This is a genomic window from Paraglaciecola sp. 2405UD69-4 (genome assembly GCF_047525415.1).
Lineage (GTDB): Bacteria > Pseudomonadota > Gammaproteobacteria > Enterobacterales > Alteromonadaceae > Paraglaciecola.
Map to the genome: position 1 here is coordinate 115,343 of NZ_JBLIXM010000006.1, position 40,895 is coordinate 156,237.

40 protein-coding genes and 1 tRNA gene (1 of these 41 cut by a window edge) are annotated in these 40,895 nt (G+C 39.9%); 28 read left to right on the forward strand and 13 right to left on the reverse strand.

Translation table 11 applies throughout. The features are described from left to right. Window positions 1-309, forward strand: partial view of a hypothetical protein gene (locus tag ACMUMK_RS16980; protein ID WP_414702343.1) — the 3' portion only. Its footprint begins 111 nt before the window's first position; only the last 309 of its 420 coding nucleotides appear in the window; its start codon lies off the left edge, out of view; the stop codon is at window positions 307-309. A 230-nt stretch (window positions 310-539) separates the two neighbouring features. Here ACMUMK_RS16980 and ACMUMK_RS16985 read toward each other — a convergent pair whose 3' ends face one another. Further along, complete coding sequence (locus tag ACMUMK_RS16985; RefSeq protein WP_414702344.1) at window positions 540-3,563, reverse strand: FAD-binding and (Fe-S)-binding domain-containing protein; 3,024 nt, start codon at window positions 3,561-3,563, stop codon at window positions 540-542. A gap of 247 nt (window positions 3,564-3,810) precedes the next feature. On the opposite strand from ACMUMK_RS16985, the gene ACMUMK_RS16990 reads away from it, so the two are divergent. Beyond that, window positions 3,811-4,032 (forward strand): tellurium resistance protein TerC, encoded by a 222-nt coding sequence (locus ACMUMK_RS16990; protein WP_414702345.1) that lies wholly within the window; start codon window positions 3,811-3,813, stop codon window positions 4,030-4,032. Between the two features lie 99 nt (window positions 4,033-4,131). On the opposite strand, the gene ppsA is transcribed toward ACMUMK_RS16990, so the two are convergent. Further along, window positions 4,132-6,504: a phosphoenolpyruvate synthase gene (ppsA, locus tag ACMUMK_RS16995; RefSeq protein ID WP_414702346.1), complete on the reverse strand. Its 2,373-nt coding sequence runs from the start codon at window positions 6,502-6,504 to the stop codon at window positions 4,132-4,134. 208 nt (window positions 6,505-6,712) lie between these two features. Here ppsA and ACMUMK_RS17000 point away from each other — a divergent pair, with 208 nt between their 5' ends. The 10 genes from ACMUMK_RS17000 to ACMUMK_RS17045 all read left to right on the forward strand — a co-directional run bounded on the left by ACMUMK_RS17000 (window position 6,713) and on the right by ACMUMK_RS17045 (window position 14,509). After that, the gene (locus tag ACMUMK_RS17000) at window positions 6,713-7,525 is read left to right on the forward strand and encodes a pyruvate, water dikinase regulatory protein (protein ID WP_414702347.1); all 813 of its coding nucleotides are present in this window, start codon (window positions 6,713-6,715) and stop codon (window positions 7,523-7,525) included. Window positions 7,526-7,708: 183 nt separating this feature from the next. Next, window positions 7,709-8,338, forward strand: a complete 630-nt coding sequence (locus ACMUMK_RS17005; RefSeq protein WP_414702348.1) for a sigma-70 family RNA polymerase sigma factor — start codon at window positions 7,709-7,711, stop codon at window positions 8,336-8,338. Then, the gene (locus ACMUMK_RS17010; RefSeq protein WP_414702349.1) at window positions 8,331-8,975 is read left to right on the forward strand and encodes a ChrR family anti-sigma-E factor; all 645 of its coding nucleotides are present in this window, start codon (window positions 8,331-8,333) and stop codon (window positions 8,973-8,975) included. Before ACMUMK_RS17005 ends, ACMUMK_RS17010 begins: the two co-directional genes overlap by 8 nt. Window positions 8,976-9,097: 122 nt before the next feature. Continuing rightward, window positions 9,098-9,526, forward strand: coding sequence for a nuclear transport factor 2 family protein (locus tag ACMUMK_RS17015; protein ID WP_414702350.1), 429 nt, complete (start codon window positions 9,098-9,100; stop codon window positions 9,524-9,526). Continuing rightward, window positions 9,523-10,248 carry an SDR family NAD(P)-dependent oxidoreductase gene (locus ACMUMK_RS17020; RefSeq protein ID WP_414702351.1) on the forward strand — a complete coding sequence of 242 codons (726 nt, stop codon included), beginning with the start codon at window positions 9,523-9,525 and terminating at the stop codon, window positions 10,246-10,248. The genes ACMUMK_RS17015 and ACMUMK_RS17020 overlap by 4 nt, the downstream gene beginning before the upstream one ends. Further along, window positions 10,245-11,498 (forward strand): NAD(P)/FAD-dependent oxidoreductase, encoded by a 1,254-nt coding sequence (locus ACMUMK_RS17025; RefSeq protein ID WP_414702352.1) that lies wholly within the window; start codon window positions 10,245-10,247, stop codon window positions 11,496-11,498. Before ACMUMK_RS17020 ends, ACMUMK_RS17025 begins: the two co-directional genes overlap by 4 nt. Next, window positions 11,495-12,220 carry a DUF1365 domain-containing protein gene (locus ACMUMK_RS17030; RefSeq protein WP_414702353.1) on the forward strand — a complete coding sequence of 242 codons (726 nt, stop codon included), beginning with the start codon at window positions 11,495-11,497 and terminating at the stop codon, window positions 12,218-12,220. The genes ACMUMK_RS17025 and ACMUMK_RS17030 overlap by 4 nt, the downstream gene beginning before the upstream one ends. A gap of 9 nt (window positions 12,221-12,229) precedes the next feature. Further along, a complete protein-coding gene (locus tag ACMUMK_RS17035; RefSeq protein WP_414702354.1) occupies window positions 12,230-13,492 on the forward strand; it encodes a class I SAM-dependent methyltransferase in 1,263 nt (420 codons plus the stop codon). Beyond that, the gene (locus tag ACMUMK_RS17040; protein ID WP_414702355.1) at window positions 13,470-13,991 is read left to right on the forward strand and encodes a DUF2878 domain-containing protein; all 522 of its coding nucleotides are present in this window, start codon (window positions 13,470-13,472) and stop codon (window positions 13,989-13,991) included. Before ACMUMK_RS17035 ends, ACMUMK_RS17040 begins: the two co-directional genes overlap by 23 nt. Continuing rightward, window positions 13,988-14,509 carry a DUF3833 domain-containing protein gene (locus ACMUMK_RS17045; protein ID WP_414702356.1) on the forward strand — a complete coding sequence of 174 codons (522 nt, stop codon included), beginning with the start codon at window positions 13,988-13,990 and terminating at the stop codon, window positions 14,507-14,509. Before ACMUMK_RS17040 ends, ACMUMK_RS17045 begins: the two co-directional genes overlap by 4 nt. 68 nt (window positions 14,510-14,577) lie before the next feature. On the opposite strand, the gene ACMUMK_RS17050 is transcribed toward ACMUMK_RS17045, so the two are convergent. Together ACMUMK_RS17050 and ACMUMK_RS17055 are read right to left on the reverse strand one after the other, a co-directional pair. After that, complete coding sequence (locus ACMUMK_RS17050) at window positions 14,578-14,928, reverse strand: RnfH family protein (protein ID WP_414702357.1); 351 nt, start codon at window positions 14,926-14,928, stop codon at window positions 14,578-14,580. After that, window positions 14,921-15,352, reverse strand: coding sequence for a type II toxin-antitoxin system RatA family toxin (locus ACMUMK_RS17055; RefSeq protein WP_414702358.1), 432 nt, complete (start codon window positions 15,350-15,352; stop codon window positions 14,921-14,923). Before ACMUMK_RS17055 ends, ACMUMK_RS17050 begins: the two co-directional genes overlap by 8 nt. A gap of 399 nt (window positions 15,353-15,751) precedes the next feature. Here ACMUMK_RS17055 and smpB point away from each other — a divergent pair, with 399 nt between their 5' ends. Then, on the forward strand, window positions 15,752-16,228 hold the full coding sequence (gene smpB, locus ACMUMK_RS17060) for an SsrA-binding protein SmpB (protein WP_414702359.1): 477 nt from the start codon (window positions 15,752-15,754) through the stop codon (window positions 16,226-16,228). Between the two features lie 235 nt (window positions 16,229-16,463). Here smpB and ACMUMK_RS17065 read toward each other — a convergent pair. The 6 genes from ACMUMK_RS17065 to ftsH form a co-directional block, all read right to left on the reverse strand. Further along, window positions 16,464-16,548, reverse strand: a tRNA-Leu gene (locus ACMUMK_RS17065). Window positions 16,549-16,562: 14 nt separating this feature from the next. Next, complete coding sequence (secG, locus tag ACMUMK_RS17070; protein ID WP_414702360.1) at window positions 16,563-16,961, reverse strand: preprotein translocase subunit SecG; 399 nt, start codon at window positions 16,959-16,961, stop codon at window positions 16,563-16,565. 9 nt (window positions 16,962-16,970) lie between these two features. Further along, entirely contained in the window at window positions 16,971-17,717 is a 747-nt protein-coding gene (gene tpiA, locus ACMUMK_RS17075; protein ID WP_414702361.1) for a triose-phosphate isomerase, read from the reverse strand. 99 nt (window positions 17,718-17,816) lie between these two features. Further along, a complete protein-coding gene (gene glmM / locus ACMUMK_RS17080) occupies window positions 17,817-19,157 on the reverse strand; it encodes a phosphoglucosamine mutase (protein WP_414702362.1) in 1,341 nt (446 codons plus the stop codon). Between the two features lies 1 nt (window position 19,158). Further along, complete coding sequence (gene folP / locus ACMUMK_RS17085; protein ID WP_414702363.1) at window positions 19,159-19,989, reverse strand: dihydropteroate synthase; 831 nt, start codon at window positions 19,987-19,989, stop codon at window positions 19,159-19,161. An 89-nt stretch (window positions 19,990-20,078) separates the two neighbouring features. Next, window positions 20,079-22,022: an ATP-dependent zinc metalloprotease FtsH gene (gene ftsH, locus ACMUMK_RS17090; RefSeq protein WP_414702364.1), complete on the reverse strand. Its 1,944-nt coding sequence runs from the start codon at window positions 22,020-22,022 to the stop codon at window positions 20,079-20,081. Window positions 22,023-22,515: 493 nt separating this feature from the next. On the opposite strand from ftsH, the gene yhbY reads away from it, so the two are divergent. Beyond that, on the forward strand, window positions 22,516-22,812 hold the full coding sequence (gene yhbY / locus ACMUMK_RS17095; RefSeq protein ID WP_414702365.1) for a ribosome assembly RNA-binding protein YhbY: 297 nt from the start codon (window positions 22,516-22,518) through the stop codon (window positions 22,810-22,812). Window positions 22,813-23,009: 197 nt separating this feature from the next. Here yhbY and ACMUMK_RS17100 read toward each other — a convergent pair whose 3' ends face one another. Together ACMUMK_RS17100 and ACMUMK_RS17105 are read right to left on the reverse strand one after the other, a co-directional pair. Then, entirely contained in the window at window positions 23,010-23,501 is a 492-nt protein-coding gene (locus ACMUMK_RS17100) for an FKBP-type peptidyl-prolyl cis-trans isomerase (RefSeq protein ID WP_414702366.1), read from the reverse strand. A 90-nt stretch (window positions 23,502-23,591) separates the two neighbouring features. After that, window positions 23,592-25,979, reverse strand: a complete 2,388-nt coding sequence (locus ACMUMK_RS17105) for a Lon protease family protein (RefSeq protein ID WP_414702367.1) — start codon at window positions 25,977-25,979, stop codon at window positions 23,592-23,594. A 379-nt stretch (window positions 25,980-26,358) separates the two neighbouring features. Here ACMUMK_RS17105 and leuS point away from each other — a divergent pair, with 379 nt between their 5' ends. The 14 genes from leuS to lipA all read left to right on the forward strand — a co-directional run bounded on the left by leuS (window position 26,359) and on the right by lipA (window position 40,240). Beyond that, window positions 26,359-28,950 carry a leucine--tRNA ligase gene (leuS, locus tag ACMUMK_RS17110; protein WP_414702384.1) on the forward strand — a complete coding sequence of 864 codons (2,592 nt, stop codon included), beginning with the start codon at window positions 26,359-26,361 and terminating at the stop codon, window positions 28,948-28,950. 5 nt (window positions 28,951-28,955) lie between these two features. After that, window positions 28,956-29,498 carry an LPS assembly lipoprotein LptE gene (lptE, locus tag ACMUMK_RS17115; protein ID WP_414702368.1) on the forward strand — a complete coding sequence of 181 codons (543 nt, stop codon included), beginning with the start codon at window positions 28,956-28,958 and terminating at the stop codon, window positions 29,496-29,498. Continuing rightward, complete coding sequence (gene holA / locus ACMUMK_RS17120; RefSeq protein WP_414702369.1) at window positions 29,498-30,532, forward strand: DNA polymerase III subunit delta; 1,035 nt, start codon at window positions 29,498-29,500, stop codon at window positions 30,530-30,532. Before lptE ends, holA begins: the two co-directional genes overlap by 1 nt. Before the next feature lie 3 nt (window positions 30,533-30,535). Beyond that, the gene (gene nadD, locus ACMUMK_RS17125) at window positions 30,536-31,231 is read left to right on the forward strand and encodes a nicotinate-nucleotide adenylyltransferase (RefSeq protein ID WP_414702370.1); all 696 of its coding nucleotides are present in this window, start codon (window positions 30,536-30,538) and stop codon (window positions 31,229-31,231) included. A 49-nt stretch (window positions 31,232-31,280) separates the two neighbouring features. Next, window positions 31,281-31,598: a ribosome silencing factor gene (gene rsfS / locus ACMUMK_RS17130; protein WP_414702371.1), complete on the forward strand. Its 318-nt coding sequence runs from the start codon at window positions 31,281-31,283 to the stop codon at window positions 31,596-31,598. Between the two features lie 18 nt (window positions 31,599-31,616). Beyond that, window positions 31,617-32,087: a 23S rRNA (pseudouridine(1915)-N(3))-methyltransferase RlmH gene (gene rlmH, locus ACMUMK_RS17135; protein ID WP_414702372.1), complete on the forward strand. Its 471-nt coding sequence runs from the start codon at window positions 31,617-31,619 to the stop codon at window positions 32,085-32,087. A 2-nt stretch (window positions 32,088-32,089) separates the two neighbouring features. Then, window positions 32,090-34,015, forward strand: coding sequence for a penicillin-binding protein 2 (gene mrdA / locus ACMUMK_RS17140; RefSeq protein ID WP_414702373.1), 1,926 nt, complete (start codon window positions 32,090-32,092; stop codon window positions 34,013-34,015). Window positions 34,016-34,019: 4 nt separating this feature from the next. Then, window positions 34,020-35,138, forward strand: coding sequence for a rod shape-determining protein RodA (rodA, locus tag ACMUMK_RS17145; RefSeq protein ID WP_414702374.1), 1,119 nt, complete (start codon window positions 34,020-34,022; stop codon window positions 35,136-35,138). 68 nt (window positions 35,139-35,206) lie between these two features. Next, complete coding sequence (gene mltB, locus ACMUMK_RS17150) at window positions 35,207-36,181, forward strand: lytic murein transglycosylase B (protein ID WP_414702375.1); 975 nt, start codon at window positions 35,207-35,209, stop codon at window positions 36,179-36,181. A 31-nt stretch (window positions 36,182-36,212) separates the two neighbouring features. Next, window positions 36,213-37,028 carry a septal ring lytic transglycosylase RlpA family protein gene (locus tag ACMUMK_RS17155; protein WP_414702376.1) on the forward strand — a complete coding sequence of 272 codons (816 nt, stop codon included), beginning with the start codon at window positions 36,213-36,215 and terminating at the stop codon, window positions 37,026-37,028. A 141-nt stretch (window positions 37,029-37,169) separates the two neighbouring features. Beyond that, the gene (locus tag ACMUMK_RS17160; protein WP_414702377.1) at window positions 37,170-38,339 is read left to right on the forward strand and encodes a serine hydrolase; all 1,170 of its coding nucleotides are present in this window, start codon (window positions 37,170-37,172) and stop codon (window positions 38,337-38,339) included. Then, entirely contained in the window at window positions 38,339-38,602 is a 264-nt protein-coding gene (gene ybeD / locus ACMUMK_RS17165; RefSeq protein WP_414702378.1) for a DUF493 family protein YbeD, read from the forward strand. Before ACMUMK_RS17160 ends, ybeD begins: the two co-directional genes overlap by 1 nt. Before the next feature lie 17 nt (window positions 38,603-38,619). Next, window positions 38,620-39,285, forward strand: a complete 666-nt coding sequence (gene lipB / locus ACMUMK_RS17170; RefSeq protein ID WP_414702379.1) for a lipoyl(octanoyl) transferase LipB — start codon at window positions 38,620-38,622, stop codon at window positions 39,283-39,285. Then, the gene (lipA, locus tag ACMUMK_RS17175) at window positions 39,278-40,240 is read left to right on the forward strand and encodes a lipoyl synthase (protein ID WP_414702385.1); all 963 of its coding nucleotides are present in this window, start codon (window positions 39,278-39,280) and stop codon (window positions 40,238-40,240) included. The genes lipB and lipA overlap by 8 nt, the downstream gene beginning before the upstream one ends. A 94-nt stretch (window positions 40,241-40,334) precedes the next feature. Here lipA and ACMUMK_RS17180 read toward each other — a convergent pair whose 3' ends face one another. Beyond that, complete coding sequence (locus ACMUMK_RS17180; RefSeq protein ID WP_414702380.1) at window positions 40,335-40,730, reverse strand: ACT domain-containing protein; 396 nt, start codon at window positions 40,728-40,730, stop codon at window positions 40,335-40,337. Window positions 40,731-40,895 lie beyond the last annotated feature (165 nt).

Below are 40,895 nucleotides of genomic sequence, written 5' to 3' on the forward strand. Positions count from 1 at the left end.
TCTGGAAAGGAATACGAAGTCTTTTTCAATAATGAATTCGGTCCTTCATCAATCAGATTACTGGATGAGTCCGATCTTTCTGAAAACTGGGTTAGTTTTAATCTCAGAAGTGGGTGGCTATATAGAGTTGCTTCTGGTGGGTGGTTCGATCAAGAAGCAGAGAGAGATGGCTTTCTCATGAAACACTCTGGGAATCTAGTTAAGGAATATTTAATAGTTGGTTTAGATGCATGTGTTTCTGTAATAACAAAAGAAAACGTAATAGTGCTAAGTAAAGAGGGAGGACAATCTCTTGAGATCCGCACTTAACAAGCCAATTATTCCGACCTCAACTCGCTGCGCTCGTTTCGTCGGCATATTGGGGCGTTGAGGCTGTAGAAAAAGGCCAGAGATAGAAAATGGCAACGCGCTAGGTCAAATATTGACGATGTTTAATGGTTAAACCTATACAGATTTAACGTCGCAACGCTTTTTTCTAGTCCAATTAGGCTGATTATTTTGAAGAATGGCAGCTATTACACTGCCCTCTTCTATTAAGGCTATAGGTTTTTCTCTAAAATTTGCAGTGGATGTTTAGGTTTGAACGCTTCAAACCTTGCCACTTGGCTGCGGCAGGAATAGCCGGTAGCGAGCACTTGTTCGGGTTTGAATTTGGCGACTGCTTGTTGCCAGCTTAAATTGTAAATACCGGTAGATTCTTCAAAATGGCTTGATTCATGGCCAAAGGTACCTGCCATACCGCAACAACCCACAGACACTAAAGACAGCTCTAATCCAGTTTGCTTGAATATTTGCTGCCATTGTTTTTCGCTAGCAGGTAGTGCTGTTTTTTCGCTGCAATGACCAAACAAGCCGTATGCAGCTTGGCTTGGAGTTTTCAACTCAGGTAACTTTATCTGAGTTAACCATTCATGTACCAATTGCACCTTAAAATCACCGCGGGCATCACCTAGTACTTTTTGATATTCATCCCGATAACAAAGCACCATTGAAGGGTCGACTCCTACAAGTGGCACTTCTAGTTCAGCTAATTGGTTCAAGAAGTCTGCGGCTGTTTTAGCCGTGCTAGCAAATTCTTTTAAAAACCCCTTCACATGTTGAGGTTTACCGTTTGGCATGAATGGCAATAAGATAGGTTGATACCCTAACTTACTAATCAAGTTTACAAGAGACTCGACTACATCAGCATCATAAAAAGTAGTGAATGGGTCCTGCACAATACACACTTTTTTAGACAATGTTTCTTTGTCCAATTTCTGTAGTTGACCTAAATCGAAGTGAGTACTTTGTGGCTGATTAAGCTTGAGCCTTTTTTCTAGAGTGGGCTTTGACAACAAAGGCGTGTTCACATAGCCAATGGTTTTTCTAATACTCGTATTCACCCAATCTTGGGATAAAAAGAAGTTAACAAAACCTGGAGCTTGGGCCATAAGGGGGGCCATTTTCTCAATATTCCCCACTAAAATATCTTTGGCTGGTCGCATATATCTTTGGTAATACATACTTAAAAATCGCGATCTAAACCCGGGTACATCCACACTCACTGGGCATTGGCTTGAACATGCTTTACAGGCTAAACAGCCTTCCATTACTTCTAGAACTTCATGTGAAAAGTCATTATCTGGCTTTTTATCAGTGGAGTTTCTGAATCGCTCAAACCAAGTGGGTGGATCCTCATTGTGCTCTAACTCATTTACATCAATGTTGTTTTTAGATAATAAACGTAACCATTCGCGCACCATACCTGCCCTACCCTTAGGGCTATGGCGTCTGTCACCGGTGATTTTAAACGAGGGGCACATGGGCGAAGTGGTATCGTAATTAAAACATAAGCCGTTACCGTTACAGCTCATAGCGGGTTCGAACGACGTTCTAACTGCGATAGGTATTTGCCTGTCAAACTCCCCTCGTTTAAGGCCAGACACTTTAACTAAGCTCTCATTTGATTCTAAGGGCGTACAGATTTTACCTGGGTTCATTTTGTTTAATGGGTCAAACACTGTTTTGATTTTACGCAATTCGGTATACAGCTCTTCACCAAAAAATGTTGGCGCATATTCACTGCGATAACCTTTACCATGCTCTCCCCACATCAAGCCACCATATTTTGCCACCAGCGCCACCACTTGGTCAGAAATATCTGGCACCATAGCTTCTTGTTCTGGGTCACACATATCTAATGCAGGGCGAACATGTAACACCCCAGCATCCACATGGCCAAACATGCCATACTTTAAGTTATGACTATCGAGTAATGCTCTAAACTCCATAATAAAATCAGCGAGGTTTTCTGGTGGTACGGCGGTATCTTCTACAAACGCTAGAGGCTTTTTAGTGCCTTTTACTTTACCCAACAATCCAACCGACTTCTTACGCATGGCGTATATTTTTGATATGTCAGCTTTATCGTAGGTAATTTGGTAACCAATTACCCCAAGATTTTTAGCGCTATCAAGACTTTCGCTGAGACTGGCAATCTTTTGTTCAATATCCGCTTGATCGTTACTGTTGTACTCAACCATATTAAGGCCAAGTACTTCTTTGCCTTCCACATCTGTTATTAAGTCCGCAACCGAGTGCCATATGATATCTTGCTTGGCAAGGTTTAAGACATTGCTGTCAACGGTTTCTACCGAAGTAGCGTTTGCGGCTACCATGCTTGGCGCATGCCTTAGCGCTGACTCAAAAGAATCATACTTAACATTCACTAAAGCTTTAAATGTTGCAATAGGCGTAATATTTACTTTTGCTTCAGACACAAATACCAAAGAGCCCTCTGAGCCTGTAATAACTCGGCTAATATCTAGGGTACTTAAATCATTTCCTAGGGTATTTTCTAAATCATACCCTGTTAAAAATCGATTCAGACGGGGGAATTTTTCGAGTATTTGCTCTCGTTTTCCTAAGCAGGTATCGAGCAATTGCTTAGTAACACGCCCTAAAGGGGAGTCTTGTTCACTCTGTAGTTTGGCAGCTTCCACTGTAATAGGTGCGGTATTTAACACAGTACCGTCAGCCAAAACAGACGTTAACTCTAAAACATGATCACTGGTTTTACCGTATACTAGCGAGCCTTGCCCCGAAGCATCAGTATTTATCATACCGCCTACAGTTGCTCGGTTACTGGTAGATAAGTCCGGTGCAAAAAAGAATCCAAAAGGTCGTAATGCATCATTCAGCTGGTCTTTAACCACACCAGATTGAACTCTTGCCCAGCCTTCCTTTGCATTAACTTCAAGTACGTTATTCATATAACGAGACATATCAACAATGATACCTGAGGTTAGCGACTGGCCATTGGTGCCTGTACCGCCCCCTCTTGCTGAAAAACGAACATTAGCAAACTCACTAGCGACTTTACCCATAACTGACAAGTCATCTGTAGACTTTGGCAACACCACAGCCTGTGGAAGCTGCTGATAAATAGAGTTATCAGTAGCCACAGCTAAACGGCTGGCATAGCTAAATTCAATATCACCAGTAAAGGCTGACTTTTTCAATAAGGTCAAAAATTCTTGATAATCGCTCTCAATTATTGAGCTAGGATCTAACGCTGGAAGCATAGTTATAGGACTGTTCTTAAAGCAAATTAATGGACCAATTATACCTAATTGTAAACTTAGGCTCTATATCACTTTGCACTAGATTGGGGTTATCTTTCATAACCAGAGCTCAAAGGTGACTATATAAAAGTTAATAAAAACTAGTAAATTAGTCTAATATTTTAACAATTTGTAACATCCTTTGTTTTTCGTTGTCCTATAGGGTGATAGAATCTAAAACTCACCGATGTCATAAAGGCCAAAACAAATGATTAAAAAAATAAGGATCACAATAGGTAGCCTACTAGCGCTAATGGGCCTAGTATTGTTTATCATCCCAGGTTCTTCTTTATTTTTGTTGTTAGGGCTAGTTGTATTGAGCTATGACGTCCCAAAAGCTAGGGAATGGCTTACAAAACTACAAACATCTATGTCTAATTCAGCGCGACGCTTAGACCGATTTATACTCAGGCGTAAACTTAAAAGTTAGTAACAAATGCTGTAGCGATTTACATTTGACTCTTAATAAAAAACCGCAAGCTGATATCAACTTGCGGTTTTTTAACTTTAACATCAAAGCAATACAAGTTTATTTGTGTTGCTCTCCTAGGTATAGCCAGGTCTCTACCACAGTATCTGGATTGAGTGACACACTGTCTATGCCCTGCTCCACCAACCACTGAGCTAAGTCTTCATGGTCAGATGGGCCTTGACCACAAATACCCACATACTTACCACGCTTTTTAGCCGCCTTTATTGCCATTGACAGCAACACTTTCACAGCCTGGTTACGTTCGTCAAACAAATGCGCAATCAAACCTGAGTCCCTATCTAAACCAAGGGTTAACTGGGTTAAATCATTTGAACCAATTGAAAACCCGTCAAACATATCTAAGAATTGGTCAGCAAGTAATGCATTCGACGGAAGTTCGCACATCATAATCACTCGCAGTCCATTCTCACCTTGAACCAAGCCTTGAGCCGCCAGTAAATCTAAGACTTGTTGACCCTCTTCTAAAGTCCGAATGAAAGGGATCATAATCTCGACATTGGTCAAATCCATCTTGTTACGAACTCGCTTTATTGCCTCACACTCTAAAGCAAAACATTCTCTGAAATCATCAGAGATATAGCGGCTTGCACCACGAAACCCTAACATAGGGTTTTCTTCATCAGGCTCATATTGATAACCGCCTACCAAATTAAAGTATTCATTAGACTTAAAGTCAGACATGCGTACGATAACTTTTTTAGGATAAAATGCAGCTGCGATAGTGGATATACCCTCAACCAGCTTTTCAATGTAATACTCAACAGGCGATGCATACCCAGAAATCATTTCTGTAATTTCTTTTTTTAACTCATCTGGCTGTTGCTCAAAATTTAGCAATGCCTTTGGGTGCACTCCAATCATGCGATTAATAATAAATTCTAAACGCGCTAATCCTACCCCTGCACTTGGCAAACGGCCAAAATCAAATGCTCTATCAGGGTTACCCACGTTCATCATGACTTTCAGCGGGATATCAGGCATTTCGTCAATGCGTGAGGTAACAACGTCATAATCTAGTACATCACCATAAATATAACCTGTGTCACCTTCAGCACATGAGACTGTGACTTTTTCACCATTACTGATAGACGCAGTCGCGTTACCACACCCAACAACTGCGGGTATTCCTAACTCACGGGCAATGATTGCAGCATGACAGGTACGCCCACCACGATTGGTAACAATAGCGGATGCCTTTTTCATAATAGGCTCCCAATCGGGATCCGTCATATCGGTTATCAACACATCGCCAGGTTGAATTTTATCCATTTCTTCAACACCACTAAGCACTTTCGCAATCCCCGCACCTATTTTGTGACCTATGGCTCGGCCTTCGGTTAAGGTTTTCGCCTTACCTTTTAACATAAAACGTTCTATAACCTGTAAGTCTTCACGACTACGAACAGTTTCGGGACGAGCTTGTACAATATATAACTTTCCATCTATACCGTCTTTCGCCCACTCAATATCCATAGGGCGTTTATAGTGCTTTTCGATGATGATAGCTTGTTTAGCAAGCTCCATTACTTCATCGTCGCTGAGTGAAAATAAACAACTGTCTGCCTCATCTATATCTACAATTTCAACTTGTTTACCATGAGCAGTGTCGTCTGAATAAATCATTTTTGTAAGCTTACTACCTAGGTTACGGCGTACAACAGCGTGTACACCTTTAGCAAGTGTAGGCTTGTGTACATAAAACTCATCAGGGTTTACGGCACCTTGAACCACCATTTCCCCAAGACCATAAGAAGAGGTAATGAACACCACATCTTCAAAACCTGATTCGGTATCGATAGAGAACATCACGCCAGATGTAGCGCAATCACTACGAACCATGCGTTGAATACCAGCAGAAAGTGCCACCCCTTTATGGTCATAACCCTGGTGTACACGATAAGAGATAGCTCGGTCGTTAAACAAAGAGGCAAAAACATGCTTAATGGCAACCATCACTGCATCATACCCTTTCACATTCAAAAAGGTTTCCTGTTGGCCAGCAAATGATGCATCAGGCATGTCTTCAGCTGTTGCAGAAGAGCGCACAGCAAAAGAAGCCTCATCACCGGCCTCCCCTTGTAGGGTTTCAAAGGCACTTCTAATGGCACTTTCAAGCTCAGGTAAAAACGGTGTATCTATGATCCAATTACGTATAGTTTCACCAGCTTTTGCTAGCTCCGCTATATCATCCACATCTAAGCTATCTAATAGCTCATGAATCCGTGCTTCTAAGCCACTTTGTTCTAAAAACAAATTAAATGCATGAGCTGTCGTAGCGAAGCCGCCAGGAACTTGAACCCCGGCGTTTGATAAATTTGAAATCATTTCCCCCAATGATGCATTTTTACCTCCCACAACACCAACATCTTCCATTCCAAGTTGTTGGTACCACAACACATGTTCTTGCATTTTTAGTTTCTCCTAGCTCATTTTTCGATTGTTTTATAAAGCGATTAATTTACTCTTACTCATTATGTACACGACACTAAAACGGTAAATAAAACAAATACTTCGATAAGGAAGTGCTTGCTTGCGGCTGATTTTAGAATGTTGTTATTATGAAAGTAAAATTTAATTACATTTCGTAATTAAATTACTACAATGTAAGGAAAATGTTATGAGATTAGCGTTTTATATTTCCGATGGAACTGCCATCACAGCAGAAACTTTTGGCCACGCACTCCTCTCCCTGTTTACGATTGAGCTAAAACACATCACAATTCCATTCGTAGAAACAGTAGAACAAGCGGAAGATGTAGTTCAAAAAATATCTGAAAGTTTTCAAGACACCAAACAAAGACCTTTAGTGTTTTATACAGTGGTCAATACAGAAGTAAGAAAAATCATCTCTAAATCAGTAGGAATTAACTATAATTTTCTCGACCAGTACGTTGCTCCATTAGAGAAAGTTTTAGGCGTAAAAAGTAAACCTGAAAAACACCGTACTCATAGTATTCATGAAAAAACCTACGATATAAGAATCGAAGCAGTAAACTATGCATTAGCAAACGATGATGGGACCAATTTAAAAGACTTGCACCAAGCAGATATTATTTTGGTGGGTGTTTCTCGCTCTGGAAAAACCCCAACCAGTTTATATTTAGCACTCCAATATGGAATTAAAGCGGCTAATTATCCTTTTACCGAAGATGATATGGACGATATTTTGCGGCTTCCAGCTTCCCTAAGGCGATTTAAAGATAAATTATTTGGGTTAACCATCGAAGCAGAGCGTTTACAGCAAATTCGCTCAGAAAGACGCCCCAATAGTCGTTATGCGTCACTAAAGCAATGTAGGTTAGAACTAAGAGAAGTTGAAAACCTATACCGTAAAGAAAAAATCCCTTTTTTAAATAGTACCTATTTTTCAGTGGAAGAGATTTCAGCAAAAATCCTTGCTAACACGGGTTTACAAAGAAACAAGCATTGAGCAATCACTGTTTGTTTCCAATAAAGTAATGAAAACCCACTATCAGTGATACTAGGCATTAAATTTTGCGAACAAGACTGCAAGTTAACGCAATCTTCTCGCTGCAAATTATTCTGTCAGAAATTGATCTAAACATCAGAGTCACTCGTAATTCTATTTATAACATTAAATGGAAAACGTATAATGCTGGCAACCAATCAAAGAGCACACAGTGTAAATATGACCATAAGCCCACAAAAGCAGGGTATGAATACTAAGCACCCTGAACTATGTATCTGGTTACATGACATAGCGATAGAACGGGACAAGCGTGCTTTTAGTGAGTTATTTAAATGGTTTGCCCCTCGCATTAAACAATTCGGAATTAAACAGTTTAATAATGAAGCGCAAGCCTTAGAGTTAGTGCAAGAAACCATGACGAATATTTGGAGAAAAGCTCACCTTTATCATGCAGATAAAGGAGCGCCAACCACGTGGATGTATTCCATAATGCGCAACATGAGCTTTGACATGTTACGAAAAATTCAAACTCAGCGAACTGAGTCCATCAGTGATGATATTTGGCCTGTAGACAACATCTTGGTGTCAGATGATATCGATAATTTCGAAGACCACCTAGAAAGTCGCAACATCAAATCATTACTTGACCACCTACCTGAAAAACAAAAACAGGTTGTTGTGGGTCTTTTTTACAAGCAAGTCACCCAAGAACAATTAGCACAACAACTTAACCTACCAATAGGTACGGTAAAATCTAGGTTGCGCTTAGCGTTAAACAAGCTACGCCAACTAATGGGAGACTCAGATGATTAAACATCACCCAACGCCAGCCTTACTTTTAGCTTTTACACAAGGACAATTAGATTCATCTTTGTCTATCGCTGTATCTGCGCACTTAGAGCACTGCGAATGCTGCAGACATCAAGTACTAGCGCTCCAAGAAGCATCTGCACAATGTCTTGATGATGATTGTGAACTAGAGACTTGGGACGACGAGGATATGATTTCTGCTATTACTGATGAAGATTATGAGATACATCCAAAGCAAAGCATGCCCCTAAAGTTACACCTAAAAGGCCAAGAGTATACATTGCCAAGAGCATTGCAGTCGGTAGCACTTTCCAACTGGCTAAAGCTGGGTAAACTTGCTCGTGCTCGAGTTGATTTAAATGAGGGAGATGTTCACACAAACCTTTTACACATTGAAAAAGGTGGAACAATTCCAATCCATACTCACAAGGGCTTTGAGCTAACTGTTTTACTAGCTGGAGAATTCAAAGATGAGTTTGATGACTATGTTCCCGGCGATTTTATATGGCTCAATGATGCCAATACCCATACGCCATTCACCGAGCATGGTTGCTTATGCCTAACGGTAGCCAATAACTCTATGCATTTCGTACAAGGAATTAGTCAGGTGCTAAACCCTATCGGGAAACTCATATACTAGCCGGCAGGCTCATAATTAGAGCCTGCTTTTTATCAAATTTATACTTTTGGTTAAATTTATCTACAACTGATCCTCTTAAACTCTGAGTTCGTAAACAATCACATAAGAAAAGGACAAGTAATATGAATTCGAAGAGAATTGAGCGTTTTGTCGCTACGTATCAGAAAATAGATATAGATAATATATCTTTGCTACGAGAGATTTATCATAGCGACATTACATTCATAGACCCTCTCCATAAGGTACAAGGAATTGCTGCCCTTGAAGAGTATTTTCAACACCTTTACAGCAACGTTAAATCCATCTCATTTAATATTGACGAAACCCTAGAAGTCGCTGATAAAGGTTGCTTGTACTGGACCATGAGCTATTCCCACCCCTCTTTAAATAGTGGCAAAGTTATAAATGTATTAGGACATAGCCGCTTAACATTCGATAATGAAAAGGTAATTTTCCATCAAGATTACCTAGATACGAACTCCATGATATTCGAGCATATTCCTGTTGTTGGTCACTTCATTAAATACCTAAAAAAGCGAGCAGCAAAATGAATAGTGTACTCATCACTGGCGCGACGTCCGGAATAGGTAAGGCTCTTGTTAGCATTTACACCGCCAAAGGGTTTGAAGTAACAGCCACCGGAAGAGACTTACTGAAGCTATCAGAACTTAAAAAGCATCATCCAAGTATAAAGGTATTAAGCTTTGATGTGTCGCAGCAAAAACAAGTGTTAGACGCAGCAGAAGAAGTAAGTATGCTAGATCAACTTATTTTAAATGCTGGTAACTGTGAATATATGGAAACTGTTAATCCTTTCGACAGTGATTTGTTTGAGCGGGTAATTCGCACAAACTTATTGTCGGTAGGCTATTGCTTAGAGGCTTTTATGCCTAAACTTAATCCGCACAGTCAAATTGGTATCGTAAGTTCTAGTGTAACCTATATCCCCTTTACCCAATCGCAGGCCTATGGCGCCTCAAAGGCAGGCCTTAACTACCTAGCCCAAAGCCTAAGTATCGACCTCGCCAGTCAAAATATAGGGGTAAGTTTAATTCAACCTGGCTTTGTGGAAACTCCCTTAACAGACAAAAACACCTTTGATATGCCAGCTAAAGTGACAGCTGAGTATGCTGCTAAAGCTATCTTTAAAGGTATGCAAGCCAAAGCCCTTTCCATCAAATTTCCCACTTTGTTCATCAATATGCTCAGGTTAATGTCTTGGTTACCTTTTGGGCTGTGGCGAAAAATTGCAATATCTAAGGTAAAAAAATGAAAAAAATAGCCATTATAGGCTCTGGTATATCAGGGTTAACTTCTGCCTACTTACTTAACCAACAACACCAAGTAACTGTATTTGAGAAAAACAACTACATTGGCGGACACACAGCCACAGTTGATATTACTGTAAAGCAACAAGAATATTCTATTGATACAGGGTTTATTGTTTTTAACAACAAAACCTATCCAAGATTTTTGAAGTTATTATCCAAGCTTAATATTCGCCCCCAAGAGACAGAGATGAGCTTTAGCGTAAAAAACCAAAACACCGGGTTAGAATACAACGGTCATAGCTTAAGCACTTTATTTGCGCAAAAACGTAACCTACTCAACCCCAAGTTCTGGAAGTTAATTGTTGACATTTTACGCTTCAATAAAACCTGTAAAGCACTGTATTCACAAGACTCTATTCCCAAGGACTTAACTCTGGGAGAGTTTCTGAGGGATGAGAATTTCAATGATTACTTTTGCCAGCATTACATTTTACCCATGGGGGCAGCAATTTGGTCCACAAGCTTAAATGAAATGCGCCAATTTGAGCTCAGTTTTTTTATTCGCTTTTTCCATCATCACGGTTTACTCAATGTCAATGACAGGCCTCAGTGGTACGTAATTCCTGGTGGCTCTAGGGAATACATTGGTCCGCTCATTGAAGGATTTAAAGAAAAGATTGTCCTTAAAGCGTCGATCAAAAAAGTGAGCCGAGAGGTAGATCAGGTTTTATTGCATTTTGAAGACGGTACACACCAGTCTTTTGATGAAGTTGTATTTGCATGTCACTCAGATCAAGCCCTAGCATTATTGGCCGATGCTACCCCTCAAGAAGCTCAGATATTAGGAAATATTCAATATCAAAATAATGATGTTGTTTTACATACAGATACCCAGTTGTTACCTGACAGACAGGCCGCATGGGCTAGCTGGAACTATCTCCTAGACGGCAATTTTGACAGACAAGCAAGCGTTACCTACAACATGAATATTTTGCAAGGTATCCGCTCAAAGGAGACATTTTGTGTCACCTTAAACCAATCAGAACACATTGCGCCAGAAAAAGTGCTACGTAGCTTCACCTATGCGCATCCAGTTTTCAATCAGGTCTGCATTGCAGCACAGCAACAAAGGGACCAGATATGCGGTGTTAATCACACCCATTTTGTGGGCGCTTATTGGTACAACGGCTTTCATGAAGATGGTGTTCGTAGTGCTACAGATATAGGTTCAAGGTTTGGAATTAGCTTATGAGTCTAAATAGCGGGATTTATGCGGGTACCGTTCGCCATAGGCGTTACAAGCATACTAATCATAGCTTTAGTTACTCACTGTATATGTTAGCCATCGACCTAGATGAGCTCCCAGAGATGTACCAGGGCTCACCTTTTATTGGAGACAAGTGGTACCACCCTATACGCTTCAATCAAAATGATTACATCAAAAGTGAACTAGGGACTTTAAAAGAACGTATCCAAACAAAAGTGTTATCTTTAGGTGGTAAATGGGATGGGCATAAGGTCACAATGGTAGCGCAAGCTAGATGTTTAGGCTTGTATTTCAGCCCCATAAACTTTTATTTTTGTTATGACCAAAACCTGAAATGTCAATACATGCTGGCGGAGGTGAGTAATACCCCATGGCGCGAGCGACATTACTATTTAGTCAATTTAGACAAGGTTCAGCCTACTGCTAAAACCTTTCATGTTTCACCATTTATGGAAATGGATATGGATTACCATTGGCGCGTCACCCCACCAGGCAAAAAAATGCTGGTGCATATTGAAAATCATCAAGAACGTAAGGTATTTGACGCCACTTTAGCGATGTCAAAGAAATCTATATCAGTGAGAAATGTTGTGTCTACTCTATTTAGCACCCCGAGCATGACCTTCAAAATTGTATTGGCTATTTATTGGCAAGCTTTAAAGCTATTTATCAAAAAAGTGCCTTTTGTTGCACATCCGGAAATCTGAGGTTATATAATGGAAAACACACAAACATTACGTTCGACTATCCCATTAGATTGGTGGACAACAAAGTGCCGTAAGCTTGTATTCGAAACGCTGGACTCTTTGGAAGACGCTAGTATTGAAATTCAAGAAGCGAACACTATTTACCAATTTGGTAACCCTCAAGGTTCATTGACTGCCAAAATAGTCGTTTTAGACTCAAGTCTATACAAAGACTTTGTTAGAGGCGGTTCTATAGGAGCAGCAGAAGCTTATATAGAGCACAAGTGGACATCTCCCAACCTAACCCACCTAATCCAGATATTCGCTAAACATCAACAACAGCTAGACAAAGTTGAGGCTTCGCAATCTTGGCCTGTAAAAATAAAAAACAAGCTTACTCATCTAGCTAATAAAAACTCACAAACAGGCTCAAAGAAAAACATCCTGAGCCATTATGATCTAGGTAACCATCTTTATACTCAATTTTTAGACAGAACCATGATGTATTCTGCTGCTATTTTTGATGAAAACAATCAAACATTAGAAGCAGCACAGAATAATAAGCTAAAAACCATATGTGAAAAGTTAGAGTTAAAAACCACGGATCATCTAGTTGAGATTGGCACAGGCTGGGGAAGTTTAGCTATTTACGCCGCTAAGCATTATGGCTGCCAAGTGACTACCACTACAATATCTGACGCCCAATATGAATACGCCCAAGCTCAAGTTCAAAAAAACAAACTTGAAGGCAAAATCACACTTTTGAAGAAAGATTATCGAGAGTTAACTGGTAAGTTTGACAAGCTAGTATCAATTGAAATGATTGAGGCTGTAGGCCATGAGTTTTTGCCAACTTTTTTCAAAAAATGTAATTCTCTATTAAACGACTCTGGGAAAATGTTGCTCCAAGCAATTACCATTGCTGATAGTCGTTATGATCATTATCGAAAAAGTGTGGATTTTATCCAGCGTTATATCTTCCCTGGTGGTTGCCTGCCATCAGTTCAAGTAATTAGTAAACAACTTGCAGAACAAAGTGACATGGTTATTGACCATGTGGAAGACATTGGTTTGCATTATGCCCGTACTCTTAACCACTGGTATAAAAACTTTAATCAAAATTGGACTCAGTTGTCTAAATCAGGTTTTGACAGCCAGTTCAGGCGGTTATGGAACTACTATCTTTGTTATTGTGAAGGGGCATTTTTAGAAAGGGCTATAAGCACCCATCACATTACTGCTAGAAAAATGCATTTTATTGGTAAACAAGATGCGCAAGTTCTGGATTATTAATGGCTTATTGTTTCAATTAGCTTGGTTTGCAGCTGCATTACTGACTCAGTATGCAGCTTTAATAATCAGCATTATTTTAGTATTGCACTTTATCCTTAGTGACAAAAGAAAGGCTGACACAAAATTACTAGCCTTAGCGCCAATAGGATGGCTAGTGGACTCTTTACTTGTTCACTATTCAGTGATCACTTCAACCAATGGTTGGCTGCCACTGTGGTTACTGCTTTTGTGGTGTGTATTTGTGATTTCTCTCAATCATAGCTTACTTTGGCTTTCTAAAACTAAATGGCCATTATTAATTATAATTGGCAGCATATCTGGATGTATGAGTTATACGGCAGCTATAAGGTTTGGCGCTCTGGATTCATCTTTAGAGTTAACAGGCCAAGTGATATATCTGGGCCTTTTGTGGGGAGTATTGCTCCCTGTTTTGGTGGTGTTATCGAACCTTATAGCCAACTACAAGGCTAATACAAACAAACCTAGAGGTGGAGAATGAAAAAATATATTTTAGTCATAATAACATTGGCGTTATTAAGTTGCTCCAGTCCCAGTGTAGAAAACTATTCAGACACTACGCCCACCCTAAAATTAAATGAGTTTTTCAATGGCGAGTTAGTCGCCCATGGAATGGTATTGGATATAAACGGGGCCTTAAGTAGGCGGTTTGTCGCCAAAATAACGGGAACCTGGCAAGGAAAGCAAGGCACACTCGATGAAAAATTTGAATACGATGATGGTGAAAAAGACACCAGAGTTTGGCAACTTACCCAGTTAGAAGATGGGAGTTTTCAGGGTACAGCAAATGACGTGATAGGGGTAGCGACAGGAAAATCTGCCGGTGCTGCTTTTTATTGGCGATATGACTTAGAAATTATAGTTGACCAAGAGCCGTTAATTGTCACGTTAGATGATTGGATGTACCTCATTGATGAGAACATGCTGTTAAATAAATCACAAATAATTAAATATGGCGTCGAGGTAGGGGAAGTCATTCTATCCATTCGAAAGCTATAAGTTTTACTTACAGGGCAAACAAACTTACTTTTGCTATGGTAAATCCCCCTAAGAAAAAGGCTGGCATGCTAGGCTCCTTTTGCCCTGCCCCCAGTGACCTTGTTGGCTCGGCCTTCTTCTTTAGCCTTCTCTGCTCGTCTTCTACGGGCTTCTTTAGGGTCTGCGATTAACGGGCGATAGATTTCAATACGATCGCCGTCTTTCGGCACATCAGATACTTTACAAGCTCGATTCCAAATTCCAACTTTAGCTGTATTCAATTCAATTTCCGGAAATTCAGACAACACTCCAGATATCATTATTGCTTGCTCTACAGTCACGCCTTCATCAGCCATAAACTCTAATAAAACTTGCCTTTGTGGTGTACCGTAGGCGACTTCCAGGGTGATTTTATTCGTGTCATTTAGGTCACTAACCATAAACTTGCTTTGCTCGCTCTGTGAAGGCTACAACCATATTTGAAGCAATTGAATTAAATATACGGCCAAACGCCATTTCAACTAATCGACTAGAAAATGCAAAATCTAAATTTAATTCTATTTTACATGCAGAGTCACTCAAGGCTTGAATTGTCCAACCTCCAGTTAAACTAGAAAAAGGGCCATCAACCAAGTTCATTTTAATAAACTGACCTCTTTTTAAAGTGTTGTGTGTAGTGAACCACTGTTTAACCCCTGCCTTAGATATAAGCAAAGATGCTCGCATATTATCAGCACTTTCCTCTAATATTTTAGTATCTGCACACCCCGGTATAAATTCAGGGTATTGTTGTACATTATTGATCAAATCAAACATCGACTCAGCACTAAAACCAACTAATGCACTGCGAGATACATTCGCCATTAGTTCTCCTAATTTGTTATGGCTAAAAACCGCTGTAGCCTAGCATAATAGTAGATCTTTTTTAATACCAAGAGTCTTAGTATTCAAGGCTGATATTCTCTTTCGCTGACATATTGCATTCAAACTAGACACTTTTTAATCGCCCTATTAGCTTTGACGTAAAGTGGAATCATTTAAAAGCTAACAACCAAATTAACACCCCTTTAAAAAACCCTCGGTCAACGCCTTTACGATATTTTCAACTGTTACCACTTACTCAGTGAGTGCACTCTGCTATTTCAAATTACACAGTATAAATATCATACAGTTAGCTGCAAAATATCACCCAAAGATCAACTCCCATTAGCCTTTAGCCACATTTTTGTTGTGCCTAATAATACAATCTCTATAATACGCCCCATGAATAAAAAGAAGTCTAAAAATACTACCAACACCATTGCTCTAAACAAAAAAGCACGTCATCAATACAATCTTGAAGATAAGCTAGAATGTGGCATGGCACTTCAGGGTTGGGAAGTCAAAAGTATCCGCTCAGGTAAAGTTAATATTTCCGAGAGTTATGTCACCATCGAAAAAGGTGAAGCATTTTTAATTGGTTCGACAATTCAACCTTTGAATCAAGCTTCTAGCCATGTTGTATGTGATGCAACCCGCAAACGTAAATTATTATTAAAGAAACGTGAGTTAGATAAACTAATTGGCTCAGTAGAGCGTCAAGGCTATTCAATTATCGCCACAGCCATGTATTGGAAGGCCAATTGGGTAAAACTAGAGATATATCTAGGTAAAGGTAAGCACGAACACGATAAACGAGACTCTGTTAAAGATAGAGACTGGGCTCGAGATAAAGAGCGCATGATGAAACGCAGCGTTTAGAGAGTAACCCCTCTTAGTAATTTAAAGCATTAGTTCTTTTGTTAAGCCGACAATATTACGCCAAATTGTCGGCTTTAATTTATGGCAGCTATCCAACCTAATCAAACTTACTCCGTGTTATTTTGAAGCAAGCAAATCCCTTGTACTTAGATAAATACCCCACCAAAACCCAATATAATTAAAACAAAACACCCAATAAAAAAGGCCTTAGCTATGAACTAAGACCTTCTTAAAATGGTGCGGATGGAGAGACTCGAACTCTCACGGCCTAAGCCACAGCCCCCTCAAGGCTGCGTGTCTACCAATTCCACCACATCCGCGTATACGTTATGACCTAAGAGCTAGGTACGTCCTCTTCAATACTTGGGGTATCAACTACCGGAACATCAGAGTTTTGAATAGCTTGCTCTACTTGGTCGCCAACAGGAATATCTGAATCAATTGTTTGTTCAATAGCCGGAGCGTCTAAGTTTTCCCACTCATCTAAACCTTTTTCTTTATCCGCTGTTTGATTACCTAAAACCAAACTAATAACAAAAAATAAAGTAGCAAGTATGGCAGTCGCTCTTGTTAAAAAGTTACCTGAACCACCAGAACCAAAAACTGTGTTAGAGCCACCACTACCAAAAGAAGCGCCCATATCAGCCCCTTTACCTTGCTGGATTAAAACAAAACCCACCAACATAACTGCGACGATTAAATAAACAATAACTAATAACTCGTAAAAATCCATGTGTTGCCTCTACTGATTTGCCGCTTGGCAAATACTTAAAAAATCTTCTGGATTTAGACTGGCCCCGCCAATCAAACCACCGTCTACATCTTCCTGAGAAAATAATTCCTCAGCATTACTACCTTTAACACTGCCGCCATATAAAATAACTATATTGGCAGCAATGTCCGAATCTAATTTAGCCAAGTGCCCCCGAACAAAAGCATGTACCTCTTGAGCTTGCTCAGGACTCGCTGTTTTTCCTGTGCCTATAGCCCATATTGGCTCATAAGCTAAAACAATATTCGCAAACTGTGCAATGCCTACTTGTTGCAAAACTGCATCGAGTTGGGCCGCAATATATGAGAACAAGCTGCCATCTTCGCGTATCTTTTCTGGCTCACCAAAACATAAAATTGGCGTAAGGCCAGCGTTAAGTGCTTTTTCAACCTTAATGGCGACAACATCATCAGATTCAAAATTGTCTTCTCTGCGCTCAGAGTGACCGATAATGATGTAGCTACATCCAAACTCTTTAAGTATGGATACTGAAACCTCACCAGTATGGGCACCTGAATCAAACTGACTCATATTTTGAGCACCTAATTTGATGTTATCAGCAAACAATCCTAAAAAAGGAAACGGAGGACATATCACCGCATCCATATTGTCTAAGCTAACCTCTGCAAGCACATTTTGCATCTGCTTAACCAGTGCTTTATCGCCATTCATCTTCCAGTTTCCAGCGACCATAGATCTGCGACTATTTGTTTGCACTTTTTGCTCCTTTTAGCGCCAATAAAAAAGCGCGCGAGATATTAACCAACCCAACGAAATTATACAAGGGACTTATAAGCTTATAGGAATGATAACAGTTTATTTGCTCACTTTACGCACAGCATCGGCAATATGTTCTGCCCAGGACGCTGAATCTTGCATATCATTCGCCTCTACCATTACTCGAATAAGTGGTTCAGTACCGCTTTTACGTAACAATACCCTACCTCTATCTTCAAGAGCGGTTTCAGCTTCAACGACTGCTGCTTGCACCAGCTCATTCTCTAATGGCGTACTACCTTCCTCAAATCTAACATTAATTAAGGTTTGAGGGTACTTTACCATTCCTCGGCTCAATTCATATAGTGTCATATCAGCGTTTAACATAGCGGCTAATATTTGTAATCCTGCAATAATCCCATCACCAGTAGATGCAGCCGCTAGGTTTAAAACATGCCCAGAGCCTTCTCCACCAATAGACCAACCTTTTTCTTGTAGTAGCTCCATTACGTATCTGTCACCCACTGCACTACGCACAAAAGGTACCCCTAATGTAGCTAGCGCCACTTCTAACCCTAAGTTACTCATGACAGTACCAACCACCCCACCTTTAAGGCGGCCTGACTTTAAGGTATCTCGAGCGATCATGTAGACAATTTGATCGCCATCGATGATATTACCTTTATTATCAACCAACATAATTCGGTCGCCATCACCATCTAATGCAAAACCTAAATCAGCTTTATTTTCAAGCACACACTCGGTTATTGCTTTCATAGAAGTCGCACCAACATCGCGGTTGATATTCAAGCCATTTGGATTAGTACCAAGCTCAATAACTTCGGCGCCTAGCTCACTAAGTACATTGGGTGCTATGTGATAAGTTGCACCATGAGCACAATCAACCACGATTTTTAAACCTTTTAAGGATAACTCGGATGGGAAGTTACCTTTACAAAACTCTATATATCGGCCTGCAGCATCCCCAATACGAATCGCCTTACCTAGTTTATCTGAAGCTACACACTCCATAGGTTTATCCATCTGTTCTTCGATAGCAGCTTCAATATCATCATCTAACTTCATACCATCTGCAGAGAAAAACTTAATACCATTATCATAATAAGGATTGTGAGAGGCACTGATCACAATACCTGCTTCAGAGCGGAAGGTTTTAGTTAGGTAAGCAATAGCAGGTGTAGGCATTGGACCCAATAACCCAATATTAATGCCGGCGGCTGACAGACCTGCCTCTAGTGCTGACTCAAGCATATAACCTGAAATTCTAGTGTCTTTACCAATCAGTACTTTATTTGTACCTGTGTTGGCTAGCACTTTTCCTGCTGCCCAACCTAATTTCATTACAAATTCAGGATTGATGAAGCTCTCACCAACTTTTCCACGGATACCATCGGTACCAAAATACTTTCTATCGCCCATTTTACTTCTTCCTGTAAGCGTTCAATGCAGCTACAACTTTAACTGCATCTACTGTTTCTTTAACGTCATGTACTCTAACTATATTGGCACCTTGCTGCACTGCTATAGTAGCCACGGCAATTCCACCGGCTAAACGTTGTTCAATATCTCTATTTAACAACTTACCCAACATACTTTTTCTAGACATCCCTACCAAGACTGGTACTTCTAATGCTTTAAACTGTAAAAGCTCTGCCAATAATTGATAATTATGTTCAAGAGATTTCCCAAAGCCAAAGCCTGGGTCTACGATAATTTTATCCAAACTAATACCGGCGCTTTCACATTTAGCTATTCGCTGTCTTAAAAATACTAAAACATCTTCAGTCACCATGTCATACATAGGGTTTTGTTGCATTTGCCTTGGTTGCCCTTGCATATGCATCAAACAAACTGGTACTTGTGCCAATACTGCTGCCTCTAGTGCACCTTCTTCTTGAAGTGCTCTTACATCATTAATTAAACCTGCACCTGCATTGACTGCATCTGACATCACTTGGGCTTTACTGGTATCAACTGAAACAACAGTATCAAACCTTTGCTTTATTGATTCAATTACAGGTATGACTCTGTCTAACTCTTGTTGCAATGATACGTATTCTGCACCTGGCCTAGTAGACTCACCGCCAACATCAATAAAGTCAGCTCCTTCTTGTAACATAAGCTCAGTTTGTCTTAAGGCATTATCTATACCACTAAAGCTGCCACCATCAGAAAAAGAATCAGGAGTAACATTGAGGATCCCCATGACGCGGGGTTGCGATAAATCTATAAATTTATCTTTAAACCACATAAAAATACATCTCTAAAAAACGGTAGCTGTATCTACAAAAAAACGCCTTGATGCACTAGCAGCAAAGCGTTTTTAATACTGACTTGAAATTAATGTGTAGCATCACCAGGCTTGCCAACATTAGGTTTTGGCTTGTCTTCTTTTGACTCTTCTTTATTATCTTCTGGAGCGACTGTAGCCCCACCAGATGGTTTATTTGAATCATCAGACTTTCCGTCACGTACCCACTCTGCAGGTAAACGAACTTCTTTGCGTTCCATCAAATCATCTATTTGTTTTGCGTCAATGGTTTCATATTTCATTAGCGCATCTTTCATCGCTTCTAAAATATCCATATTCTCTTTTAGGATCTTCTCAGCAAGAGCATAGTTTCTATCAATTAATAATCTAATTTCAGCATCAATGTCTCGAGAAGTCTCAGCGGACATTGGTGAAGGCGCTGCCCCCATGTACATCTCGTTTTCATCATCTTTGTAGTTGATAGGTCCCATCTTAGGAGAAAGTCCCCATTGAGTTACCATTTTACGAGCTATATCTGTCGCCCGCTCAATATCATTTGACGCACCGGTTGTAACCCCAGCTTCGCCTAAAGTAATTTCTTCAGCAATACGTCCACCAAATAAGGTAGCAATACGTGATTCCAACTCTTCTCTAGATGAGCTGTACTTATCTTGTTCAGGTAAATACATAGTTACACCTAGGGCACGGCCTCTAGGAATAATTGATACCTTATATACTGGATCGTGCTTAGGCACTAATCGACCAACGATTGCGTGACCAGCTTCATGGTATGCAGTGTTAGTTTTTTCTTCTTCTGACATCACCATGGTCTTGCGCTCTGAGCCCATCATGATTTTGTCTTTTGCCTTATCAAACTCGTCCATACTTACCACACGCTTATCAGTACGTGCAGCAAATAAAGCAGCTTCATTTACTAGATTAGCAAGATCAGCACCAGAGAAACCAGGAGTACCACGGGCAATTAAAGATGCCTCAACGTTATCGCCTAAAGGTACTTTACGCATATGGACCTTAAGAATTTGTTCACGACCGCGAATATCAGGTAAACCAACCATTACTTGGCGGTCAAAGCGACCAGGTCTTAACAATGCTGGGTCAAGTACATCTGGACGGTTAGTCGCAGCAATAACAATAATACCCTCAGTGCCTTCAAAACCATCCATTTCTACCAACATCTGGTTTAATGTTTGCTCTCTTTCGTCATGACCACCGCCATGTCCAGCACCACGCTTACGACCTACAGCATCGATTTCATCGATAAAAATGATACAAGGCGCAGATTTTTTAGCTTGGTCAAACATGTCCCGTACACGAGATGCACCAACACCAACAAACATTTCAACAAAGTCTGAGCCAGAAATACTGAAGAAAGGTACTTTGGCTTCACCAGCAATAGCTTTAGCAAGTAAGGTTTTACCTGTTCCTGGAGGACCAACCATCAAGACCCCTTTAGGGATTTTTCCACCAAGTTTTTGGAACTTGCTTGGGTCTCTTAAAAAATCAACTAATTCGGTTACATCTTCTTTGGCTTCATCACACCCAGCCACATCAGCAAATGTGGTTTTTATTTGGTCTTCACCTAATAAACGAGCTTTACTTTTACCAAAGGACATTGCGCCTTTGCCGCCACCGCCTTGCATTTGGCGCATGAAAAATATCCATACCCCAATTAGCAACAGCATAGGGAACCAAGAAATGAAAATAGATGTTAATAATGAAGATTCCTCTGGTGGCTTACCAAAAACAGCAACGTTGTTTTCGATTAGTTCATCCATAAGCGCTAAATCAGTATAAGGAATGATGGTAGTAAATGACTCACCATTTCTTTTAACACCTTGTATTTCACCGGTATTTCTATCTATGGTGGCACTGCTAACGACCCCATTACTGACGTCTCGAAGAAAATGAGTGTAATCTGTCGAAACCGCTTTGGAATCATTTGATGAAAAATTTTGGAAAACCGACATCAATACGACAGCGATGACCAGCCATAAGATTAAATTTTTTGCCATGTCGCTCAAGTTATATAACCTCTAAAATTACAATTCTGTTTTGTCTAACCTGTATATCAGCAGACTACTATAATTTGTTTCTTGCCGCTACCAGATAAAGTTATCTGAGAGCGAGCCTTGTAAACCATACCCATAACTTAATAAAGCTTGATAAACCCCTTAAATCAAACTTATCCCCAATTCTCTCACCTTATGTTTCGGATAAAACATCACATCCGTGTTACTTAGCCACACTTTGGTTGTGTTATCTTTACGAGGCTAATGCCAATATTGTTCTGCAGCTAACTAAAAATAGTTAATTATAACCTGAGCTCAACCTGCCACTATCACCTCTACTATTCATCGACCAAACGATAAACAAAAAAAGCTTATAAGCAGTAATTTATCTTTTCCTTGCTCTAAACTGCATTCTAATTAGGAATAACAGTGAGATGGCGCTAGAATAGCGCTTTTCAACCATTCATCTTGAATAAATTTTTAAGAAATACTATCAATGACCTTATCAAACAAACAAAAGCAGTTTTTAAAAGGCTTAGCTCACACTCTTAAACCTGTCGTGCAACTAGGCAATAATGGCCTAACTGAAGGCGTAATGGCCGAAATTGAAGGCGCAATTAATCATCATGAGTTGATTAAAGTTAAAGTGCCAACAGATGACAAAGAAGAAAAAACCTTAATTATGGATGCCATTATTCGTGAATCTGGCGCGATAAAGGTACAAGCAATCGGTCACACTTTAGTCATGTATAAACCAAGTGACGAAAAGAAGATTGAACTACCTAAAAAATAAACATCCATTGAAGGTGTTTGCACAAAGAGAAAAATTACAGGCTGCGGCTTTTTAAGCATATAAATAGCGAGCAAAACAAACGCTTTTATTTTCAGTACGGGTTTAGAGGCTTATGGATTAAGTCAAAAACCGTAATTAAGAGTTAAAAGCGTTTAGCAACAGCCTGCAGGCATCATATTTTATTATTTTTACCCAAACTAATGATGATGACCGCCAACGCCATGTGCGTGACCATGCTCAATTTCTTCATCGGTGGCCGCCCTAACGTCTACTACTTTTAATTCAAATAGTAAGGTTTTACCTGCAAATGGATGGTTTGTATCAATGGTCACCATAAACTTACCAGCCTTTAAAATGGTGACTTCTCTATGGCCTTGTTCAGTATTTACTACTGCAGTCATCCCTGCTTTCCATTTTACTTTTTTATCAGAACTAACTAAATGCTTGATGGGCACGCGTTGCTCACTGTTAGCTTGCAATTCACCATAAGTTTCAGCGGCCTCAAGCTCTACTTCTATTTCATCACCTTTTTCCATAGACTCTAGAGACTTTTCAACTCCCACCATCATGTTATTGTAGCCATGAAGGTAAGCTATTGGCTCTTGATCAAAATTAGACTCTAATTCTTTGCCATCAGTATCTTTAATTTTATATAAAAATTGAACTACCGAGCCTTTTGCTATTTTCATAATATCTTTAACCTTACTATTTTTAATTACGGACTTGATAAAAGTCTGAGGACATTAAGACAAATCACCAATGGTTAAGCATTGCTGAGACTACTCGTCATCAGCCCCAGCCACAATATTGGCAATATTTAATAAACTAGTTACAGCCATGTAATTAATAGAGGTTTTAGGGTAACGGCCTCTACTATTTAGCTCCCCTACTTCTTTATCCATTAACAAAGCTAAGGCCTCATCCACAGTCTCCACCACATACACATGAAATTTTTGAGCTTTAACTGCTGCCAAAACCTTTTTATCTAACATAAGATTTACTTGATTAGATTTAGGTATTATTACTCCTTGGTTACCAGTTAGGCCTCTGTATTCACATAACTTGAAAAAACCTTCTATTTTTTCATTTACGCCACCAACAGACTGCACTTGCCCGTATTGGTTAATCGAACCTGTAATCGCAAAGTCCTGACGGACAGGAATACTCGTCAGTGCAGAGATAAGAGCCACTAGTTCAGCCAACGAAGCACTATCGCCATCTATATGTCCATAGGATTGCTCAATGGCTATGTTTGCAGATAATGTTAGAGGAAACAGCTGTGCATATTTATAACCCAAATAACCAGTTAAAAGCATGACCCCTTTTGAGTGTATAGGCTGGCCTAACTCAACCTCTCTCTCAATATCAACAACACCATTGGCTCCAGCGTATACAGTAGAGGTTATGCGAGCAGGTGTGCCAAACATACTGTCCCCCACTTCTAATACCGTTAACCCATTTACCTTGCCAACATCCACACCTTCAGTGGCAATCAGTATTTGCCCTTGCTTAATGTCATCTAATACAGCTTCACTTACTCGGCCTGTACGATGCTCTTTTGCAGATAATGCAGCTTCAATATGGTTGACGTCTAACTCAAGGCTGTGCTGTTGCCTGCAAAAAAACTCCGCCTCGTGGAGCAACTCAATTACGTCAGAAAAACGTGCTGATAATCGTTGCTGGTGCTCTGCTAATCTCAGGCTATATTCCACTAGGCGATACATTGCTTTAGCTGAGATACTTTCAAGACCTAAGCTTGTTACCTGATTTCTTACCCGCCCTACAAAATCAAACAATGTTTTTTTGTCTAAAGGAATTTCATGATCAAAATCAACTAATACCCTGAATAATTCATAAAACTCATCATCGTAATCCTGCAAGGTGTAATACAAATCCCTAGAACCTAATAAAACAACTTTTACATCTATCGGTATTTGTTGGGGATTTAGGGTTATTGAATTCACCATACCTACATCATGCTGAGGTAAATCCATTTTTAGTCGCCCAAACTTTAAAACAAGTTTCAAGGTTTCCCATACGTATGGTTGATCAATTAACTTATCTACATCTAACAATAAATAGCCACCATTAGCTTTATGCATGGCACCTGGGCGTATCATGCGATAATTGGTAAATACCGAGCCTTGGACATTGGTGTATTCTATTCTACCGAATAGATTTTGATGGGTAGGATTAGGTTCATAAATCACCGGCGAACCGCTATTTATGGTATGGGAGACTAATATATTTGGTAAGTATTGCTCTTCTAATATAGAGCGCTTATCGTATTCGTCATGCTTGTCATCTTTTTTATCATCAGCTAAGACTTCAACAACCGTTTCCACTAAGTGGGGTTTAAGTTGACGTAAAAATTTTAAAATCCCTAAGTCCGCTGTATATTGATGCTCTAAGTCTTTTAACAGTGGCTTTATCCCCTGTTCTGCAGTCTCTTTTTTTAACGCTCTTAGTCGCTCTGCTGTAGCACGTTTCCACTTAGGAAGCTCAATTAAAGCCTCACTTAGGGTATCTTCAAGTTCATCAATAATTTCGTAAAAAACTTGCCGCTCTTCTTCTGATACTTTGGCAAAGTCGGCATCAGTTATAGGCTTACCATCAATAATAGGAGAAAACGTAATCGCCCCTCCCTCTTCATACATGGCTATGCCTTGCTTTTGAGCTTCCTGTTCAACAGCGGCAATAGCTTTGTCGTAGCCTTGATCGAATTCACGGGTTATGGCTGCTTTTTTGCGTTGATATCCAGGGTTATCAAAGGCCGCCGGGAAGGTATCTAGTAACTCATCAATTAGGTGCCCCAGATCTTTAGCTAACTTTTTACTTTCACCTGCTGGTAATCTCAGAGAAAACGGCTCTCTCTCATCTTCAAAGTTATTGATATAACACCAATCATCAGGAGTGGATGTTTTATTTACATATTTATCAATAAACTCATGAACTAAAGTAAACCTTCCTGTCGCTTGCTCACCCATAACATATAAGTTGTACCCCCTAGCAGCCACACCTAAACCAAATGCAAGTGCTTCACGGGCTCTTTCCTGCCCGATAAATGTTGAGTTTAAGGCATTTTGGTCTTTCAGGGCTTTATTGATAAGCCTTCTGCTAGGTTTTGCAGTTAATTGCTGAAGAGTTAACGCGTGGTTACTTTGCATAAAAATAAAACGCCGACTGAAAAGATAATTATCAAGTAGTGAAACCCGTAATTAACTAGCTGTCAAACAGATACGTGTTGTTATACGACCTAGTGAATAATAATTAAACAAAAACTGTCATATGCTAAGTCAAACCAACAAGGTTAACCTAGTAAACGTATTAGTTAACTGCACTAACAAGGCATAATAGTCGGGTAAAATTCAAACAGTTAATTACCGATATTCCGAATATCAATAAAAAGTTATGAATTAGCCTGATAAAAGCGGATTTTACTATTGTTACTCACTAAGCCGCTAAGGTATTCTAGCTAGCTAATTTTTTCAATAATCATACCTAGGTCACTTGACCTAAATGACCCAGCGACATGGAACCTATTTAATGGCCGAAAAACAGTATCAACCTCAAGTTATCGAAAAAGAGGTTCAAGCCTATTGGGAAACCCAAGAAACATTTAAAGCCACTGAGCAAGCAGATAAAGAGAAGTTTTATTGTTTATCCATGTTCCCTTATCCAAGTGGTCGACTGCATATGGGTCATGTTCGTAATTACACCATTGGCGACGTAATTAGCCGATATCAGCGTATGTTAGGGAAAAATGTATTACAACCTATGGGTTGGGATGCGTTTGGTTTACCAGCAGAAAATGCCGCAATTAATAATAATACCGCCCCTGCTAAATGGACTTACTCAAATATCGATTACATGAAAACCCAGCTGAAATCATTAGGCTTTGGTTATGACTGGGATCGTGAAGTAGCAACCTGTAAAAAAGAATACTACCGATGGGAACAGTGGTTTTTCACTCGCCTATTTGAAAAAGGCTTAGTGTATAAGAAAAACGCAACAGTCAACTGGGATCCTGTAGACCACACTGTACTTGCAAATGAACAGGTTATAGACGGACGTGGATGGCGCTCTGGTGCAATAGTAGAACAAAAAGAAATACCCCAGTGGTTTATAAAAATCACAGACTATGCTGAGGAGCTAGTATCTGATTTAGAACAACTCGAAGAGTGGCCTGAACAAGTTCGTGCGATGCAGAAAAACTGGATCGGACGTTCAGAAGGCGTTGAAATCACCTTTGAATTAGAGCAAGAAGTTGCTGGTCAAGGGAACTTTGATGTGTATACCACTCGTCCGGATACCCTTTATGGTGTCACCTATGTGGCAGTAGCTGCCCAGCATCCCATAGCATTAGAAGCGGCAAAATCTAATAGCGAACTTGCTGCTTTTGTAGATGAATGCAAAAACACCAAAGTTGCTGAAGCTGAACTAGCCACCATGGAAAAGAAAGGCTGTGCAACTGGCTATTACGCGATACACCCTCTTACTGGCGAAAAAGTACCAGTTTGGGTAGCGAACTTTGTATTGATGGGATATGGCTCTGGAGCAGTTATGGCTGTTCCTGCTCACGACCAAAGAGATTGGGAATTCGCCACTAAATACAACCTAGAGATAAAACAAGTTATCGCCTCACAAGAGGGAGACGATTTATCTCAAGCGGCAATTACTGAAAAAGGTACCTTGGTTAATTCTGCTGATTTCAACGGCCTTAATTCTAGCGAAGCATTCGACAAAATAGCCGAGTTACTTGCAGCTGAAAACAAAGGTCAGAAAAAAGTTAATTATCGCTTAAGAGACTGGGGGGTATCCCGTCAGCGTTATTGGGGTAGTCCAATTCCTATGCTGAATCTCGAAAATGGAGAGTCTGTACCAGTACCTAGTGATCAGCTTCCTGTTGAGTTGCCTGAAGATGTTCAAATGAATGGTGTGGTATCTCCAATTAAAGCAGACCCAGAATGGGCTAAAACTGACTTTAATGGCGAGCCTGCCCTACGTGAAACAGATACTTTTGATACTTTCATGGAATCGTCTTGGTATTACGCTCGTTATTGTAGCGCTCAAAACGATCAAGCTATGTTAGACCCGCAGCAAGCCAATTATTGGTTACCTGTCGACCAATATGTTGGTGGTATCGAACACGCAATATTGCACCTTTTATATTCTCGCTTTTTCCATAAGTTGATGCGCGATGAAGGTTTAGTTGAATCAGACGAGCCATACAAACGCTTATTATGTCAAGGCATGGTGCTAGCCGACTCATTTTATAGAGAAGATGCAGCAGGTAAACAAACCTGGTATTCACCAGCAGATGTTGAAAGTGAGAAGGATGACAAAGGCCGTATAATTAAGTCAGTACTTAAAGCAGATGGTAAAGAAGTCATACATGGCGGCATGACTAAAATGTCGAAGTCTAAAAACAATGGAATAGACCCACAACAGGTTATTGATTTGTATGGTGCTGACACTATTCGAGTCTTCACCATGTTTGCAGCTCCACCAGAACAAACACTAGAATGGGTTGATTCAGGTGTAGAAGGAGCCCATAGATTTGTTAAACGCCTTTGGACGTTAGTACAAGAAAATGTTGAAGCTGGAGATATTGCTCCCCTTGATAAAGCAAACTTAACTGGCGAACAGAAAAAATTAAGACGTGTTATACACAAAACCATAGAAAAGGTAACGGATGATGTGGGCCGTCGCCAAACCTTTAACACAGCAATTGCTGCAACAATGGAGCTTCTTAACCATTTACAAAAAGCCCCTCAAAAAGATGCTCAAGATTTAGCTGTATTACGAGAAGGCATAGACACACTTGTATTATTACTAGCGCCTATAGCCCCTCATATTTGTCATGTAATGTGGAAAGACTTAGGCCACAGTAATGAAGTAGAAACCGCGCCTTGGCCTGTTGCCGAAGCTGAAGCTATGGTTGAAGACGAAAAGCTAGTGATTGTTCAAGTAAACGGAAAAGTTAGAGCGAAGATCACAGTTGCAGCTGACGCGACCAAAGAGCAAGTAGAAGCCCTAGGGTTAGCTGAAAACAACGTACAGCAACATACTGATGGTAAAACTATCCGTAAGGTAATTTATGTACCTGGCAGATTACTTAACTTGGTAGCAAACTAATTATTATGAATCTGAAATTTGGGAGAGTTTTAATACTAACAGTTGTGATGTCATTGTTTTTATCTGCTTGTGGGTTCAAGTTGCGTGGCGACTACAATTTGCCTTCAAATATAAAACAACTTGAATTAACAGCTGAGCAAAAAAACACTCCCTTATACAGAAACCTGCGTAATCAGTTAGAAGGCTTTAATATTGAAGTCTTCGATAGTCACCTCAAAGAAAATATCACTAGAGATGATATTGATGCGAGGGTGTATATCAAATCAGATCAACTCGAAAGACGGTTACTTTCTCTATTTTCAACTGGTCAAGTGGCAGAATATGAATTGGTGTATACCATAAAATATTTAATCCAATTCCCAAATGAAGAGCCGCAACTTCAAGAGTTTGATGTCACCCGAGAGTATCAGGATGATCCAGACGCAGTGCTGGCTAAATCAAGAGAACTAGATCTCATTCAAAAAGAAATGCGCCAAACTGCCGCTGCTCGTATTATTAACCAGTTAGCCAGTTTCTATACAAGCTGGCAGCAAGTCAAAAGTCAATAATGCAAGTTTACCCTAACCGCTTTAATTTAAACCAAAGCAGTGAGCTTAAACCCTTTTACCTAGTATTCGGCGAAGAGCCTCAGCAAAAATTAGAGTGTATTGAACAACTACGAAAAACAGCGCTGAGCCAAGGCTTTGATGAACGACAATCTTTAGTGGTCGATAGCCAGTTCAATTGGGACACCTTACTTGAAGCAACACAAACCCTATCTTTGTTTTCTAGCAGGCAAGTAATAGAACTTGAATTACCCACTGGTAAGCCAGGTGCTGAAGGCAGTAAAGTTTTAAACTCACTTACTGACAACATAAATCCAGATGTGCTTTTAATTATCCATGGCGGAAAAATTGATAAAGGCACTCAAAATACCAAATGGTTTAAAGCTCTAGACAAATATGGAGTGTATATTCCCTGCTACCCTTTAGAGGGTAACGCTTTACACCAGTGGATTAACAAGAACCTGCTAGACAGTGGCTTTCAAAGTTCACCGCAAATATCTCAATTATTGGTTGAGTGCTGTGAAGGAAACTTACTTGCTGCAAAACAAGAAATTGAAAAGCTAAAATTATTATACCCAGCTGGAACTCCTAGCTTAGAGCAAGTAAAAGAAGCTGTAGTCGACCAATCTCGTTTTACCGTATTTCACCTTGTTGACGTCTTGCTCTCTGGCGATGCTCGCAAAACAGTAAAAATGTTATATCGACTAGAAAGCGAGGGCGTAGAGCCAACTATAGTTGCTTGGGCATTAACTAAAGAATGGCAAACATTACAGAGTATTTTATTTGACAGGAAACTAGGCAAAAGCATTAATTGGAACCAATACCGCATTTGGAAAAGCCGCCAGCCTTTATATCAAAGGGCACTGCAAAGGCTAACTCTAGATAATATGGCCTCGCTGCAGCAAAAATTAGCTGCTTTTGATGTAGCAATAAAACAAACTCAAGTGGTACGGCCTTATGTAGAGTTGTGCCACCTTTGCCTGATGTTTATGCCCTACTCGTTACAAGATTTACCATTAGAATATGGTATCGAGTAACCAATGTCGGGCTCAAAAAGATTAATTGAAGCTCCATTAGGTATTTTTGGTGGAACCTTTGACCCCATTCACAATGGCCATATTTTTCCAATACTTGAGGCTGCAGAGATAGCAAAAATTGATAAAATTGCCCTCACACCTTGCTATGTTCCAACTCATAAAAGCGCAGCAACAGCATCAAGTGAACATAGGTTGAATATGGCCAAGATACTCTGTGAAGAATATCCCATTTTTTATCCAGAGCCTTTAGATATCAATCGAAACAAGCCAACCTATAGCATTGATACGCTTAGTGAGCTTAACGCCAAATTCCCTAACACTCCATTATGCTTTTTTATTGGTACAGATTCATTAGTTAATATATTTGAATGGCATAACTGGGAGAGACTATTTGAACTATGTCATTTTATAGTGTGTCAAAGAGAAAGTGATGATATTAAGCAGGTACTCAACTCAAAAACACATAATGAGCAGTTACAAATTTTATTACAGCAAAGGCAGGTTAATGATCCATTAAGCTTACATCAAAGCCTTGCTGGAAATATATTTGTCGCTAATACAACTCCCTTAACTATTTCATCAAGTACCATTAGAAAGATGTTAACTAATGGTAATTCAGTGGAAAAATGGTTACCGAGTAGCATCAATCAATATATACAGCAACATAAGCTCTATCAGCAAGCCGGTAAAATCTGCTAAACTACCCGATAATTAACTATATTTAACTAATTAACCTTAAGGAAACTCATTGGATCTCGAACAACTTAAAGCCTTTGTTATTTCAAAAGCAGAAGACCTAAAAGCTAGAGACTTTATGGACTTAGATGTAGCAGAAAAATCATCTGTTACAGAAACCATGTTGATCTGCTCAGGTAATTCTAAACGTCATGTAGTATCTATTGCAGAGAATGTCATTGTAGAAGCTAAAAAAGCTGGTATTGCTCCCCTTAGTGTTGAAGGGCGAGAAACGGGTGACTGGGTTCTTGTGGACCTAGGTGATGTAATTCTTCATGTTATGCAAGATGATGCCAGAGACTTCTACCAATTGGAAAAGCTCTGGGGATAGCCAAAGGAGTTAGCATTCGTGCGGATCCAAATAATTGCGGTGGGTATGAAAATGCCTGCCTGGGTAGAACAAGGTTACACTGAGTACAGCCGTCGCTTTCCTGCAGATATGCCCCTTCAATTAACAGAAATTGCTGCTGGCAAACGAGGCAAAAACGCCGATATAAAACGTATTCTCCAAAAAGAAGGCGAACTCACCTTAGCAGCTATTCCTAAAGGTAATAGAGTCGTTACTCTTGAGGTTAATGGCGCTCCTTGGGATACACCTAAATTAGCTAAAACTATGCAAAACTGGCTTATGGACGGTAGAGATGTCAGCCTATTGATTGGTGGCCCCGAAGGCTTAGCACCAGAATGTATAAAAATTGCGGAACAAAAATGGTCTTTGTCTAGTCTGACATTACCGCACCCTTTGGTTCGCGTTATTGTAGCTGAAAGCCTATACAGAGCTTGGTCTATCAATAACAACCACCCTTATCATAGAGAATAATCTTGCCTTCAAAGCGTATTCTGATAAAAGATCATGCAGCAGAAGCGAACCTATTCGCTTGGCGCTCGCTAATAGGAATATTAGTTGTTTTTGCCATGATAGCGCTAGTTTTGAGTAACTTGTATTATCTACAAATTAATAGCTATGATGATTACCAAACCCGCTCAAATGGAAACCGGATTAAAGTACTACCTGTAGCCCCAAACAGAGGGCTTATCTATGATAGAAACGGCATTCTATTAGCTGAAAATCGCCCGGTATTTAGTTTACAAGTCATTCCTGAAGAAACTAAAGACCTTAATTTAACCTTAGCCAGATTAAGTACCCTACTCAATATCGATGACGATACTATTGAACAATTTCATACTGAGTTAAAACGTAATAGGCGATTTAAACCAGTCACCTTACTCAACCGTTTAACCTCCGAAGATGTTGCAATATTTTCAGCCAAACAGCACCAGTACCCAGGAGTGTCTATTGAGGCACGTTTAGCTAGATACTACCCTTACGGAAGTGCCCTTACCCACGTACTAGGTTATGTGGCGAAAATAAATAAACAAGACTTACAAAAATTGAGTGAAGCAGGCTTTGAGGCAAATTATGCTGCCACTTATGATATAGGCAAACGCGGCATAGAAAAATATCACGAAGAATTACTCCATGGAAAAGTAGGCTTTCAAGAAGTTGAAGTCAATAACCAAGGTCGCATCATCAGAACATTAGATTTTAGTCCTCCAGTACCAGGGCAAGATATTGTGTTAAATATTGATGTTGAACTACAACTAGCAGCAGAGAAAGCCTTTGCTGGTGAGAGGGGTTCAATAGTTGCCATGGATCCGAAAGACGGCGGCATTTTAGCTCTTTATAGTAGCCCAAGCTATGACCCAAATTTATTTGTACATGGGATAAGTAGTAAAAATTACAAAAAGTTACTGAAATCAGACAGGCCTCTTTTTAATCGCGCGACACAAGGACAATACCCACCGGCATCCACAGTTAAACCTCTACTAGCCTTAGCCGGACTAGAAGCTAAAGTCATTACACCAGAGACCGAAATTAATGACTATGGGAAATACCAATTAAAAAATGTGGCTAGAGTGTGGCGGGATCACAACCCTTGGGGCCATGGATTAGTAAATGTAACCAAGGCTATTGAAGTTTCCTGTGATATTTACTTTTACGATATGGCCTATAAGTTGGGCATAGACCGTATTAGTGAAAGCATGAGCGAATTTGGATTTGGAGATTACACGGGTATTGATCTGCACGAAGAAGCGGATGGCATTATGCCAAGCAGAGGCATTATTAAAGCACTCTACAATCGCCCTTGGTATATTGGAGATACAATCAATATTGGTATTGGTCAAAGTTATTGGACAACAACACCGGTGCAGTTAACACAAGCGATTACCACCTTAGTCAATAAAGGAAAGCGCCTTATTCCACAAGTTATAAGAGGCAATATAAATCAAGGAAATATAACGTTAAACCCAGTAAAAGATAGACGACCTATCGATATTGAGAATGAGAATAACTGGGATGTGGTACTTGATGCTATGTACGGCACTGTTAATAGAAAAGGTTCTGCTCGCAATGCATTTAAAGGCGCCCATTACATTTCTGCAGGGAAAACAGGAACCGCCCAATTAGTATCCATTGCGCAAGATGAAAAATATGATGCAACTAAGTTATCAAAGAAAAATCATGATAATGCCATGTACGTAGGCTACGCACCTTTTGATAAACCTGAAATAGTTATGTCAGTAGTATTGGAAAATGCAGGTCATGGGGGCGCACAAGCAGCTCCTATTGCTCGAATAATGATGGATAATTTTTTTAAAGATAGAATATTTCCTGAGCACACTGTAATCGAACACCTCGGGCAAGATCCAAACGCCAACTCTCCAACACAAGCAGAGGGAGAGTAACCTAATGTTAAGAACAAAATTAGAGTCTAACCAGCCATCTTTTTTAAACAGAATCCATTGTGATGGCATTCTACTGGCTGGATTACTTCTATTGATGGCTGTTGGGCTAGTCACCATTTACTCAGCGGGAGGACAAGATTTAGGGCTTATTCAACGGCAAGTTATCCGCTTGGGAATAGCACTGACTGTAATGCTAGTTGTTGCTCAAATCCCCCCTATGGCCTATCAAAAATTATCCATCTATTTTTACGTAATCGGCATAGCCATGTTGATTGCAGTATTAGTGATTGGTGTATCAAGTAAAGGTGCCCAGCGTTGGTTAGATTTAGGCATCACTCGCTTTCAGCCTTCAGAAGTTATGAAGTTAGCGCTTCCTATGATGGTCGCTTGGTACATTAGCCGTTTTAACTTGCCTCCAAAGTTATGGCAGATATTAGTTGGCTTTGCTTTAGTGACAGTCCCTACTCTGCTCATTGCTCGGCAACCAGATTTAGGCACCTCACTATTAATCGCTACCTCTGGAGTGTTTGCATTATTTTTAGCTGGTATGAGCTGGCGCTTTATTTCTTTTGTCGCTGTTGCCGTGTCAGCTTTCACACCCATAATGTGGTTTTTCTTAATGAAAGATTACCAGAAACAGCGAGTATTAACTTTTTTAAACCCTGAAAGCGACCCTCTTGGATCAGGCTATCATATTATTCAATCTCAAATAGCCATTGGCTCCGGTGGTGCTCATGGCAAAGGCTGGCTTCAAGGGACCCAATCACAATTGGAGTTTTTACCTGAGAGGCACACAGACTTTATTTTTGCAGTTTTCAGTGAAGAGTTTGGCTTTTGGGGAGTTGTGGGCTTGTTGGCAATATACGCTTTTATCGTAATTAGAGGAATGCTAATAGCCGTTAATGCACAAGACCCCTTTTGCAAAATATTAGCTGGCAGTATCACCCTCACCTTCTTTGTTTATGTATTCGTTAATATGGGCATGGTATCTGGAATACTACCAGTAGTAGGTGTTCCCCTACCCTTAGTAAGTTATGGTGGAACTTCAATGGTAACGCTTCTAGCAGGCTTTGGAATATTGATGGCAATCAGTACCCAAAAACGTATTATGTCTAGAGTTTAATACTAGAATAAAACCGTTTACCGTAAACTATTTTTATAAAAAACAAGAACCTATCTGCAAGGAAACTTATGAAGACTTTGGCTCAATTAGTAATCTTAACCTGTGTGTTTTTTGCATCTAGTGCAAAGTCATCCCCTGAGCTTCTCCGTCAAGAATTTGTAGATAAAATGGTGACAACTCATAAGTTTGACCGCGCATTCGTTGAGGGTGTATTAAATAAAGCTACAAAAAATGAAAAAATATTAACCTCTATTGCTAAACCATGGGAAGCAAAACCTTGGCATCAGTACTACCCAATTTTCCTCACAGAAAAACGCCTCAATAAAGGCTTAGCATTCTGGCAAAAACATAAAACCACCTTAGAACGAGCCGAGCGTGAAACCGGTGTGCCCGCACAAATTATAGTGGCCATCATTGGGGTCGAAACATTTTATGGTACCTACAAGGGTAACTACTCTGTTTTGGATGCCTTAGTAACACTGGGGTTTCATTACCCTCCAAGGAGCAAATTTTTTCGAAGCGAACTAGTGCAACTTTTTATATTGGCTAAAGAAGAGAACTTTGAAATAACTGATTTAAAAGGGTCTTACGCAGGCGCCATGGGTTGGGGACAGTTTATTTCATCAAGTTATCGTCACTATGCAGTTGATTTTGATAATGATGGTGTCCGAGATTTATTAAATAATCCGGTGGATGCTATTGGCAGTGTTGCCAATTACTTTAAAAAACACGGCTGGCAACAAGGACAAGACATTGCGTTTAAAGCAAATGTAGTAGGCAAAGAGTATCTGCCATTACTTAAAAAATCATTGAAATATGAAAACCAATGGCATCAATTAACAGATGCGAACATTTCGCTAATTGATCGCCAGTTGCCAGCGGATACGTCTGTAAAATTATTTGAGTTTAAACAACCAGACACGAATGAATACTGGGTTGGGCTCAAAAATTTTTATGTCATAACCCGATATAATCACAGCCCTTTATATGCAATGGCAGTATTTCAATTTAGTGAACAATTAAAACATGGAATGCATTTATAACTTCATTTAACTGATTTATCCTAACTTAGTTATGAACCGTATATTTCCCTTATCTCTGATGATGCTATCTGTCATTGTTTGTAGCTGCGCTCAAAATAAAGGACGCTACCAGCAAGCGCATGATACACCACCAGAAGTTGTACCAAAGCACATCCCCACACAGGATGAAAAACCCAAATACGAGCCCTATGCACCAGCCAATTTACGCCCTTATACGGTTCGAGGTGTTAATTATAAACCAATGGCAACGGGTAAAGGTTATAGCTCTACAGGGAAAGCCAGCTGGTATGGACAAAAATTCCACGGCCACTTAACGGCAAATGGCGAGACGTACGACATGTTCAAAATGTCTGCGGCCCATAAAACTCTGCCCCTACCGTCTTTTGTACGAGTAACTAATCTAGAAAATGGCAAACAAGCCATTGTAAGGGTTAACGACAGAGGGCCATTTCACAACAGCCGCCTTATTGATCTTTCATATGCCGCCGCATTAAAATTGGACATGCTCAGAACTGGTGTTAGTGATGTCAAAGTTGACGTGATCCACATTGACCAAAATGGTCAAATGACAGTAGGCACACAAACTATTAGGGACCTTTCAGAGGATTCAAGTGTCGTAACTACAGATATTTATATTCAGGTACTCGCACTTAAAGATAAATCTCAAATAGAAAATATAGGCACAGCACTTCAAACCTTGTATCAAAAGCCATATAAAAGCGTACAAGAAAACCAAGTGTTTAAGTTAAGAATTGGGCCATTGAAAAACGATGCAGAAACCCTAGAGTTACTCACCCATCTAAAAAGCAATGGTTACCCCGGTGCTTACAAAATTTATGGTCAATAAATATAGGTTTATTGGTAAATAGTTATTTGTTAAGCAGTAATTTAACGCTTAAAGTGATATATTGCAGCTCAAATTTTAGCTGCCGTATTCTTATAGAAAATGGCAGTCATGTTATAAATTTAATTCAAAAATGGTAGTTTAATGCGTAATTTTAAAACTTTTTTCAGTTCTCTTTTAAGTGGCATGGCAATATGTTTATGTATATTTCCTTCTTCCGCCGCAGTAGTTATTCCACCTGCACCCAATGTCGCCTCTAAAGGCTTTGTGTTGATGGACTTCCAAACCAATAAAATTATTGCAGAGCAAAATGCAGACATTCAAATACCACCTGCAAGTTTAACCAAAATGATGACAAGTTATGTTATTGGTCAAGAATTAGCTAACGGAAATATTAGCGAAACAGACCTAGTAACCATTTCTGAAAACGCTTGGGCTAAAAACTTTCCAGACTCATCAAAAATGTTTATCGAAGTAGGCAAGCAAGTATCTGTTGCGGACCTGAACCGAGGCATTATTATACAGTCTGGTAACGATGCCTGTGTGGCTATGGCTGAGCATATTGCAGGCAGTGAGAGTGCTTTTGCTACTATGATGAATATGCATGCTCAAAAACTAGGAATGACTTCCACCCACTTTGTAAATAGTCACGGCTTACACGATGCTGACCATTACACTACTCCCAGAGATATGGCGAAATTATCTGCAGCCCTTATACGTGATGTTCCGGAAGAATATGCACTTTATGCGGAAAAAGAATTTACTTACAACGATATCAAACAATATAACCGCAACGGATTATTGTGGGATAAAAGTTTAAACGTTGACGGTATAAAAACCGGCCATACATCAGACGCTGGATACAGCTTAATAACGTCAGCTACCCAAGGAGATATGCGTTTAATATCTGTTGTTATGGGTACTGATAGTGAACGTGCTCGTAAAGTAGAAAATAAAAAACTTCTTAAATATGGTTTCCGCTTTTTTGAAACAATTACCCCATACAAAGCCGGCGATAGCTTTGTATCCCACAGAATTTACATGGGTGACAAAGAGACAGTAGACTTAGGAATTTTAGAAGACACACCAATTAACATCCCCCGTGGGCAGAGTAAAAAGTTAGAAGCAAATTTCAAATTAGAGAAGAACCTAGAAGCGCCACTAGCTAAAGGTGAAGTCGTCGGTACACTTTATTTGCAAATAGAAGGTGAAGACATAGCTGAATATCCTCTAGTAGCATTGCAAGAAGTTAAAGAAGGTGGCTTAATCGACCGTTTGATTGACTTTGCTAAACTTAAAATAGGCTTAGAATAATGGATACGAAATTTGATCAACTGCTGGATTTTCCTTGCCAACAAACGTTCAAAATTATGGGGATCGCAGATCCTCTTTTGCCAGAACATGTCATAGCTTGTCTACAGCAACATGCACCAGGTGACTATACACCTAAGGTAAAACCTAGTTCAAAAGGTAACTATCACTCTATATCACTAAGTGTCAGAGTGACGAGTAAAGATCATATGGAAACAATATATAAAGAACTGGCTAAGATAGATTTAGTACGTGTTGTATTGTAAATTGCATACAAAAATATATGGATATCATTAATCAAACGACCAGTAATTTAATAGTCAGACAACTAGGTAGGCAGCCATACTTGCCCATTTGGCAGGCTATGCAAGACTTTACAAATAATAGAGATAATAGCAGTGCTGACGAAATTTGGTTAGTAGAGCACGAGCCTGTATTTACACAAGGCCAAGCAGGTAAAGAAGAGCATTTACTATTTGCTGGTGATATTCCAGTGGTGCGAGTAGATAGAGGCGGACAGATAACCTACCATGGTCCTGGCCAGCAAATGATGTACGTATTGATTAACATGAAGCGTAATAAATTAGGGGTTAGGCAGCTAGTCACAGCCTTAGAAGAGTGTGTGGTAAAGACTCTACAAGAGTATGACATAAATGCTTACCCTAAAGCTGACGCCCCAGGAGTGTATGTCGAGGAAAGGAAAATATGCTCTATTGGGTTGCGTATCCGTAAAGGGTGCTCCTTTCATGGCTTAGCTTTAAATGTAAATATGGATTTAAGCCCTTTTAAACGTATAAACCCCTGCGGCTATGCTGGGCTCGAAATGATAGATAGTGCCACATTAAAAGGACCCGCCTCATTGAATGAGGCGGGTCCTAAAATAACAAATCAGTTATGTACCTTAATAGGTATAGATGCAAAAACATACAGAGAAGGTTTTGATGACTAACGCTCGCCCTGCTGCCGGAGTAAAACTTCGGGATGATGAAAAAGTTAAACATATCCCAATAACAATTATGCCTACAGAAAAGGCAGAGATGTTGCGTAAGCCTGATTGGATCAAGATACGTCTACCTAGTAGTACAGATAAAATTGACCATATTAAAAAGACCTTACGCAAAAACAAATTGCATTCCGTTTGTGAAGAAGCAAGCTGCCCTAACTTGGCTGAATGTTTTAATCACGGCACGGCAACATTTATGATTTTGGGTGACATATGCACAAGACGCTGCCCTTTTTGTGATGTAGCGCACGGTAAACCATTACCACCGAGTGCTGAGGAGCCCCTAAAACTAGCGACGACTATAGCCGAAATGAAGTTGAAATACGTTGTTATCACTTCAGTTGATAGGGATGACTTACGAGATGGCGGAGCACAACACTTTGTTGACTGTATCGAAGCAATCCGTGAACACAGCCCTTCAACTAAAATAGAGGTGTTGGTGCCAGATTTCAGAGGCCGTATGGATAGAGCACTAGAAATATTAAAGAAAAGTCCACCAGACGTTTTCAATCACAATCTAGAAACAATACCTCGCCTATACAGAGAATGTCGCCCCGGAGCTAATTATCAATGGTCTTTAGACTTACTCAAAAAGTTCAAAGCGCAACACCCTGATATCCCAACTAAATCAGGCTTAATGATGGGAATGGGCGAAGACAAACACGAAATAGCTGAGGTACTAAAGGACTTACGCTCACATAATGTAGAAATGTTAACGCTTGGGCAATATTTACAGCCGAGTAAACATCACTTCCCTTTAAAGCGATATGTGCATCCTGACGAGTTTAATGAGCTCGATGGTATCGCTAAAGAACTAGGGTTTACTCACGCAGCTTGTGGCCCTATGGTTCGCTCAAGTTACCATGCTGACAAACAAGCAGCGGGTGAAGAGGTAAAGTAATATTTAACTAAATGCACTACTAACGTAGAGCTAACCAAAAGCCTGCTTATAAATAGCGGGCTTTTTTATGCCTAAAATGGGCTAAATAAACCGATTAAGCAGCAAAATCACCTAATGCAGCCATAGCTAACTCGGCTTTTTCTGCCTGAACAAAAATATGATCATGGTAATAGGCAGCAATAACATTTGCGCTTATGCCTTTTTCAGCAAGTTTAGTCGCCACTGCAGCCGTCAAGCCAACAGCATCTAAACTCGAATGTACAGTTAGCGTTATACCTTTAAATACAGATTCAAATGGTAGTTTGTGTGCTTTCGCAGTTTTAGCCAATAAAACTAAAGTTAGACCTTCAGACTCTTGATAAACAGCTAACGGATTTAATTCTTGAAAGTCTCCGTAGCGCCCTTCTACTGAACAAAATACGTATTCTTCGGGCAATAATTGGGGGGACATAGACATTAAAAGTTTCTTTAAATTTGTTTCTCCAGCCACCTTATTTCCCCTGTAACTTATTATTGATTCATCTTTTATGTTTGTCCCGTCCTAAAATACGTTGACGGTTTTAATTGAAGGCCAGTAGCTTTTGCTCCTGGTCTTTTTTATGCACTTGGTTTGGTGTTTTCATTCCTAAACTCAAGTGCGGCCTCAATTCATTGT

Excerpts from the sequence above, each read along its gene's own strand:
- ACMUMK_RS16985 (WP_414702344.1), bottom strand. The coding sequence starts at position 3,563 with ATGCTTCCAGCGTTAGATCCTAGCTCAATAATTGAGAGCGATTATCAA.
- ACMUMK_RS16990 (WP_414702345.1), top strand. The coding sequence starts at position 3,811 with ATGATTAAAAAAATAAGGATCACAATAGGTAGCCTACTAGCGCTAATG.
- ppsA (WP_414702346.1), bottom strand. The coding sequence starts at position 6,504 with ATGCAAGAACATGTGTTGTGGTACCAACAACTTGGAATGGAAGATGTT.
- ACMUMK_RS17000 (WP_414702347.1), top strand. The coding sequence starts at position 6,713 with ATGAGATTAGCGTTTTATATTTCCGATGGAACTGCCATCACAGCAGAA.
- ACMUMK_RS17005 (WP_414702348.1), top strand. The coding sequence starts at position 7,709 with ATGCTGGCAACCAATCAAAGAGCACACAGTGTAAATATGACCATAAGC.
- ACMUMK_RS17010 (WP_414702349.1), top strand. The coding sequence starts at position 8,331 with ATGATTAAACATCACCCAACGCCAGCCTTACTTTTAGCTTTTACACAA.
- ACMUMK_RS17015 (WP_414702350.1), top strand. The coding sequence starts at position 9,098 with ATGAATTCGAAGAGAATTGAGCGTTTTGTCGCTACGTATCAGAAAATA.
- ACMUMK_RS17020 (WP_414702351.1), top strand. The coding sequence starts at position 9,523 with ATGAATAGTGTACTCATCACTGGCGCGACGTCCGGAATAGGTAAGGCT.
- ACMUMK_RS17025 (WP_414702352.1), top strand. The coding sequence starts at position 10,245 with ATGAAAAAAATAGCCATTATAGGCTCTGGTATATCAGGGTTAACTTCT.
- ACMUMK_RS17030 (WP_414702353.1), top strand. The coding sequence starts at position 11,495 with ATGAGTCTAAATAGCGGGATTTATGCGGGTACCGTTCGCCATAGGCGT.
- ACMUMK_RS17035 (WP_414702354.1), top strand. The coding sequence starts at position 12,230 with ATGGAAAACACACAAACATTACGTTCGACTATCCCATTAGATTGGTGG.
- ACMUMK_RS17040 (WP_414702355.1), top strand. The coding sequence starts at position 13,470 with ATGCGCAAGTTCTGGATTATTAATGGCTTATTGTTTCAATTAGCTTGG.
- ACMUMK_RS17045 (WP_414702356.1), top strand. The coding sequence starts at position 13,988 with ATGAAAAAATATATTTTAGTCATAATAACATTGGCGTTATTAAGTTGC.
- ACMUMK_RS17050 (WP_414702357.1), bottom strand. The coding sequence starts at position 14,928 with ATGGTTAGTGACCTAAATGACACGAATAAAATCACCCTGGAAGTCGCC.
- ACMUMK_RS17055 (WP_414702358.1), bottom strand. The coding sequence starts at position 15,352 with ATGGCGAATGTATCTCGCAGTGCATTAGTTGGTTTTAGTGCTGAGTCG.
- smpB (WP_414702359.1), top strand. The coding sequence starts at position 15,752 with ATGAATAAAAAGAAGTCTAAAAATACTACCAACACCATTGCTCTAAAC.
- secG (WP_414702360.1), bottom strand. The coding sequence starts at position 16,961 with ATGGATTTTTACGAGTTATTAGTTATTGTTTATTTAATCGTCGCAGTT.
- glmM (WP_414702362.1), bottom strand. The coding sequence starts at position 19,157 with ATGGGCGATAGAAAGTATTTTGGTACCGATGGTATCCGTGGAAAAGTT.
- folP (WP_414702363.1), bottom strand. The coding sequence starts at position 19,989 with ATGTGGTTTAAAGATAAATTTATAGATTTATCGCAACCCCGCGTCATG.
- ftsH (WP_414702364.1), bottom strand. The coding sequence starts at position 22,022 with ATGGCAAAAAATTTAATCTTATGGCTGGTCATCGCTGTCGTATTGATG.
- yhbY (WP_414702365.1), top strand. The coding sequence starts at position 22,516 with ATGACCTTATCAAACAAACAAAAGCAGTTTTTAAAAGGCTTAGCTCAC.
- ACMUMK_RS17100 (WP_414702366.1), bottom strand. The coding sequence starts at position 23,501 with ATGAAAATAGCAAAAGGCTCGGTAGTTCAATTTTTATATAAAATTAAA.
- ACMUMK_RS17105 (WP_414702367.1), bottom strand. The coding sequence starts at position 25,979 with ATGCAAAGTAACCACGCGTTAACTCTTCAGCAATTAACTGCAAAACCT.
- leuS (WP_414702384.1), top strand. The coding sequence starts at position 26,359 with ATGGCCGAAAAACAGTATCAACCTCAAGTTATCGAAAAAGAGGTTCAA.
- lptE (WP_414702368.1), top strand. The coding sequence starts at position 28,956 with ATGAATCTGAAATTTGGGAGAGTTTTAATACTAACAGTTGTGATGTCA.
- holA (WP_414702369.1), top strand. The coding sequence starts at position 29,498 with ATGCAAGTTTACCCTAACCGCTTTAATTTAAACCAAAGCAGTGAGCTT.
- nadD (WP_414702370.1), top strand. The coding sequence starts at position 30,536 with ATGTCGGGCTCAAAAAGATTAATTGAAGCTCCATTAGGTATTTTTGGT.
- rodA (WP_414702374.1), top strand. The coding sequence starts at position 34,020 with ATGTTAAGAACAAAATTAGAGTCTAACCAGCCATCTTTTTTAAACAGA.
- mltB (WP_414702375.1), top strand. The coding sequence starts at position 35,207 with ATGAAGACTTTGGCTCAATTAGTAATCTTAACCTGTGTGTTTTTTGCA.
- ACMUMK_RS17155 (WP_414702376.1), top strand. The coding sequence starts at position 36,213 with ATGAACCGTATATTTCCCTTATCTCTGATGATGCTATCTGTCATTGTT.
- ACMUMK_RS17160 (WP_414702377.1), top strand. The coding sequence starts at position 37,170 with ATGCGTAATTTTAAAACTTTTTTCAGTTCTCTTTTAAGTGGCATGGCA.
- ybeD (WP_414702378.1), top strand. The coding sequence starts at position 38,339 with ATGGATACGAAATTTGATCAACTGCTGGATTTTCCTTGCCAACAAACG.
- lipB (WP_414702379.1), top strand. The coding sequence starts at position 38,620 with ATGGATATCATTAATCAAACGACCAGTAATTTAATAGTCAGACAACTA.
- lipA (WP_414702385.1), top strand. The coding sequence starts at position 39,278 with ATGACTAACGCTCGCCCTGCTGCCGGAGTAAAACTTCGGGATGATGAA.